Origin of the sequence: Roseibium aggregatum IAM 12614 (genome assembly GCF_000168975.1) — a bacterium.
Taxonomy (GTDB): domain Bacteria; phylum Pseudomonadota; class Alphaproteobacteria; order Rhizobiales; family Stappiaceae; genus Roseibium; species Roseibium aggregatum.
Map to the genome: position 1 here is coordinate 1 of NZ_AAUW01000019.1, position 55,986 is coordinate 55,986.

Here is a 55,986-nt window from a genome sequence, read left to right on the forward strand (position 1 = left end):
GACATCAAGACCATCGACTGGAAACGCTCCGCCCGGCGCCGCTCTCTCGTGCCAAGGAATTGCGCGCCGAGCGCAACCATCATGTCATCGTCGCACTCGACAACGGTTACCTGATGCGGGAGGAGATCGGTGGCCTGCCGAAGATCGATCACGCCGTGACCGCCGCGCTCGCGACTGCCTGGGCGGCCGCCATCGGCGGCGATCTGGTCGGCTATTATTCCTACGACGTCAAACCGCGCACCTTCTCCGCACCCACCGCGGGCCGCACGGCCTTTGCGCGCCTGCGGAGCTGGACGGCGGAGCTTTCCTATGTCAGCCGCGAAACCAACCACACCCTGGCCCTGACCGAACTCAACGCACGCACGCCCAAGCGCAGCCTGCTGATCATCTTCACCGATTTCGTCGACACCACATCGGCCGAACTGCTGGTGGAAAACATCGGCATCCTGGCCAAACGGCATCTCCTGATTTTCGTTGCCATCCGCGATCCGGACCTGGAACAGTTCGTGGAAACGGCTCCGGGCGATCTCGATGGCGCGGCCCGGCTTGTGGCGGCCAATCAGGCCCTCAACGAACGCCGCCTTGTGTTTGAAAAACTGTCCCGACTGGGTGTCACCATTGTTGACGCCAAACCGAATGCCGTGACCTCGCGGCTGATTTCCGCCTATCTCGAAATCAAGGCCCGGGAGCTGATCTGATGGACACACAGGATCTGATGCGCTCCGCCCGGTTCCGCAAGGAACGGGAAGCCGACTGGCAGAGACTGGAAACCCTGGTCCGCAAGGCGGAAGGCCGCGGCCTTCAGCACATGGAATTTGCGGAGACCCGGGATCTTGCCTCGCTTTACCGGCAGGCGACGACCTCGTTGGCGATTGCCCGCGAAATCTCACTCGACAAAGCCCTGCTCGGCTATCTGGAAGCGCTCACGGCCCGTGCGTATCTCTGCGTCTATGCCCCGCAGGAACGGCTCGGCGGGCTGCTGGAGCGTTTCCTGAAGGAAGGCGCGCCAAGGGCCATGCGCCGGTCCTGGTTCTATATCCTGCTCGGGTTCCTGTGCATGGGCCTCGGCGCCCTGACGGGCTACCTGCTCTATTTCGAGAACAACGACTGGTTCTACGTGATGATGCCGGCCGAACTTGCCGGGGGCAGAGGTCCGGACGCGACCACGGAATCCTTGCGATCCGTGATCTACGGCGACGATCAGGCAAGCGGGCTAGGTGCATTTGCGACCTATCTGTTTTCCCACAACACCCGCATCGCGATCTTCGTTTTCGGACTTGGCGTCTTTGCCTGCGCACCCGCTATCTTGCTGACGTTCTACAACGGCCTGTCTCTTGGTGCCTTTCTGGCCCTTCACGTCGACCGGGGGCTCGGCCTCGACCTTGCCGGCTGGCTGTCGATCCACGGCGTGACCGAAATCTCGGCCATCTGCATCGCCTGCGGCGGCGGCCTTCAACTGGGGACCGCAGTGCTGTTTCCCGGCAACAGATCGCGCAGCGTGGCCCTCAGGGAAGCCGGGCGCGATGCGGTGAAACTGGCCATTGTCGCGGCGATCATGCTGGTGGCAGCCGCACTTCTGGAAGGCTTCGGCCGGCAACTGGTGCAGGACCTTGAGGCCCGGCTGATCATCGGCTGGGGCATCGGTGCGCTCTGGCTGTCGTGGTTCCTCCTGGGCGGGCGGAGCCGGCGATGAGGGTGCGCTTCTGGAAACGGGTCAAACCCGACAGGCCCTCCCCTTCAACGCTTGTGCCGCCGGAAGGCGTGCCGCTGACACTGCCCATAGCAGGCGTTGGTGTGCGCTTCGCGGCCCAGCTCACCGATATCGTGTTGACCGCGATTGCCGCAATCTGCGTGCTGATCCTGCTTGGCCTCCTGGACCTGACTTCGCCGCAGACGCTGGTGGCCATCGGCGCCCTGCTGTTCTTTCTGATCCGCGTTCCCTACTACGTCATGTCAGAGCTGGCCTGGAACGGTCAGACCATCGGCAAGCGCCTGATGAAGATCAAGGTGGTCTCCCATGACGGCGGACCGCTGACCGCTCGCGCGCTTGTCCTTCGCAACCTGATGAAGGAAGCGGAGATCTTTCTGCCTGGAACGCTGCTGCTGACGCTGGATTCGGCAACGCCGCTCGCCTCGCTCGCGGCCTTTGCCTGGGTCACCATGGCGCTGATGATACCGCTGTTCAACCGCTACCGGCGCAGGCTGGGCGACATGATGGCCGGCACCCATGTGATCCACCTGCCCGTGCCGGTGCTTCTGAAGGATCTGGCCAGCGAGACGGTCCCGATCGGGACGACACGCAAGAAATTCGTCTTCCTGTCGCACCAGCTCGACCATTACGGCGCCTTCGAACTGCAGACGCTGGAATCCCTGCTGCGCGGCCAGAACACACCGTCCGGAGCCGAAGCGGCCCGCCAGCGCAACGCCACGCTGGAAGCCATCGTGGAAAAGATCCGCAAGAAGATCGGTTATGCCGCACCGGTGCCCCCGGTGGACCGGCTGCCGTTCCTTCAGGCGTTCTACAACGCCCAGCGGGAACATCTCGAGCAACGCCAGCTCTTCGGTGACAAGCGGGAAAACAAGCACTACGCCCAGTCTGGCGAGGAACGTTAGCCGCGCCGCCTGACGCTGCGCATTTCCAGCCCCCAGTGGACCAGTCAGTTTGCAGAAACAAGACAATCAAGCGCTCAGAGCCTATTTCCGCGACCGGGTGAGCCAGACGACCGGGGGCACGCGGGAGCAATCTACCCGGCAGCCACTCGGCATTGGCTCGCTGATTGGAAGCAGTTTTTCGATCATGCTCCGGCAGCTTCTGCCCGTGCTCCTGGTCGGCTTCGTGACAAGCCTGCTCGGAGCTTTTCTGGCGTGGTCGATGGTCGGCATCGACGCAGCGCTCAATCTGGAATCCGATGATGCCAGCGATCTGGCCGGGCTGAGGGATCTTGTCACGGCCTGCGTCGACGTTCTCGTGTTTGCCATGACCGCGGCATGTCTTGCGCAACTGACCTATGACGTGAGGCTGAACCGGCCCGTCTCGATTGCCCGCTATCTTCTGCCGGCCTTGAAGGCGAGCCCGGCGATCTTCCTGCAAAACAGCCTGCTGCTCATCGTCTTCGTTCTGACTGCCCTGCCGCCGATCATCACCGCCGTCTATTTTGATACGATCGTCATCTCGCTCATGACGCTCGGGGTTCTGCCCTTTCTTGCGCTGTGGGGATGTTCGGTCTTTCTGGTTCTTGCGCCCGCTGTTGTCATTGAGCGGACCGGTTTCGGCGGACTGAAGCGCTCCTGGTCGCTGACGAAAACCTACCGCTGGCAGATTGCAGGAGCCGTGCTGCCGGTTTGGCTCTGCTCGTTTGCCATTGCACTTGCCGGCGCCCTGCCCGTGGAGTTTCTCGCAAGGCAGGGACATACCGCCTGGGCCCTGCCCGTCTTTGCCGCAACCAACGCACTGGCCAGCGGCCCTTTGGCAATTCTCGCCTCACTGGTCTACGCACGCTTACGCGAAATCAAGGAAGGCATCAGTGTCGACCAGGTGGCCGACGTCTTCGACTGAGTGTCAGGAGGCTCGGCTTCCGCGTCCGAGCCCGCTTGAGGGCTGCGACAGATGGATTTATGGTGGATAACCGCAAGGCGGTACGTCTTCGTCGGAAGGCGGACATGATGTTTGCGCAATCAGAGATTCACGGTTTTCGGACAGTCCATAGCCTCCGGCAGATAATTTTCGCCCCGCTTGGCGAGCTTCACTTGTTGGCATATGAGCTGAATTTGAATACCCGCTTTTGAAAAAACTATTGGAAGATTACGGAGCAATTGAATGACCGACACGACCATTAGCCAACCCACTGCCTCCCTGGGCGTTGGCTCCATTATCGGCGAGAGTTTCTCTATCCTCTTCAGGCATTTCATCCAGGTTGTCATCGTCGGCTTCGTGCCGAACCTGATCGGCTTTCTGATTTCCGGTCTTCTGATCGGCTTCGGCACGGCGCTTGGTGTCCAGCCGCAGGAGTTTACCGGACCTGGCAGCGTGGTTGCCAACGTCCTGTCGATCCTGGTCAGCATGGTGGTCTACTCCATCACAACCGCCCTTCTGGTTCAGCTCGCCTATGACGCCAAGCTGTCGCGTCCGGTGCGTCTCGGCCGCTATTTCGGCCCGGCCCTGAGTTCCGTTGTGCCGCTGGCCGTCCTGACGATCGTCGTCTCGATCCTGGTCGGTATCGGACTGGTCCTGCTGATCGTTCCGGGCCTGTGGGTTTATGCGGTATTTGCCGTCATGGCACCGGCCGTCGTGATCGAACGCGCCGGCTTCAGCGGCCTCGGCCGCAGCAAGCACCTCACCAAGGAATACCGCTGGCCGATCCTGGGCGCGCTGGTTCTGGCCATCATCTGCGCCAGCATCATCAACATCGTTGCCCTGTTCGTCGTCGGTCTCGTGGCCAGCGCCGGCAGCATCGGCATGGTTATCGGCGTCATCCTGTTTGCCGCAATTTCCACCGTTGGTGCGGGCTTCATCAGTATCCTTGTCGCGCTGATCTATGCACGCCTGCGCGAAATCAAGGAAGGCGTCAGCGTCGACCAGATCGCAGCCGTCTTCGACTGATCGCGTTGCAACGCCGGGCTTATCCGCCTTGCGTCTCCAAATTCGTCCAGCGAGCGGGTCTGGACAGCAAACACCCGGGGCCTGCCCCGGGTGTCTTGTCTTTGAGCAAGGACAAGGCGGGGAATTTTCCTTGCATCATAACAGGGCAGCCAACTAACAAGGTTCAACCCAACCAGCCGCCGGAGTGTTCCCCTGAAACTCATTGCCGAAAACCTGACCATCGACCGTGGCGGACGCCGGGTGTTTCAGGATCTCTCCTTTGAGCTTCCGTCCGGCACCGCGCTGGTCGTGACGGGTGCGAACGGCATCGGCAAGTCCTCCTTGCTGCGCTCGCTGGCGGGCCTGGTTGCCCTCGCCGGCGGAACCTTGCGGCTGGAAGACGGTATCGATGACCGGGTGCCAGCCGAACATGCCCACTATTTCGGCCATCAGAACGCGGTCAAGGCAGCGCTTTCGGTGCTGGAAAACCTGTCGTTCTGGCAAGGCTTCACCTCACCGGTCACGACACCGGCCTACCGGGCTGCCGCGCTGTCGCCCGAGGCCGCGCTCGATCTCCTCGGCATCGGACACACGATTGACCTGCCGGCGGGGTTTCTGTCGGCCGGCCAGACCAGGCGGCTGGCCCTTGCCCGGCTACTGGTGACCCCGCGCCCGATCTGGCTGATGGACGAGCCGACATCGGCCCTCGACAAGGCTTCGGAAGGCCAGCTTCTGGAGCTTATGAACGGACATCTGGCGGCCGGCGGCCTGATCGTGACCGCAACCCACACCGATCTGGCACTCGTCAACACCAGGATCCTGCATCTGCGCACCGCAGATCCCGTTTCCCCGCACGAGGAGGATCTGCCCGCATGAGTTCCTGGGCTGCAGTGCTGTTTCGTCGGGATCTTCGGTTGTCGGTGCGCGTTGGCGGCAGCGCGCTGGTCGGCGTCCTGTTTTTCCTGGCGGTTGTCACCGTCATTCCCTTCGGCGTCGGTCCGGATCTGAACCTTCTCTCCCGCATCGGCCCCGCCATCTTGTGGATCGGTGCGCTCCTGGCGACCCTGCTGGGTCTGGACCGGCTGTTTCAGGCCGACCGGGAGGACGGCACGCTGGATCTGATGCTGATGGCCGGGCGGCCACTGGAACTTCTGGTGCTGATCAAGTGCCTGGCCCATTGGGTGGCAACGGGCCTACCGCTGGTGATCGCCGCGCCCTTGCTTGGCATCTTTCTCAATCTCGACCCTGTCGCAACGGGAGCCGTCACGCTGACGCTGCTGGTCGGCACGCCTGCCCTGACGCTGATCGGTGCCATCGGCGCGGCCCTCACTGTCTCCCTGCGCCGGGGCGGCCTGCTGCTGGCCGTGCTGGTGATACCGCTGGCCATTCCCGTGCTGATTTTCGGCGTCAGCGCCGCGGACGCCGCCATTCATGACCCCGTACCGTTCCTGACGCCGTTCCTCATCCTGTGTGCGCTGTCCCTGATCGCAGCGGTGATCGGCCCTCTTGCCGCCGCCGCCGCGCTCAGGTTCGCAGGCGATTGAAATCGCTTAGGGTGTGGATCCATAAATGAAGATGAAATGGTTTCATTTATGGGGCCACACCCTAGTTGCGTCCGCTCAGGGCAAGACGGCAGGCAAGGCCGGCGAAGACGCCTGCCAGCAGATATTGCGGCAGACGCGGAAACCGCACGAGACCGGAAAGACGGCTGCGGATATGGCCGCCGAGCAGGACGACGGAACCGTTCACCAGAAAACCGATGCCGTTGATGACGGACGCCAGAACCAGCATCTGAACGGTCAGCGAGCCGCCGTCGGCGGAAATGAACTGCGGAAAAAGAGCCAGCACGAAGAGCGCCATCTTCGGATTGAGAAGATTGGTTGCCAGGCCCTCGAGAAAGATACGCCGGTGGCTGAGACGTCTCAGGCCAGTCACCGGTTCAAGGCCCGCGCCTTGCGACCGCAGCGCCTTCCAGGCGAGGTAAAGCAGGTAGGCGCATCCTGCCCAGCGAATCGCCTCATAGGCGGCCGGCACTGTCGTCAGAAGCTGTGACAGGCCCATGGCCGCCGCAAGCGCATGACAATAGGTGCCCAGCGCGATGCCGGCGTAGGTCAGGAAGCCCGCGGACTTTCCCTGGCTGATGCTGCGCGAAGCAATGAGCAGCATGTCGGGTCCGGGTGTCGCGGTCAGAACCAGCGAGGCTGCGGCGAATATGAGAAGCGTGGAAAAATCCGGCATGGTGAGGTCCTTGAAGGTGAAGCCGGTAGACCCCATTACCACCATTGGCCGCAAACACAACTCGTAATTGGCCCCGCGTGGACATGGATTTGTGCATGGACTTGACACCGCGCAATGCGCACTGCGGCATACTCGTCCATTGAAGCGCGCAACGCTCTCGATTAGAACGGTTCTATGGCAATTTGGGATTATGCAAATCCGACGCGGTTTTTGAGGCTGGTGCAGGTGGTTCTGCCCTGGCTCATCGGCCTGTGCGTTATCGCGTTCGCCGCCGGGCTCTACATGAGTTTCTTCGTCGCGCCGGAGGACTATCAGCAGGGCGACACGGTGCGTATCATGTATATCCACGTGCCGGCCGCCTGGCTCAGCATGATGTGCTACTCCGTCATGGCGTTGTCTTCTCTGGGAACCCTCGTGTGGAAGCACCCGCTGGCGGATGTTTCCGCCAAGAGCGCGGCTCCCATCGGCGCGGCCTTCACCTTCATGGCGCTGGTGACGGGATCGCTCTGGGGCAAGCCCATGTGGGGCACCTACTGGGTATGGGACGCCCGGCTGACCTCGGTTCTTGTTCTCTTCATCATGTACCTGGGTCTGATGACGCTTTGGCGCACGATGGAAGACCCGATCAAGGCCGGCAAGGCGGCAGCCATTCTGACACTTGTCGGCGCGCTGAACCTGCCGATCATCAAGTTCTCGGTCGACTGGTGGAACACGCTGCATCAGCCGGCGAGCGTCATGCGCATGGACGGCCCGACCATTCACCCGGATATCCTCTGGCCGCTGCTGGTCATGGCGATTGCCTTTACGCTGCTGTTCTTCGTGCTGCACCTGATGGCGATGCGCAACGAAATCCTGCGCCGCCGCGTGCGTGCCCTGCGCCTGCGCGCCGCCAGCGCCGCCCAGCCGGGCACGGCGGCTGCCACGGCACAGCCTGCGGAGTAAGTCTCATGGATCTAGGCCCACACGCTGGTTTCATCTGGGCTTCCTACGGCCTTTGTCTTCTGACAGTCCTCGGCCTGATCGCCTGGGTGCGCATCGACAAGGCCCAGCAGGAAAAAGCCCTCAAGGACCTGGCTGCCCGGGGCATCTCGCGCGCCCGGCCGGCCGGCGAAGGAAAAACAAGCTCATGACGTCCCACGATACCGGTGCCGGACAAGCCGAACCGCGAACCGCAAAACGCGGGTTCCCGGTTCTGGTGCTGCTGCCGCTGGTGGTGTTCGCCGGCCTTGCCGCCCTGTTCCTGTTTAAGCTGACCCTTGGCGGCGACCCGCAGAAAATTCCCTCCGCGCTGATCAACAAACCGGCGCCGGAATTCGACCTGCCGCCGGTCGAAGGCCTGACCGAGGGCCACACTGCTGTTCCCGGATTTTCCCGCCAGGATCTCAGCGGCAAGATTTCGGTCGTCAACGTGTTTGCCTCCTGGTGCGTGCCCTGCCGCCAGGAACACCCGCTTCTGGAAGACCTGGCCAAGGTCGAGGGCATTCAGCTTCTCGGCATCAACTACAAGGACAAGCCGGAAAACGCGCGCCGGTTTCTGGGCAGCCTCGGCAATCCCTATCAGCGCGTCGGCGCCGATACCGCCGGCCGCACGGCCATCGAATGGGGGGTCTACGGTGTGCCGGAAACCTTCGTCATCGATGGGGACGGCATGATCCGGTACAAGTTCATCGGCCCGCTGAGCAGTGAAACCTACCAGAACGTCTTCCTGCCCGAACTGAAGAAGATCATGGCCAGCGACAAATCCTGACCCTGCGCATTTCGGGAACACCGGCTGCGTGGTCTTGAGACCAGCTGCCCTGGTGAAAACGGCCGGTTTCTTTAGCCCACCACTTTCCGGCTGGTGCCGCCGCCCTAAAGGCAGCACACCATTTACAAATTGCCCCACGCCCGCTCTAAAGTCCGGATCACTTTTAAAAGCCGATTTCGAAGAGGTCTGACTTGAAAGTTCTTGTGATCGGCGGCTGCGGGTTCATCGGCTCTCACGTGGTGGACAAGTGCCTGCAGGAAGGCCTGTCGGTGCGGGTCATGGACACACGGCCGGAACTCTACCGGCCACCGCTTCCCGGCGTCGACTACGTGTTTCAGGATCTGTCCGATCATCACCGGCTTGCCGGTGCTCTGGCCGGTGTGGACGCCGTGGTGCATCTGGCCAGCACGACCGTTCCCTCGACATCGAACCTCGATCCGGCGGCGGATATCGCCGGCAACCTCATTCCAACGGTGCGTCTTCTGGAGGCCATGCGGGCCAGCGGTACGCGAAAACTGGTCTTCTTCTCCTCCGGCGGCACGGTTTACGGTATTCCGGCGAAGGACCCGGTGCCGGAGGACCACCCGCTGAACCCGATCTCCTCCTACGGCATCGTCAAGGCAGCGATCGAACAGTACCTGCGCATGGAACAACAGCTCCACGGGCTGGAGTTCGCCGCGCTGAGGCCGGCGAACATCTATGGACCGCGCCAGGCGCAGGTCGGTCTGCTTGGCGTGATCGGAACCTACCTGCGGAAGGTGTCGGATGATGAACCCATCGAAATCTGGGGCGACGGCAGCATCGTGCGCGACTTCGTTCACGTCGAGGATGTTGCCGACCTTTGTCACCGCGCTCTGGTCTCGAACGCTTCCGGCAGCTTCAATGCCGGAAGTGGCGTAGGCACGTCCATTTCACAAATCGTCGAGATCATCAGCCAGACCACGGGCCACCCCGTGCAACCGGTCTACAAGCCGGGCCGGAACTTCGACGTGCCACGAGTGGTTCTGGACATCGCCAAGGCACAGGCGACATTCGACTGGCTGCCCACCGTACCGCTTCACCGCGGCATCCGGGAAACCTGGGACTGGGTGAGGAGTCAGAGTGCCTCTTGAAGGTCCAACGGCACACGATCCCGCCGGACCAGCCATTTCAGAAGATTTACCCATAATAAATCAGCGCCAGCATAGATAAGCCGGGCTCCAGGGTCTTTATTGACCATGAGTAAAGGGGGAATGTGCGCATGAATGTAACCGGCGGCGGGGCAAAAGTCCGACTGGAACAATTGACCGGACTGCGCTTTTTCGCAGCCTTGCTGGTCTTCGGAGTGCATTTCCGCTGGGATACGAGCGGCGATTTCGTCAAGACCATCGCCGAGCAGGGCTACGTCGGCGTCTCGTTCTTCTTCATCCTGTCCGGCTTCGTGCTGACGCAGTCCTACAAGACGAGGATCCTTGCCGGCACGATTTCCTTCCGCAAATACTTCCTGCTCCGGATTGCCCGCCTGACGCCCCTGCATTTCCTCACGGGCCTGCCGTTTCTCTACTTCTCGATCATGCAGGTCGAGGCGATCTACTCCGAGGAATTCAGCGTCATCAAGACGGTCCTGAACCTGACCTATCTGCAGAGCTGGGTTCCCGTCTCGTCGATCTATTTTTCTCTGAACGCGCCCTCCTGGTCTCTGTCGGACGAGATGTTCTTCTATCTGTGCTTCTTCGCCCTGGTCACCTTTTCACCGCGCAAGCTTCTTGCTTTGACGCTGGGGCTCGGCCTTGTGGTGTTTATTTCCGCTGTTCTCGTTCAGCTTTTCCTGGGCGAGGTGATCTTCTTCGGCAAATACCCGTTCTCCCATTGGCTGTTCTATGTCTTTCCGGGCTTCCGCATCCTGGAGTTTCTGGTCGGCATGCTGCTGCACGAGGTCTGGCGCCGCGGTGTCCGGCTGCCCGGCATGGTGCAGCCACTCAGCTATCTTCTGCTGTTCCTGACCATGTGGCTGGCCCCGGACGTGCCGGACCCGTTCCGCTACTCCCTGTTCTTTCTTCCGGTGATCACCCTGTTCTTCTTTGCACACCTGACGGAAGGCGCGGCACTTACCCGGGTGTTTGCAACCCGCCCGCTCGTGCTGCTCGGCAACGCTTCTTTCGCCTTCTACCTGGTCCACCAGCCGTCGCTCCATCTGATGAACATCTTCCTGCGGCCGGCCATCCCGGCGGATGTCGTTTTCTTTCCGGTTTCGCTGTGCATCACCGCCGCGTTTTCGGTCTTCCTCTACAAGGTTTACGAAATGCCGGCGGAACGTGCCTTGAAATCCTGGGTCAACGGCAAAAGACCGGTGCCAGCACCGAACAAGGCGCTGCCGTGAACCGCAAGACTCTGCATCCCGGAGCGGCAGGCCGCTTAACATAATCTCAATGCTGACGGCCGATCATTGCGGCCAACCGGCGCCATCAGACCACAGACCGCCAGCCGCCTCCCGGCCAGATTGGCACCAACCACGAGTATTCCGTTGCTTTCCGAACTAGCCTTTTCCGCCCTGACAGACGTGATCCTGGCGTGCGAGCTGTTTTTCCTCGCCGGCCTCAGCTTTCGCCCTGGCCTTCAGCCGTTCTCTCCTGCCTGGATCTGGGCGCTGACACTGGCCCTGATCGGGCTGGCCTCGATGCTGGGCGCGATTGATCACGGCTTCTTTGAAGCCATCGGCCACGAAGGGCACCGCCCGTTCGTGATCGTCACCCGGATCGTCATTGTCCTGGGCAGTCTCAGCATGATCGTCGCGGCCAGCTTTCAGTATTTGTCCCCACCTCTGCGTCAGGGGTTTGTGGCTGCCGGTGCCCTGGGCGCGCTCTGGCCGGTCTTCATGATCCTGACCTCCGACGATTTTCTGTCGGTCATCCTCTATTACTCCGTCGGTCTTGTTTTCCTGCTTGTGCTCAGCATCTTCCGGTTCCGCCAGAACAGGGGCACGCTGGTGATGATCGCCGGCATTCTGCTGACACTGGGCGTCTCCGCGATGATCCTGATGCAAAGCCCGGGCTTCTGGGGCCTCGGCCTTTATGGCAGCTACCATGTTCTGCTGATGCCGATCGTCGTGCTTTTGTATTTCGGCGGCCGCTGGTTCAGGACCACGAGGTAGGGTAACCGCATGCACAGCGCTTCCATTCCGGTTGAAGAAAAAACCCGCGAAACGGACGATCTTCAGGCGATCTTCCGGAAGATGACGGAGTTCATGCCGCAGCGGGTTGCCGACGCGGTACAGGCAGCCTCACGCAAGGTTCCTGTCGCAGCGCATGAGGATGTCATCGTCGAGGGAGAGTGCAACGACGCACTCTACATCGTGCTGGAAGGCACATTCGGCATCTACCGCAAGGGGGGAGAGACGGCCGCAGACCACCGTGTTGCGGAAATCGGTCCCGGGCAGCCCTTCGGCGAAATGGCTCTTCTGGACGGCGAACCACGTTCGGCGACGGTGCGCGCGGAAACAGACGGCATCGTGCTTGAAATCGAGCCGAATCGGATTCTTGAGCTTGCCGACGGGCAAGCCAGTCTAGCCGAGTTCAAGGGAGCGCTCGCCTCCTTCGTCACCCGGCGCATGCGCGCCTCCACGCAGGAGCACGTGGCGGCCCTGCAGCGCGAACTGGACCTCAGGAACGAACAGCAACAGTTCGGCAAGTTCTTCGTCTACTCGCTGATCATGATGTCCATCGGCACGCTGGTGAACAACGTGCTGGCCCGCACCATCGTCCATGTGGATGTCTACACCGAGGTCTTCGCCTGGCAGTATCTCGCCATCCTGCTGGTTCCCAGCCTGTTCGTCATCCGCCACATGGGCATTTCGGTCGCGTCGCTCGGGATAACCACTGTCGGTCTGAAGAAATCCCTGATCGAAGGCGCGGTCATTTCAGTCGGGCTCTGCATCTTTGCATGGGGTCTGGCGGCGGTGCTCAAATCCTTCGACGCGCTACCTGGCAAACCATTGCCGTTCAATCTGCTGGGGACCCTGAGCTATTTTCTTCACAGCGCCCTGCAGGAAATCATCGCCAGAGGCTTTCTGCAGTCTTCCTTCCAGCGGTTTCTGGGCGACAAGGGCAAATGGCGCTCGGTTCTGCTGGCCTCGGTGTTGTTCGGAATGTTTCACCTGCATTTCGGCATTCCTGCCGTGCTGATGACCATTGGCACCGGATTTATTTTCGGCTGGATCTACATCAGACACCAGAACATCGCCGGCGTGATACTCATTCATTACATGATGGGTGTCGCAGCGTTCAATACAGGCTTGATCTGAGACGCCAGCGTAAGCTAGTGCTGCTGCCTCGACCCTATCGCACCAGGTTGGAACGACATGATTGCGCGTGACTATTTCATACCTCGACCAGCCATCTATTTTCGCGATTTCGGTATTTACCTGGCGCTCTTTGTTGTCGGCTTCGTTTGGGGTGTGAACGCTTCCTGGCCGATGGTAATCCTGCCCTGGCTGCTGGCGACCTTCGGCCTGCACCGCGCGGGCCTTTTCTGTCACGAGATCGTTCATATCAAGGACGAGAAGCTGCGCGGCTTCCGGGCATTCTACACCTGGACGGTGGCGCTCGTTGTCATGGTGCCGCCGTTGCGGTTCCAGTTGCCGCATCTGGCCCATCACCGGCTCGGCATCTTCGGAACGCCTGAAGATCCGCAATACCCGCTCGTGCGCGGCAATCCGTTTGCCATGGCCATGGTTCTGCTGGTCATCCCCTTCGTGGTGCCTTTCACCAATCTTCTGATGACGATAACCGCCGCGTTCGGCGCCTTCCGTCTGGAAGCCGCGCTCGACCGCTGGGCGACAGAGAAACTCGGCTTTTCGCTGAGCTCGTCGTTGACGCCCGAACAGCAGGTGGAAGTCAGCCGGCACGCCCGGGTTACGCTGGTGCTCTTTCTGGCCGCAATCGTCTTCTTCCCCGGCGCTCTGCCTTTCTATTATGCGGTGCTGGTTCTGGGATGGACGCTTCTGACCGCGCGCATTCCGCTGGAACATGAACTGGAACGCCTGGCCGAAACCTCCGGCCGGGAAGACCAGATGATCGACAGTTTCACGATAGAGTCGCCCCTGGCTCTGATCGTGCAGCCCGTGGGCTTTCGCTATCACACAGCACATCACATGTACCCCGGTGTTCCCTATCACAATCTGCCCGCGCTCCATGACGAGCTGAAGCGGACCATGCCGGAGTACAGGGACAGCATCATTTCGATTTGGACTGCGATCAGCGGGCCCAAACGCCGTCCTGCCAATTCTCTTCGTTGATTCAGAAAGCCCACCGATGAAAGACGTTATCCGCCAGCTCGCAGAAGCCATGTCTGCGGCTTCTCCTGACGCACAGTTCGAGGTTCGCTATTGGGACGGAACCGGCTTCTCCATCGGGACCGAGCCGGAGTTCATCCTGCATTTCAAGAACGAACGGGCACTTTCCAGGGTGCTGTCGGATGCCTTCATGGGCTTTGGCGAGAGCTACATGCTGGGTGATATCGAGGTGGAAGGCGACATCAAGAAGCTCTTCTACCTGGGCTTTGCCATCGATTTCGCGGAACGGCCCATGTCGTTGATGCTGCGGCTCAAGCTGGCGTTTCATTTTCTGCGCGCACGCAACACCATTGCCCGCTCGCGCGAGAACATTTCCTTCAGCTACGACATCGGCAACGATTTTTACGAGATCCTGCTCGGGAAGGGCATGATCTACACCTGTGCCTATTTCACCTCGCCCGACAACACGCTGGATGAAGCGCAGAACAACAAGCTGGAGCTGGTCTGCCGCAAGCTGTGCCTGAAGCCGGGCGAACATATTGCCGATCTCGGCTGCGGCTGGGGCGGCTTTCTGATGTATGCCGCAGAAAACTACGGCATCACGGGTGTCGGCTTCACCATTTCGGCGGAACAGCGCGACTATGCGGTCCGGAAGATTGCCGAGCGGGGCCTCTCCGACAAGATCGAGATCCGCCTGAAGGACGCCCGCGAAGCGGACGGCCTTTACGACAAGGTTGCCTCGATCGGCATGGTCGAGCACATGGGCAATGCCCAGATCGCACCGGTGTTCGAGCGGATCGCCCATATCCTCAAGCCGCAGGGTCTTGCCTTCGTCCACACGATCGGCAACGAGATCCCCCGGCCGATCGACCCCTGGATCGACAAATACATCTTCCCTGGTACGCAGGCATCGCCGCTGACGACAATGGTCGAGGCCGCCGGCAAGAATGATCTCTACATGATCGACCTTGAGAATATCCGGCTGCATTATCCGCCGACGGTCAAATACTGGCTCGCGAATTTCGACGCCAACATCGACCGTATCCGCGAGATGTATGACGACACCTTCGTCAGAAGCTTCCGGCTTTATCTGGAAGTGGCAAGTTCCTCCTTCAGTTGGGGCGACAACCGGCTGTACCATCTGCTGATGACCAAGGGGCTGAACAACGACGTGCCGATGACCCGGGAGCATCTGGTTCTGCCAAAATCCGGCACGTCCACGGCCGGTGCGGCCCCGGAAGGTGGTGCATGACGGATCCCGTCCATGTGGCAGTGATCTATACGGACGCAGGCGGTGGCCACAGGGCCAGCGCCTTCGCCCTCAAAGCATGTCTCGAAGGGTCCGGCAGATACAGGGTCAGCCTGATAAACCCCTATACCACGTTGATCCCTCATCTCGACCTGTTCAGCCGCTTCGGCTCGCGTACAGGCGAGAACATCTACAACGAGGTCATCTTGCGGCAGGGGCGCACGGGTCTCACCTGCTGGCTCTTTTATGCTGCCCTCCGCCTGAACTACGTGTTCTGCGAAAGGCCGGCCATCAGCATCCTTGCCCGGCATTTCGAAGACATCCGCCCGGACGTTGTGCTTTCGGTGATGCCGCTGGGAAACCGGGTGATGCTGGAGGCGCTGAAACGCTACCGCGCCACCATAACCGACGGTCTGCTGCCCGAAGGCGCGGTGATGATCACCGACTGGGCGGAACTGGCAAGGGGCGTCTGGTTTCCCAACCGGGCTGACTATCACGCGATTTGCGGCACGCAGGACGCCTTGCGCAATGCTGAAAAACTGCCGAAGCTTGCCGGCAAGGTCCATGCGATGGGCGGCCTGCTGATCCGGCCGGAGTTCACCAACCCGGCGGAGCGTGCCAGCAAGCAGGCGCTGAACCTTGATCCTGCCAGGCCGGTCGTGACCGTGCTATACGGCGCCCAGGGCAGCATGCGCATGCTCGAACTGGCCAAGGCAATGCGAGACGTTCCGCACACTGCCCAGGTGGTGTTTCTTTGTGGCCGGAACGAAGCGCTTGCAGGCGAACTGCGCACCATGGACCTGCCGTATCCGGTCCAGGTGCTCGGATTTACCGACAAGGTTGCGCAGTATCTTTCCGCCAGTGATCTTTTTATCGGCAAACCCGGGCCGGGCAGCACCAGCGAAGCCATGGCGCTCGGCCTGTCCATGCTGCTCGACACGAGCCTGGCGCTGCCGCAGGAAGCCGCTGTCCTGCGCCATGTTGTAAAGACGGGCGCCGGACAGGCCTTTTCGACATCGGCCGATTTTTCACAGCACTTCAAGGCAGCCATAACCGCCATCGAGAGCGGCCAGGCACGGCAGCCGCTTGCCGCCAACACCTCGCCAGCCGACATCCTTGAGATCATGGACCGCATCGGCGCTTCCCGCGTTCCGGCTGCGGGCTCTTTGCAGCCGACCGGTGAATTGCCGCGCACCCGGCATGTTTCCAGAGCCTGACCGATGCCTGAGGATGACCAGGGCTCCGCGACGGGAGGCAGCCGCCCACCAGAACACAATCTGAAGATCAGGGTTGTCTACAACCCCCGCACAGGCCACAAGCGCGAGAACCGCTTCCGCACCGTCCTGGCCCTGCTTGAGGCAGGCGGACATACTTGCGAAATCCTGACCACGACGAAGGCAGGCGATGCTGCCGCTTTCGTTCGGGAAACGACATCAGGCGACGCCGATATCCTGGCAATTGCAGGGGGCGACGGCACGATCAATGACGCGGTCCAGGGCGCCGGACCGCAAACACCTCCGCTCGGTCTCATTCCCCTTGGAACGGCGAATGTGCTGGCCCATGAACTGGGCATCGGTACGGATCCGCACAAGATTGCAAGCTGCCTCCTGGAAGCGCACGTCCTCAAGGTCCAGCCCGGTCAGGTCAACGGTCATCGCTTCATGATGATGACCGGCATCGGTCTCGACGCCCAGGTGGTGTCGGGCCTCAGCCGCGCAACCAAGACCCGCTTCGGCAAGATGGCCTATCTCTTGGAGGTCTTCCGCACCCTGCAGCGCTGGTCCTGCCCGCCGCTGGATATCCAGATGGACGGCAAGGCCGTTCAGGCGGCCACACTCATTGTCAGCCGTGGAAAGCGCTATGGCGGGACCTTCGTGCTCGCACCACGCTGCGACCTCGCCGACGCGGGGCTGCACGTTACGGTGTTCCCCCCCGGCGGCTCCCTGTCGGTCTTTGGGCGCTTTTTGCTGATACCAACTGGTCTTCTGCTACGGCTTGGCCTTGCCGTTCAGCACCCTGTGCGGACGGTCGAAATTCTTGGCCCCGCAGGCGACCCGATACAGGCCGACGGCGACATTGTTGCCCATGTTCCGGCGCAGATTTCGGTATGCGACGAGACGATACGCCTTTGCGTTCCAAAGCCGCTGCGCTGAGTTCAGCAGCGAGCGACCTCAGTCTTATAGTCCGGCGAGCCCGGCGAGACGGCGGCAGGCACTCATCCAGTCAAAATCCTCACGTGCGGCAACCGGCGGCTCCGGCACTGTCTTCAAGGCATAATCCAGCGCCTCAAGCGCACCGTCCAGCTCGGTATAGAAATGCGCGTTGGGATAGGCCTTGTAGGGAAGGTTGCCCGGGCAATCGGGCAGGATGACGTGCCGGCCGGCAACCAGCGCATCGGCGGTGGCGGTACACAGGATCTCGCTGCGGGAGGGGTTCACCATGATGCGGTACCGACCGATATCGGACCAGAACCGTCGGTTCGGTCCGAGGAACCGCAAGTCTGCGCCTTCCTTTCGCGCAAAGGCGCGAAACTCCGCTTCATCCCGGCCGCCGCCGATGACATCGATGGATCTGCCTGCACGAGCCGCGATACGGGCAAGGTCGTCCAGGCCTTTCTCCCAGAGAAACGCCCCCAGGAAGTAGATCCCTTCTGTTTCTTCCGTAACCAGCGGCACCTGCGCATAGCCGGGCATGACGCCGGTCACCCGTTCCACCGGCATGGTGACGCCCGGCAAGGTCAGCGCCGGTGACAGGCTGAGAGGAAGATCGATGCGCAGCCGCAGGGCGCGGCCATGAAGATAAGACACCAGCCGGGCAAGACTGTTTGGAAACGGCAGCCCGGACATGCGGATGTAAGTTTCGTAATCGGTCATGCAGAGGCCGATGGTCTTGTCCGCGCGGATCCCCTTGCGCCCGGTCGTCGCCGGATACCAGCACAGGTGCTCCGGTTCGCTGGCGACCAGACACCGGGCTGGCGGGGCGGCGCGGTAGACGTCTTCCATCGGCACGATCGAGCCCATGCCTGCAACGTAACGCGCCCGATAGGGCCGGCACTCCGGCAGCTTATAGGGTCCGAAGGACTGAAGCTCGCTCTGTAACCAGGTGAGCTGCTCTTCAAAATCGGCAAAGCGCGCCTCGCCCCACAGGTGTTGCTGCGAGTGCGCATCGAGCCAGGGCAGAACATAGACGACGCGATATCCAAGGGCCGTTAGGCCACAGGCATGCCAGAGCGAGATGAAGGAGGGACCGGTCATCCACGGAAGCGCGGCGCTTGTCAGCACAGCAAAGTCACAGATCTCATGACCTTTGTTTTGTTCGCCAGGCAGGGGCACTAGTCTCCGGTTTAAACGAGCAGGACCACGGAACGTTACCCGGCCGAGACCTGGCAGACTATGCGATACATGCCAGCCAAGGCACGGGGCAACAGCTTGGCACACGTCATCAACCACATGTTTCTCGCCTCCCGGACAATCCGGCATTGCCTGCAGGGGCAGCCAGCCAGGCAGAAAGGCTGATCGTCGCTCCTGCCGTTTTTGCCGAAGGCACCCCCGCGCCAAATGGTGAAGCCCTGTCACAAACGCGCGAATGAGGACGTCTATTGGCAAAGTCACCCGCTCGTGACTTTCGGTTGAGAGCGCGATTGCATATTTTAGAAGCACTCGAACAAGGAAATGAACCAAATGGTGGGATCGTTCTCCCGGAAGGCCGGAAAAGCCCTCCGAACAGTGTTTTTTGTAACCGGCGGAATAGTTGCCCTGTCCGCCCCGGTGAACAGCGCCCTGGCGCAGCCCGAAAAGGTCATTGAACTGTTTACCAGCCAGGGCTGCTCCTCCTGCCCACCGGCCGATCGGCTGGCGGAAAAGCTGGTGGAGGAAGACAACAACGTTCTGACCATGGTGCTGCCGGTGGATTACTGGGATTACCTTGGCTGGAAGGACACGCTGGCAAGCCCCGTCAATTCGCAGCGCCAGCGCGCCTATGCGACGCGGCGCGGCGACCGGTCGGTCTACACTCCGCAAATGGTGATCAACGGTGAAGAACATGTCATCGGTAGCCGCGAGGGGGACGTCAGGGCCGCATTGGAACGTACGGATCCCTTCACCGCCAAGATCGATCTGAAAATCACCGACATGGTCGTTCAGGCGACGGTGAACGGCACCCTGCCAAAGGGGTACAACATGGCGACGATCTATTTCCTGCGCATGCAGGATGAGGCTCTGGTCGACATCGGCCGCGGCGAAAACGCAGGCCGCAAGGTGCGTTATGTCAATGTGGTGCGCAACCTGCAGCCCATGGGGATGTGGTCCGGCGGCCAGGAAACCTTCCGCATGCCCAAGTCCAAGCTGATGCTCAAGGGCGATGCCCGTTGCGCGGTTGTCGTGCAGCTTGAAAATAGAGATGGCCCGGGCCGGATCATTGGCGCTGCCACGATGAACAGGATCGGCGGTCTCTGAACCGCCTCCCTTGGTGTGGCCAAATATCAATTCCCCCTGAAAATCAGGGTATTTATCCCACAAGCCGGGTTGTAACACCGGAGAAAACTGCTACCCCTTGCCCCGTTCGGCCAGCCATTGAACCGTGACCGCCTTGTTGGCGCACGGTTTGCAAAACCCAGCGGCCGGTCACGTTCTCTGCTTTGCCTTCATCCGGCGGAGCGAATCGGTCCTGGGGGAACGCATGAAATTGAAGCGCAGGCTTCGGATTGCCTTTTTGAGCATCGTTTTCGGCGTGATTGTTCTCGGCCTGAAGATCGGTGCTTACCTGTTGACGGGCTCCATCGCGCTCTATTCCGATGCGCTGGAAACCATCGTCAACATTGCGTCCGCCATCGCAACGCTCGCAGCCGTCTGGTTCGCGGCCAAGCCGGCCGACAGCAACCACCCCTATGGCCACGACAAGGTCGAGTATTTCGCCGCGGTTCTCGTCGGCGTCATGATCGTGCTTGCCGCCCTGTCGATTTTCCGGGCGGCATGGCTCGGCTTTGTCAATGGCGACAGCCCGGAATATTCCCCCGCAGGCATCGGGATGAACCTGCTTGCCGCCGTCATTAACGGCGCCTGGGCACGTTATCTGATGCAATACGGCAAACACGCGCGCTCACCGGCCCTTGTGGCCGACGGCAAGCATCTGATGACGGATGTCGCCAGCTCCGTCGGTGTTCTGGGCGGCGTTGTGCTGGTGATGCTCACGGGCTGGAAAATCATGGATCCCGCGCTTGCGGTTCTTGTTGGTCTGACAGTGCTCTGGTCCGGCTGGGGCCTTGTCAAGGAATCCGTCGGCGGCCTCATGGACGAAGCCGCCTCGCACGACACATTGGACAAGATCCGTGTTCTGATTTCAGAACATGGCGAAGGCGCCCTGGAGGCGCACGACCTGCGCACCCGCATTGCCGGAAAATCCACCTTCATCGATTTCCACCTGGTCGTGCCGGGCGAAATGTCCGTCGACAAGGCGCATGAGATCTGCGACCGCATTGAGGTTGCCATCGTTGAAGATGTCCCCGGGGCCCGGATCACCATTCACGTCGAGCCGGAACACAAGGCCAAGCACTCCGGCATAGTAGTGCTTTAGGCCAGCCTTCAAAAAGAGCAGGGGGTGCCGCACATCTGTGACCGGCTGAAATCTTCGCAGACACCGGATGTCTGAACGTACGTTTTACGCCACTGTCTATTGCGGCCAAGGCAGACTGTCAGGTTTGCGCTTGTACGCCCGCAGGCCGACCGAAATCCTTCTTGCCCTGGCTCGTGACTATCCATAATACTCTGCAACCGGTGATCGCCGCCGCCGTCTCGGCAACAGGTCTGCATGGGCAGTTGCGCTCTGCGGATCTTCATCGGTGACCCACCCCTGAGACGTTGACCCCAATGCTCCGGTCCCGCAGCACGCCCGCCCCGGTTACTTCGGATCGATTTGAGGAACCAATCGCATATGCCCAACTGGCGGCGCTGGCATGCCCAGCTTCTTGATCATCTGATCCTGATAGGCGGCGCCCTCCTGATGACGCTGCCCGTCTATTCGATCTTTGCCGCCACCACCCACGAGGGGGGGCGCGTGCGGCCAAGGCTCGATCTGGGCGGCAACGCGCTGGAAAACTACGGAAACTTTCTGCAGGCAAGCGCAGGCTTTTCAGGTGATGTCACGGCCTTGTCCATGATGTGGAACTCATTCCTTCTGGGTGCGGGCTTTGCAACGCTGAAGGTCGTTCTGTCCCTCATGACGGCCTACGCGCTGATCTATTTCCGCGTCCGCTTTGCCAGCGCCATCTTCGCCGTGCTGCTACTGACCTTGCTGCTGCCGCTGGAATCGCGGTTTCTGCCGACCTATGCCGTGACTGTGGACCTTGGCCTCGTCAACACGCGGGCGGGCCTCATCCTGCCGCTGGTGGCCTCCGGCCTTGGAACGCTGTTCTTCCGCCAGTTTCTGATGACGGTGCCCGACGCACTGCTGGAATCGGCCCGGATCGACGGCGCCAGCCCGCTGAAGTTCTTCAAGGACATACTGGTGCCCCTGTCGCTGCCGACAGCAGCGGCCCTCTTCCTGGTGATGTTCGTCAACGGCTGGAACCAGTATCTGTGGCCGGTCATCGTCACGTCGGAGGAAAGCACCTACACGCTGGTGCGCGGCATGCAGTTTTTCGGCAATTCAAGCCTGCGTGGATTGATGCTGGCCGTGCTTGCCTTCGTGCCCCCGGCCCTGCTTGTCATATTGTTTCAACGACAAGTCGTTAAAGGCCTCTTCGACGGCTCACACTGACGGCAACCGGTCTTGAAGAACGGTACCCACTGCCCCAATTTTTCCGGTTAACCCGAAAGGCCCCTCCTCCATGGCATTTGAAGCGATCCTGTTCGACTGTGACGGCGTTCTGGTGGATTCGGAAATCATCTATGTCGAAGTCGAACGCGAGCATCTGGCCCGGATCGGCCTGAAGTATGAGCTTCACGATTATATGGACAAGTTCCAGGGGCTTGGCAGCACGGATTTCTGGGCAGCGCTCGACCGGGACTACCAGACCCTGGGCAAGGGCCCGCTGCCCGAAACATTCGGGCCGGAGCTGGACGCAGCCACCCAGGAGCGGATCGACCGCGAGCTTGAGGAAATCAGGGGCATCAAGGAGTTGCTGGACGCTCATGACGGCCCGCGTGCCGTCGCCTCCTCCTCCCGCCTGCACCGGCTGACCCACAAGCTGCAGCACACCGGGCTCTTTCCCTATTTCGAGCCGCACATCTATTCCGGAGAGCAGGTTGCCAACGGCAAACCGGCACCGGACCTGTTCCTGTTCGCGGCTGAAAAACTGGGCATCGACCCGAAAGCCGCACTTGTGGTGGAGGACAGCGTCAACGGCGTGAAGGCCGGCCTTGCCGCCGGCATGACCGTGTGGGGATTTGTCGGCGGCGGCCATTGTCACGACGGCCACGGCGAACAATTGCTTGCCGCCGGAGCGCACAAGGTGGTGGACAGCCACGACAACCTTGCCGGCTTGCTTCGCAGCGAAAGCACCGCTGCCTGAGCGTGGGCTAGTTCCGGGCTGATTTCCGGTCAGAACTTCGAACATTCCCGAAAGACCCGCGCGCCGTCACCCGGCGCGCGGTCCGGCATTTCAGCGCCCCAGATCATGTTCCGGATTGGCGCTGATCTTGTGGATCGAAAGATCGGCGCCGCGGTGCTCGTCTTCCTGAGACAGCCTGAGGCCCAGGATCGCTTTCAGGACACCGTAGACCGCAAGCCCCGCCCCCAGAGCGAAGGCTGCCCCCAGAACGGTGCCGATCACCTGCGAAACCGGCGACACGCCGCCAAGGCCGCCCAGGGCCTCGAGCCCGAAGACCCCGGCAGCGAGACCACCCCAGGCACCGCAAATGCCGTGAAGCGGCCAGACACCCAGAACGTCGTCGATCTTCAGCTTGTTCTGGCAGATCTCGAAGCCGGTGACGAAGACAGCCCCGGCGACACCGCCAACGATCAGACTGCCAATCGGATGCATGACATCCGAACCGGCACAGACGGCGACGAGACCGGCCAGGGCGCCGTTGTGAACGAACCCCGGGTCGTTGCGGCCAACGACCAGCGCCACCAGAATACCGCCAACCATCGCCATGAGCGAGTTGATCGCAACAAGACCGGAAATGCTCTCAAGCGACGCGGCCGTCATCACGTTGAAGCCGAACCAGCCGACACAAAGCATCCAGGACCCCATGGCAAGCCAGGGCAGCGAGGACGGCGGAATGCCGATGGGCCGGCCGTTGCGGTCGTAGCGGCCCATGCGTGCGCCAAGCAGCAGAACGGCGCCGAGCGCGATCCAGCCGCCGACGGCATGCACCACCACAGAGCCGGCAAAATCATGGAAAGGTGCCCCGAACGTGGCTTCCAGCCATCCCTGGAAACCGAAGTTGCCGTTCCAGACCAGCCCTTCGAACAGGGGATAAACGACACCAACCAGAGCGACCGTCGCCAGACATTGCGGCCAGAACTTCATCCGCTCCGCAATGCCGCCGGAGATGATCGCCGGGATCGCCGCGGCGAATGTGGTCAGGAAGAAGAACTTCACCAGGCTCAGGCCCTGAAGTTCGAACCCTTCACCGCCCCCGGACAGCGTCGCCGCATTGACGAAAAAGGTCGTCCCGTAGGCCACGGCGTATCCGACGAAGAAATAGGCCACCGTCGACAGCGCGAAGTCGACGAGGATTTTCACCAGCGCGTTGACCTGGTTCTTCTGCCGGACGGTGCCGACCTCCAGAAAAGCGAAACCGCCGTGCATGGCGAAAACGAGAATAGCTCCCACAAGGACGAAAAAGACATCCGCCCCGACCCCGGTTTGATTCATTGTGACCCCCAGATAGGCAATTTGCCGTTTGTTTTTGCGTTTCGGAGCGCACAGCATTCAAACTGCATGCCAAACGGGCAAAAGGCCAAAAAAGACGCGGGAATCAGCGGATTTTTTAATCGAAGAAGAAAGACAGCCTGCTCCTGCAGGTTATTGATCAGATTAATTTCTAATCATTCGCATATTTTTTAGGCTGACCTGCACCAAAAGAGCTTTTGGACAAAAAAGAGCCCGGGGTTGCCCCCGGGCTTTCCAAGTTTGCGGTCTGAGCCAATAGACCGCCTGGGAGATGTTTTCGGGCGGGCGCCTTACAGGCGACCGGAGCCGGTTCCGAATTCCGGATAGGCTTCCACACCGATTTCGACCTTGTCGAGACCCAGAGCTTCTTCTTCCTCAGACACCCGGATACCCATGGTGGCCTTCAGGACGAACCAGATCACGGAGCTCACGATCAGGGTGAAGGCACCGATGGACACGATACCGATGAGCTGGGTGAGGTAGGAAGCGTCGGAGTTGGACAGCGGCACGATCAGCGTACCCCAGATACCTGCCAGCAGGTGAACCGGAATGGCGCCGACGACGTCGTCGATTTTCAGCTTGTCGAGCATCGGAACCGCGAAGACCACGATCACACCACCGACACCGCCGACGAAGACGGAAACCCACACGCTCGGTGCGAGCGGTTCTGCCGTGATGGCAACCAGACCGGCCAGGGCGCCGTTCAGAGCCATGGTCACATCGACCTTCTTGTAGAGGATCTGGGTGAGGATGACCGCGACGACGACACCGGCAGCAGCAGCCATGTTGGTGTTGGCGAAGATGCGGGAGATGTCGGAAACGTCACCGATGGAGCCCATTGCGAGCTGGGACGCACCGTTGAAGCCGAACCAGCCCAGCCACAGGATGAACGTGCCGAGGGTCGCGAGCGGCATGGAGGAACCCGGGAACGGGTGCACGGAGCCGTCAGCACCGTATTTGCCTTTACGGGCACCCAGAATGAGCGCACCAGCCAGGGCAGCCCAGCCACCGACGGAGTGAACGAGGGTCGAACCGGCAAAGTCGGAGAACTCGGCGCCGCCGATGGACTTCACGGCTTCGCCGTTGAGCCAGCCGCCGCCCCATTCCCAGGAACCGGTGATCGGGTAGATGATGCCCGTCAGGACAACGGTGAAGGCCAGGAACGGCCACAGCTTGATGCGCTCGGCCAGCGTACCGGAGACGATCGACGCGGTGGTCGCACAGAAGACCATCTGGAAGAACCAGTCGGACGCCGTGGAGTAACCGGTGTCGAGTGCGTCGCCGCCGACGGCGTCAAACGCATACGGGCCGAAGGAGCCCATGAAACCGCCATCAACGCCGGTGTACATCAGGTTGTAACCGGTGATCCAGAACATCAGGCCCGCGATGGCGTAAAGCGTGATGTTCTTCAGGCACTGCATCGACACGTTCTTGGAGCGGACGAGACCGGCTTCGAGCATGGCAAAGCCGGCAGCCATCCACATGACCAGGAAGCCGCCGATGAGGAACAGCAGCGTATTGAAGATATAGGCAACTTCGGGAGAGACTGCGACCGGAGCTGCAGCGGCTGCAGCCTCGGTATCCTGCGCAAGCACCGGCAAAGCCGTAAGGCTCAGCAGAGCCAGCGACGTCGCGCCCTTAGCGACAAGTTTTTTCATGATACGTTTCCTTACCTAAATCACAGAGCTTCGGCGTCGGTTTCGCCGGTACGGATGCGCACGACCTGATCGATCGAATGGACGAAGATCTTTCCATCCCCGATCTGGCCGGTCTTGGCGGCGCCGGAAATCACTTCGACGACCTTGTCGACGGAGGCAGCATCCACAGCGACTTCAATCTTCAGCTTCGGCAGGAAGCTGACGGCATATTCGGTGCCGCGATAGATTTCGGTATGCCCCTTCTGGCGGCCATAGCCCTTCACTTCAGTCACCGTCAGCCCCTGGATGCCGATGCTGGTCAAGGCATCGCGCACTTCGTCGAGCTTGAACGGCTTGATGATGGCCATCACTATTTTCATTGCTCGTTCCATTCCCCTTCTTAGCGCCCCTTCCCGTCGAAGAAGCTCGGCCAACCACCCCGGAAACTGCGCCTGGTTCTGTCCCCCTCTGGAAGGATCTTCTCAGGTCTTCGGCGTCACCACGTGTCGTGGCCCGGGCCGGTGTCGCCCCCTACTAATCAAGGACCGTGCCAACTTTGCTTTTTCAGAAAATGTTTCGCGGAATCCTGCGGTTTTGCAGCGCAAAAAACGCCAGGAAGGACTTTATGGCTAAAATGGGATGACGGCTTTTCAGGCAGCTTTTCTGCCCATATTTTAAACAATGACCAATTCTGCGCGCAAAAATTAGGCACAAACAAGCAGCAATCGCCATGCGCATAAAAATGCGGCAGCCGCACCGCAACACGAAAGGCGCGAACACCGACGCCGCCAGATCGCACTGACCGCAGCACACCCGTATGCCGGCTGCGGCGCAGGCCACAACGACGGCTCCCGGACTTGGATATTTGGAGGAATGCGGTTGACAGAAATCAGGCAGCCGCCGATAGCGCTTTACACAACTTGAGATAGCCGGGCATTGCCGCCATACAGAGACAAGCCGCCTTGTGCAATGGGCGCCCCCCGCCACGATTTCAATCTCATCAATCTCCTCGAACGATCAGACAAATTGAGAAAGCCATGCGTCAAAGAATTATTGTTTGCCCTTTGATCGAAAACGAAGGCGCGTACCTTCTGTGCAAGATGCCAAGCGACCGCGGCGTCTTTCCAGGCCAATGGGCTCTGTCCGGCGGCGGTCTGGAACAAGGTGAAAAGATCACAGAGGGTCTGCTTCGGGAAATATCGGAAGAATTGGGGGCCGAGCTGACCATCGAGACGGTGCAACCCTGGACCTTCCGGGACGACATCCGGACAAAGACATATCCGGACGGCACGACCGAACAGATCTACATGATCTATCTCATCTTCGACTGCAAAGCCTCGAACCGTAACGTTTCCATCAACGACGAATTCGAGGATCACGCCTGGGTTCTTCCCGCGGACCTTGAAAACTACGACCTCAACGAAGCCACCCGCGTCACGCTCAAGGCCAAGGGCTTGCTGCCTTCCTGAAAGAAAAAACGCCACAGGCGCGGAAGCTCACCCGGCACGAGACCGCTTACAACCCCTTTCGCGCCCGTTTACCGCCTGTTTTCAACGCAAATGGAGCCCTGCCCCGACAGGGCAGGCAGCGACTCGCCTCAAGTATGAACACTTCCTTTCCGTCAAAAGTCTTACAGTTGCCGTGACAAGTAAAAAACTTGGCATTTTACGACACACCCGCAATACTTAAGTCTAAAAACTACGTGCCACTACTTATAATTACCAAAGGTTGCAATTAAAGACTCCAAAGGCGATCAAAGGTTGGTTAAACTCAAGGAGAAGTTGAGATTTTTTGGATCAGTATTTGATTTCATCAGCATTTCGTAAAACATACAGCGCCAAATATAACCCAAAGTAACCTTTGTTTAAGATCACCACGCTTACATTTTATGCAACGAGTTTAGTGGCGGGAAACACAAGAATGCTGGGAATTTTAGACGGCGCAGCTCAAGCGACTCTGGACGCAATCAGCCAGTCCCAAGCGATGATCGAATTCAAACCCGACGGCACGATCCTGACGGCGAACGAGAATTTTCTTCGCCTCATGGGCTATACGCTTGAAGAAATCCGGAACAAGCATCACAAGATCTTTGTCGACGCAGAGTATTCAAACAGCTCTGACTATCGAGATTTCTGGAACAAACTCGCGCACGGCGAATACTGGTCATCGGAATTCTTGCGCTTCTCCAAGAGCGGCGACGAAGTCTGGATTCAAGGATCCTATAACCCGGTCAAGAACCGGGCGGGCCGCGTCGTCAAAGTGGTCAAGGTTGCCACCGATATTACGGAAGAAAAGCTCAGGAACGCGGATTACTTTGGACAGGTCAACGCGATCAGCCGGTCCCAGGCGGTCATTCAATTCGACCTGAACGGCAAGATCCTGGACGTGAATGACAACTTCCTGAATGTCATGGGCTACACGCTCGACGAATTGAAGGGCCAGCACCACAGTCTGTTCGTTGAGCCCGAATTCCGCGCGAGCGCGGATTACAAGCGCTTCTGGCAGGATCTCGCCAATGGTGAGTTCAAGGCGGACGAATTCAAGCGTATCGGCAAAGGAGGCAAGGAAGTCTATATCCGTGCAACTTATAACCCGATCATGGATGCAGCAGGCCGCCCCTACAAGGTGGTGAAATTCGCCACCGACGTCACGGCCCAGGTGCGCGAACGTCACAGGCGCATCGACACGCAGCGCGAAATCGATGCCGACCTTGTTGAGATTGCCCGGGCAATTGCTGAGACGACCGAACAAGCCAGCAGTTCAGCCTCCGCATCCGAGCAGACGTCTTCCAGTGTTCAGACAGTCGCTGCGGCTTCGGAAGAGCTGGTGGCCTCCATTCAGGAAATCAGCCGCCAGGTTCAGGTGGCGCTTGATGTTTCCCACAAGGCCGTTGGCGAAGCCGAGCGATCCAGCCAGATCATGTCGGGGCTTTCAGAGGATGCCAAGACGATCGGCTCGGTGATCGAACTCATCGATGGCATCGCGAACCAGACCAACCTTCTGGCGTTGAATGCGACCATTGAAGCCGCGCGTGCCGGAGAAGCCGGCAAGGGCTTTGCGGTCGTCGCGTCCGAAGTCAAAAGCCTGGCATCTCAAACAAGCAAGGCGACCGAAGAAATCTCGACTCAGGTGAATTCCGTGCAGCAAACCACGGATGATGCGGTGACCGCGATTTCGAACATCATGGAAGTGATCAACAGCATCGGCGAGATTGCGGCAAGCATTTCGTCGGCGGTCGAGCAACAGGCAGCCGTTACGAACGACATTTCCTCGAACATGCAGGCGGCAGCTCAAGGCGTTGAATTGATCACCAACAACATGCAGTCCATCTCTTCGGCAACAGCGCAGATCGACGCTTCCACACGGAACGTCAGACAGGCATCCCAGTCTTTGCTGTAGGCGGACGCTTGCAGCCAGCCCCAAAGAAAGGCTGTGCGAACAAACAGCCTCGTTTGAAAAGTTCTGCGGGCGGTTTCCGGTAGGCTCTTTGCCGCCGGCACCGCCCGCACGGGTTTGCGCTGCTGTTTTCAAAGCAGTGGTCGTTGGAGCAGAAGCTCCGAAACACCGCTTCGCTTCGCAGCACTGTCCTCAGGCCGAAAACCCGCCGCTTTTCAGATAGGCGATCTCTTCGGGCGTCGATTCCCGGCCGAGAACCTCGTTGCGATGGGGAAAGCGACCGAAGCGCCGGATGACGTCGAGGTGGATCAGCGCGTAGTGGTAGGTTTCCTGAATTCCGAGAACCCGGCAGAGATCGACGGACCTCTCCTGGTGCGCCATGTCTTCCGAATGCTCGAAAGGCAGATAGAAGAAGCTGCGGGCGTCCTTCGGAAAAGCCCGGTCGAAGCCGCGATCAAGAGCGATTTCAGCAATCTGAACCGCCTTCGGGTCCGCGCGGAACGCCTTGGGGCTGCCCCGGAAGACATTACGCGGGAACTGATCGAGCAGAATGAGCAGCGCAAGCGCGCCATCGGCTGTCTCGGCCCAGGCATCGAGCTTGCCCTCGGCCGCATCCTCGATGGCGGGCAGGAACCTCTCCCGGCATCGCTTGTCGAACTTGTCGTCCTTTGCAAACCACTTCTCCGGACCGGCCTGCCACCAGAAATCGAGAACAACGAATGAAGTGATCGGCTGGTCTGTCATGAGGGCAACTTCCGGGAAGTGAGACGGTGAAACAGGTGTGATCCGTTCCTGCCAGCTTCCCTTGCCCGCTGTCAACGCAGCGCAAGCCAAACTCTGGCGGCTGACGGCCCCTTCTTGTATGAAGAGCCTATATAGGGAACACCCCGGCCGAGTTGAAACGGCCCCTGTCACGGAGACTTTGTTGACGACCGGAACGACACTCGACCTGAAGGGCCTGAAATGCCCGCTGCCCGTGCTCAAGACCCGCAAGGCCCTCACCCGCCTTGCCAACGGCGAGCAGCTGACGGTGCTGACCACCGACCCGATGGCGGAAATCGACATTCCCCATTTCTGCAACGAGCAGGGTCATACCCTGCTGGAGGCAGAACGCGTAGAGGGCGGCCACCGGTTCGTGCTCACCAAGGGCAGCTAGGGTGTGGACCCATAAACCAGCAAACAATCAATGCCGGGCTTGAAGCATCACTGCATCTTGCCGGCAATGTTGTCGATTTCGACCGCAAGCTTCAGATCCAGCTTGCTGAGGCCGCCGACATCATGCGTCGACAGCGTGATATCGACGCTGCGGTAGACATTGAACCACTCGGGATGATGGTTCATCTTTTCCGCCACCAGCGCAACCTGGGTCATGAATCCGAAGGCTTCACGGAAATCTTGAAACTTGAAGGATTTCGATATTGCTTCGCGGCCATCGCACATTTGCCAATCCGGCAAGTCGCTCAGTCCGGCAGCGCGGTCTTCCGGCTTCAGTCGTTCAACCATATGATCCTCCTTGTTTCGCGCAAGGGCCCACCTTCAAAGCGAACCCTGCGCCTGCCGTGCGTCTAATCCAGTTCTGTGTCAGCCCGAAGGCGGGCTGACAGCTTCGGCCCCGCATCTGTTCAAAGGATAGCTCCCTTGCTCCACACCGTCCTGTTCGTTTGCCTTGGCAACATCTGCCGGTCGCCGCTTGCGGAAGGTGTCTTCCGGTCCATTGTGAGCGAAGCAGGCCTGGAAGACAGGTTCGAGATCGATTCCGCGGGAACAGGCGCCTGGCACGTCGGCAACCCGCCGGACCCGCGCTCCATCGAGATCGCGGCGCAACACAGAATCGACATCTCGTCCCAACGGGCTCGGCAGGTAAGTGCCGGAGATTTCCGCCGTTTCGAAACCATCGTCGCGATGGATCGGGACAATCTCGCCGCGCTCAAGCGTCTGGGCGGGGCAGGTTCCACCGGGCTGCGGCTTCTTTTGAACACGCCGCCGCAGGACGTTCCCGATCCCTATTACGGCGGGCCGGACGGCTTCGAGCAGGTGTACCAGCTTGTGCGGACCGGCGGTGAACGGCTCTTGCAGGATCTGACAGCCCGCGTTTAAGAAGCCCCGGATCTTTTTCTGAAAAGGCCGAGTGACCGAGGATTGCCGGGCCCGTGTTCATAAATCCGTCTCAGACACTGATGTAAGGGTGTCTGACCTGCACGGCTTCCTTGGCACGAAAATGAAAATTCTGTGGTGGTCCCTTGCGGCCGCGCTGATCCTGGCCGGACTGATAACGGTCTGGCTGCCGATCCCGACCGGCGTTCCGCTGCTTGCGCTCGGCATGATTATCATTGTCGGCACAAACCGGAGCGCCGCACGCATGCTGCGCAGCCGCAGGCGCAAGACGCCACCGCTCAACATGGCCATCACCTGGGTGGAGGACCGCTCTCCCCTGCGCTTTGCCCGCATTCTGAAACGCACCAGGCCGCGCAAGAAATAAAGAGCGTTCAGCGCTCCGAAAAGACCCGGCCGACCTTGCGAAACGTTCGCCGCGCCCGCAATGCCAGCCTTTGCAACACGTGCTGCAGACGCCGCCCCCACACGGTGAACCATTCATCGAGCTGACGATCGCTCACCAGGGGTGGTGTCTTGCGGTACAGCAGATGGTGGACTGCAAGGACGAGCAGCAGCGTTACCCCCCAGGACAGCAGCGTATCGGACAGGAAGTGACCGCCGAAGGCGACACGGTTGGCCGACAGGATCAGGCCAAGCGGGATCAGAAAGGCAAGGGTGCCCTTCCGCCAGGTCGCGGGCACAAGCAACGCAAGCGCCGCCACCAGCCACATGGCAGCCGAGCCTTCGCCGGAAACGAAGGAACAGTTGCTGTCGCAATAATTCGAGATTTTCCAGACCGGCTGGTACGGCAGATCCCCTCCGAAGATCTCGACATTGCGGGGCCGCGGGCGGCCCCAGTTGTCTTTCAGGATCAGGTTGACCAGAACCCCCGGTCCGAGGATCAGCGTGGACAGCAGAAACACAGGCTGGCGCAGGGGCATCAGTGGCGGGCGGCTCGGCACCAGCAACTTGATGAGCAGAACCGCCACGCAGGCAATGGCGATCACCCGGACGAGGAACGGCCCCAGATGGCGGACGTCGCGCAAGAACGCGACGTTCTCGGCCTTGAAGCCCTCATCACCGAAATGAAAAAGCCCGCTCGCCCAGAGGTCGACGCCGGGAAAGGTCAGAAAAAACAGCGACACAAGGCAGATGTAAAGCCCGGTGCACAGCATTGGATGCGTAACGCACCACTTGGCAGTTTTGTTCAAGCCGGTCTTGGGATTATGCTGTTGATGACGGGTCTGCGACATGGCTGCTCTTTAACGCATCCGAAGGTCCTGTCCAATCCCTTCCTGATACCGGCCGGTTCAGATTTTGCGGAGTTGCGGAATGTGAAAAATACTCAGCCGCCTGCGGCCCCTACAGGCACGAATATCGTGTCATTGCAGCAGGACCGGAAACCGGTGGTGGAATTCTGGTACGAGTTTGCATCCACTTACAGTTATCTCTCGGCCATGCGGATCGAAACGCTGGCAAGCGACTATGGCGTCGCCATCGCCTGGAAGCCGTTCCTGCTTGGTCCTATTTTCAAGAAACAGGGCTGGCCGACCTCCCCTTTCAATTTATACCCCACCAAGGGTCGCTATATGTGGCGCGACATGGAACGGCTTTGCGAACGCTACGGCCTGCCGCTCACCATGCCTATGCCCTTTCCGCAAGATTCCCTGCTGGCCGCCCGCATTGCACATGCAGGCCAGAACCAACCCTGGATTGGCGCTTTTACCCGGGCGGTGTATATCGCGGAATTCGGACAGGGCCTGAACATTGCCGAGGAAAGCCTCATGGCCGAGCTGCTTCTGGAAACCGGCGCTCCGGCCAGGCAGGCTCTTGAAACCGCCCACAGCCGGGAAACCAAGATAAGCCTGCGTGCCGACGTCACCGAAGCCGAGAAACTCGGCATCTTCGGCGCCCCCAGTTTTGTCCTTCCGGACGGTGAGCTTTACTGGGGGGACGACCGGCTGGAACAAGCCCTTGAAGTGGCAGGAAATATGGTTGCCACGGACGTTTAGGGCCGCATCCCAACCGTTCCAGCCCCACACAACACCGGGCTTGCGGGATTCTGGATTGAGCAATATATACGAAACGTATACGTTTCATATATTCACTCACTTCAGGAGACACTCATGGGCATCGTCAAGATCGATGAAGATCTGCACGAGCAAGTCCGCCGGGCCAGCACGGTCATGTGCCGCTCCATCAATGCGCAGGCAGAATTCTGGATGAAGATCGGCATGCTGGCAGAGGCCAATCCGACCCTCTCCTTCAGCGACATCGTGAAGATGCAGCTCGAGGCAGCACAGGTTCCGTCAGCAGATGCGGCGGTTGCCTGACATGGTCAAGAGCCCGGAAGAACTGGATCTCATGCGCAACTCGGGCAGGTTGCTTGCCACCGTCTTCGAAATGCTCGATGGCCTCGACCTTTGCGGCCTGTCGACCCTTGCCGTCAACGACATGGTGGAGCGCTTCATCACCGAGGACCTTGCCGCCCGTCCGGCCAGCAAGGGGCAATACGGGTTTGAATATGTCCTGAACTGCTCGATCAACCAGGTGGTCTGCCACGGCATTCCGGATCAGGACGAGATCATCCGTGACGGCGACATCATCAATCTGGACATCACGCTGGAAAAGGACGGTTTCATTGCCGATTCCAGCAAGACCTACGTGGTTGGAAACGCCAGCGCGGCCGCAAGACGTCTGGTGCGCGTTGCCCAGAAAGCGATGTGGATGGGCATCGAGCAAGTGAAGCCCGGGGCCTATCTGGGCGACATCGGCTACGCGATCGAAAAACACGCCAAGAAGAACGGCTATTCGGTGGTTCGCGATTATTGCGGGCACGGCATCGGCCGGGAAATGCACGAAGAACCCAGCGTCCTGAATTTCGGGCGGCGCGGCACCGGCATGAGGCTGCGCGAAGGCATGGTCTTCACCGTCGAACCCATGATCAACCAGGGCACCAGCAGGGTGTTGACCGAAGAGGACGGCTGGAAGGTGGTGACAAAAGACGGCAAGCTGTCCGCCCAGTTCGAACACACGGTCGCGGTAACCGCCGATGGTGTCGAGGTGCTGACCCTGCGCCGCGGCGAAACAGCCCTGACGAGCTAGAGGCTAGGGGGGGGGCCTAACCCGCCCTGCGCCTGCAGGCCTGTTTCATCGCCTCGAAAAGGGCAGCAGGGGACAGGGGTTTCGTCAGGGTTTCCCGGAACCCGGCTTCGCGCAGGCGCTTGTCGCCAACCGATTCCAGCGCCGCTGTCACGGCGATCAACGGCAGGTCCGGACGAAGAGCCCGAAGGGCCGTGGCCGTTTCAACACCGTTCATGCCGGGCATGTGCAGGTCGAGCAGCGCCGCATCGAAGTCGGTTTTCTGAACAAGGCCTATGGCCTGTTCGCCGGATCTGGCGGCCTCTGACGAAATGCCGAAGGATTCCAGCAGCGCGGCCAGCAGGCGGCAGTTGGTTTCGTTGTCATCGACGATAAGCACATGCGCCGACAGCGGCCCGGCGGGTGAGGCGTTTGCGGTTGCTGCCGATGCCCCAGTCGCCAGGCCCTCGGCCTGCAACAGCCCCTCATCGCCTGCATGAAGCGGAATTTCGACATTGAACCGGCTGCCGCCGGTTTCCGAACGCTCCAGCGTCAGACGGCCGTTCATGTCCCGGACGAATTGCGCCGTACCCCAAAGACCGAGACCTGTTCCTGGCGCGGTCTCCCTGCCATGCCGGCCCCGCACGAATGGGCGGAACAGCCGCGCGCCTTCCTCCGGTTCGATGCCCGGCCCGCTGTCTGAAACGGAAATCAGGATGGAAGAGGGCCTGGCTTCGCCCGGGTCATTGTCTGGAGCATCGTCTGGCCCGAGGATATCCTCTGGACCAGCGCCGCTCGCCTGAACCTGAACGGTTACACCACCTTCGGCAGTGTATTTCACCGCATTGTCCAGCAATGTCATGATCACCCGGCGCAAGGTGCCGCCGCTGGGGGTCACCGCTTCGCCGGCCTCCTCGTCGATCTCAAGCGTCAAGGTCAGGTTTTTCGCTTCCGCCGCCACCTTGAACAGATCGGCGATTTCCGTAACCACATCGGCGATCCGGGCGGGAGTCAATTCGCCGTGCGAACCCGGTTCGGCGGCCGTGACCAGTTCACCCGTCATCTGCGTCAAGGCGTCGATGGAGCGAATCAGGATCGACAGTTGTTCCTTCTGGGTCCCGTTCAAGGGGCCTGTCCCGATCAGTTCCGCCGTCAGACGCATGGCGGCAAGCGGCGTCCTGAGATCGTGGGCCAGAAGCGCAAGTTTGACGCTGTCCTCGTCATGATTTGCCATGCGGCCGGGGATCCTTCGCCTGAACGGGTCTCAACCGGGCTTGCCAGACAAGCGGCAAAAAGCCAAGTTGGTCGAAATTCTGCTTACCTTGCCGTGTGGCCGCTGTCCATCCGGACCGGCATCCGCCAGCGCCCTGTTCCATATCGACCAGCTGTAGCCTTCGGGCTGCCGCCTGGGATGAAGACCCTTAAATGCTTGCTCAAACACTTACCATCGTCGCGCCTGTCTTTCTTCTGATCGGCATCGGTTACTGCCTCGCCAAAACCCGCATCCTGAACCAGAGCGTCAGCGAAGCCCTCGGGCAGTTCGTCTATGTCGTGGCAATCCCGGTGCTGATTTTCCGGACACTGATCGGCGCCGATCTGAGTGCGGGTGTTCCGGTGGCCCTTTGGGCGACCTATTTCATCGGGGTCGGCTTTGCCTGGCTGCTCGGCTCACTGATCATTCGCAAGGGGTTCGGCAGAGACGCAAGAGCAAGCGCAATCGGCGGAATTTCGGCTGCTTTTGCCAACACGGTGATGGTCAGCTTGCCGCTGGTCGCCGCAGTCTATGGCGACGATGGCCTTGTTCCGCTGCTGCTGATTATCTCGATCCACCTGGCCACAATGACGGTACTGATGGCGGTGACGATGGAGCGGGCCGCGGCAGTCGACAACGGCACGGCAGTCCCGCCCCTCTCCCAATTGCTTATGGGGGCTGGAAAAAGCCTGGTGAAGAACCCGCTTGTGGTCACCATCGTCATCGCTTTTCTCTGGCGGCAGACTGGCCTCAACCTGCCGGAAATCGGCCTCGACGTTCTCAGCCGCATCGCCGCAACAGCGCTGCCTCTGGCACTCTTGTCACTCGGCATGAGCCTGGTGCAATACGGCATGCGCGGCAACATAGTGCCGGGACTGCTGCTCAGCATCATCAAGATGCTGCTGATGCCGATCGTCGTTTTTGTGGCCGGGGCCTTCGTGTTCCACCTGCCGCCGCTGTGGACAGCAGTTGCGACCCTGACGGCAAGCTGCCCGACGGGCGTCAACGCCTATATTTTTGCCAACCGCTATGGCACCGGCCATGCCATGTCCGCAAATGCGATCACCATGACCACGCTCTGCGCCATCGTCACGGCCAGCTTGTGGATCTGGTTCCTGGATCACTGGTTCGGTATGAGCCTGCGCTGAGCACCCGCCCTGAGGGCCGAACCCCTAAAGCCCGATCCGCTTGCGTAATTCGGCATGTGTCATGCCCGCCTCGCGCAGCGACCTGAGGCTGGTATCCTTGCTGGATTTCGACAGTTTGCGCCCGTCCGGCCCGAGGATCAGCCGATGATGCCGGTAGACCGGCGCCGGCAGACCAAGCAACACCTGCAAGACCCTGTGCACGCTGGTGGCATGATAGAGATCCTGTCCGCGCAGCACGTCGGTTATGCCCTGCCTGGCATCATCGACCACAACGGACAAGTGATAGCTTGTCGGCGTGTCCTTGCGGGCGAGGACAACATCGCCCCAGGCAGCCGCATCGACCGGCACGGCGACCGGTTCGGCGAACAGGGTATCGCCTTCCGCACCCGTTTCCTGCCATGTCAGCGGACCGCCGACCTGTTCAAGAGCGCGTTTCATGTCGAGGCGCAGTGAAAACGGCGCGTCGCTGGAAGCCCGGCTCTTGAGTTCCTCCGGCGGCAAAACCTTTGCATCGCCCGGATAAAGCGGCGCCCCATCGGGATCGCGCGGCCAGCTTTCCCCATCGGCCTCGGCAGCGGCAACAAAGGCCTTGATTTCGGCACGCGTCAGATAGGCGGGATAAACCAGCCCCATGTCCTGCAACTGTTCCAGGGCCGCCCGGTACTGCGGAAAGTTTTCCGATTGGCGCAGCACGGGCTGATCGAGCGGCACTCCTAACCAGGCAAGATCCTCAAACATGTTCCGCTCAAGCTCCGGCGTGCAGCGGGTCTGGTCGATGTCCTCCACACGCACGAGAAACCGGCCGCTGAGCGCGACAGCCGCCCGCGCGTTGAGCAGAGCCGAAAGTGCATGCCCCAGATGCAGATGCCCATTGGGCGAAGGCGCGAAGCGGAACACGGGCTGGGTCATGAGATCTTTAAAGTCTGTTGACGCGGAACGGGCTGATGGGTGAAGTCCTACCTATCATTCCCGCGCGGCCGCGCAAGAGACAGTCTTGCCCGGCGGCCTCAGACATTTCCGGCAAAGCCTAACCGACATGACGCCTATTGCGACCGAAAAGGACATCGAAGCCGGTCTTGAGACACTGATCCGTCTCGACCCGCGCCTGCTGGAAATTGCCGGAACGGCGGGCCCGATCCCCTTGCGCCGCCGTGCGGCGGATTTCGCGGGCCTGGCGCAGATTATCACCGGGCAGCAGGTGTCCGTTGCCAGTGCGGCCGCCATCTTCGCGCGCCTTCAGGCGCTGATATCACCGCTGACGGCGGAAAACCTGGCTCGTTTCACCGATGAAGATCTGGCTGGCGTCGGCCTGTCGCGGCCGAAAATCCGGACCTTGCGCGCTCTGTCCGAAGCTTGCGAGGCAGGCCTGGACCTGGCCCACCTGGCGGAAGCACCGGCGGAGCAGGCGCACCGTGCCTTATGCGAGATCAAGGGGATCGGGCGCTGGACCGCCGATATCTTTCTGCTGTTCTGCGCGGGACACCCGGACGTCTTCCCGAGCGGCGATCTTGCCTTGCAGGTGGCGGTTCAGGACTCTCTCGGCCTTGTCGAGCGTCCAGCTCCAAAACACCTCGACATCATCGCGGAAGCCTGGGCGCCACACCGCGCCGTCGCCGCCCGCCTGTTCTGGGCCTGGTACAAGGTGAAGAAGCAGGGCCGGGAAACCCTGCCCATTTAGAGACTGGACGCCTATGGTGCCCCCTATCTGGCAGACATCTCCCCAACCGCCCGAAGCAGAAGGTCGATGTCCTGTGGCCGGGACAGACGGTGGTCGCCATCCGGCACCAGCGAAAAGGTGACGTCGTCCAGCGGCAGGGCGTCAACAAGACGGCGTGCATGGCTTTCCGGCACATCCGGGTCCTGTGCGCCCTGCAGGATGGTGACGGGAGCCCCGAGATGAAGCGGCGCTCCGAAAAGCAGGTGAGTGCGCCCATCCTCGATCAGCTTGCGCGTGATCACATAAGGTGCGTCGCTATAGGCCGACGGCTGTTCCCAGCGCCCATCGGCAAGGATGGTGGAACGGATCTCGACGCTGAAGCGCTGTTTCCACATCAGCTCCTCGGTAAAATCGACCGCAGGAGCAATCAGCACCAGGCCCTTGATCCGGCCGCTGCCCTTGCGGGCCAGTGCCAGCAACAAGGCGATCCAGCCCCCCATGGAGGAACCGACCAACACGGTTTCGCCCGGGCAATAGGCGTCGAAAACCGCAAGCGCCTCCTCCAGCCAGTCCGAAACGCAGGCATCTTCGAAATCGCCGCCCGACAGGCCATGGCCGGAATAGTCGAACCGCACCACGCCCTGCCCGTTTCGCGCGCCCTCTTCGGCCAAGGCCTCGGCTTTGGTGCCGGACATGTCCGACTTGAACCCCGACAGCCACAGGATGTCGGGTCGCGAACCGGCCGACGAACCCGGGGAATTGCGCACGGCAATCCGGCGTTTGGCGTCGTTTTTTCCGATCTGGATGAATTGCAGTTCGGAATCACCCATATTAAGGCTCTCGTTCTGATAGATGTTTTCTGTCCGTGCCATTTGGCACAGACGCCCCCGCCTTGACCAGTTCACCGGAGATCCGATTTGGTTCATCTGCCCCCTGAGACCACGATTTTGCAAGTGATCCCGGATCTCAACTCCGGCGGCGCCGAACGCACGACGCTTGATGTGGCCAAAGCGGTGGTGGCGGCCGGAGGAACGGCTCTTGTTGCAAGCCAGGGCGGCCAGATGGTGTCGGAGCTGGAAGCTCTTGGCGCCGAACACATTGTCCTGCCCGTCAAATCGAAAAACCCGGCTGTCCTCTGGAAAAACGCCGCCAGGCTGGCGGAAATCGTGACCACACGCAATGTCAGCCTGCTTCATGCCCGCAGCCGGGCACCGGCATGGTCGTGCCTGTGGGCCGCACGGCGCACCAAAACGCCATTCGTAACCACCTACCACGGCACCTACAATCAATCGAACGCGCTGAAAGGCTGGTATAATTCGGTCATGGCTCGGGGCGATGCGGTGATCGCCAATTCGCACTTCATCTGCCGGCTGATCGAAGAGCGGCATCCGTTTGCGAAAGGCAAGATCACCGTGGTCCAGCGCGGCTCCGATCTGAAGGGCCTGCTGCCGGACAACGTCAGCGCGCTCCGGCTGCAGGCGCTGAAGGACCAGTGGGGCATTCCTGCCGGACGGCCGATCCTCATCAACATGGCCCGGCTGACCGCCTGGAAGGGGCAACGTGTCGTGATCGAGGCGATGGCACTCTTGAAAGACAAGACCCTGACCGACCCGATCGCGATCCTCGCGGGTGATGCCCAGGGCCGCGACGGCTATCTGGCGGAATTGAAGAAGCTGGTCGCCGACAACGGCCTGCAGGACAAGGTTCGGATCGTCGGTCATTGCGCCGACGTTCCCGCCGCCATGGCACTCGCTGATATTGCCATCGTGGCCTCGGTCGAACCGGAGGCTTTCGGCCGCGCGGCCGTGGAGGCGCAGGCCGCAAGGGTTCCGGTCATCGTTTCCGATCTCGGGGCTGTGCCCGAAACCGTACTCGCGCCGCCCGACACGGCTGAAAGCGAACGCACCGGCTGGCGGGTGGCACCGGGCGACCCTCAAGCTCTGGCGGACACCATCATTCAGGTGTTGAGCCAGAACGACGAAGAGAAAACGCAGGTTGCGGACCGGGCACTGGCCCATGTCCGCAAGAATTTCTCTGTCGAAACCATGTGCGCCCGCACGCTCGACGTTTATGCCGGCCTGCTGGGCACCTGATTTCAGCCAGCGCGTACGCGTGCCAGAAAGCCGTCGACCTCCGCTTGAAGCGCCCGGGCATTGCTCGCAAGCGTGCCGGACGCCGCCTGCAGCTCTTCTGCCGCTTGCCCCGACTGGGTGGCTGCTTCGCTGACGCTGCTGATATTGCGTGTCACGTCCCGCGTACCAGTCGAAGCTTCGTGAACATTGCGCGCGATCTCGGTGGTTGCCGCACCCTGCTCTTCGACGGCCACCGCGATCCCACCGGCGATCTCGTTGATTTCGAAGATCGTCTTTGTGATACTGTCGATAGCCGAAACCGCGTCACGGGTCGCCAACTGGACACCGGAAATCTGCTGGGAGATTTCCTCGGTCGCCTTCGTCGTCTGACTGGCCAACTCCTTCACTTCCGACGCAACGACGGCAAATCCCTTGCCGGCTTCACCCGCACGCGCCGCTTCAATAGTGGCATTGAGCGCCAGAAGGTTTGTCTGCTCGGCGATATCGGAAATGAGCTTCACCACTTCACCAATGCGCGAGGCGGCTTCAGCGAGCCCCTGCACCTGGTCGTTGGTCTTCTTGGCTTCCGCTGTTGCCGTGGCAGCGACGTTGGAAGACTGGGCAACCTGCCGGGAAATTTCGGAAACCGTCGACGACAGCTCTTCAGCTGCGGAAGCGACGGTCTGAACGTTGGCGGATGCCTGTTCGGCTGCCGCGGCAACGTTCGAAGATTGCTGCTGGGTCTGCTCGGCGGTCGCGCTCATGGAACTTGCGCTCGATTCCAGCTGGGACGACGAGGACGACACCGCCTGTACGATTTCGCCAACAGAACTTTCGAAACTGTCGGCAAGCTCCATCATGATCCGCTTCTGTTCGGCGGCGTTTCTTGCTTCCTGTTCCTTCTGCTCCGTTTCCAGTTCGCGGGTCCGGACAGCATTGGCGCGGAAAACCTCCACGGCGCGGGCCATGCTACCGATCTCGCTCTTGCGGTCGGTGTACTGGACGTCAACATCAATTGATCCGCCAGCGAGCGTTCCCATGGTTCCGGTGAGTGCTTTCACCGGCCTCGTAATGCTGCGGCCGATCAGCCAGCCTAGTCCGATGGACAGCGCCAGCGCGATTGCGGAAACCGTCAGGAATGTCTTTTTGGAAAAGGCCTGGGCCGTGTCCAACGTTTCGCCAGCCGCCAGTTTGCCTGCATAGGCAGCTTCAGACATCACCGCCCATTCCGGGCCAACCTGGGCGTAAATCGACTCGATCTCCGCCAGATCGGTAGTGATCTTCAAGGACATTTCCGCATAGGCCCGGAAAGAGGCCTGGTAAGTATCCAGCAGCTTGCCGATTTCAGCCTGTTCTGCCTCGGGCAACCCGCTTTTCGGCAGCAGGTCCGCGAACTCGGCCCGCCGCTCATCGATCCTGCCGACATATTTCTCGTCTCCACGCATCATGAAATCCTTTTCATGACGGCGCATCATCAGCATCTTGACGGTCAAGGCGTCCAGATTGGCGGCATCCAGCTTGCTTTCCACGTCATGGACGGCAGTGCGCAGAGAACCTTGCAGTCCGGCGCTTTCGTCAAGCCCCATTCGGGTAAGCTCATCTGTCAGAGCGTCGAACTTTGCCTTGTGCTGGTCCAGAACGCTACGAAGCTTGGCGATATTATCCTTGATGGAAGCCGATTGCGGCTTGGTATCGACATCGTTCAGGTTGCTCTGGGCTTTCTCGAATTCGGCCTTGTACTCCTCGACGAAGGCAAGATCCTTGTTCAGAAGAAAGTCCTTCTGGCTGCGCTGCATATTCTGGGCATGAGCCTGAACCTGCGAAACCTTAAAGTCCATTTGCGAGTATTCAGCCAGATTGTCGATTTCACGCGATACGATTTGCTGGCTGTAGAGGGCCGTACCAAGCAATACGCCAATGGCGACAACAGCAATCGCGGACAGCGCTCCGACACGCGCCGCTATAGGCAGATCTGCAAAGAACTTCATAATGGTCTCTTTTTTCGGGACAGCTCTTTTTCGAGCCTTGCACAGTGTGCCCAGAAAACGCTCAAGCGATTAATATTCCTTTACGCAGCTTAAATACTTAGCCAACCAACTTATAAACCACAGGTTTATACTTCAAGTCACTCAATCATTCAGAGAATTCAGTCGACTTATTGTTTAGGCAAAACAGCCTTTTTCACTGCACTTGAATACCGGCCTGCCCAAAAACCGCACAGTCCAGCGGCGCCTTCCTGTCACTTTTAACCATCAAAGAAGGAGTGCAGACGCCAGCGTGCGTCATTTTTTCGCGTTGGGTCGGTGCAATCTTTTTCAGGATTTCAGCCAAAAGTGACCCGCAAACCGGCAAAGGCTTGGGTTCGTGCTGCCGGGACGCAAACCGGAGAGCCCTGCCGTAAAAACCACCAGATCGCGGGCGTCACGCAGCCAGCGGATAGGCCTCTTCCACGAGATAAGGGCCGCCACCGACGCTCGACTTTGCCGAAAACAGCACGAACCGTCCGGCGATGAAGGGCTGCGCCTGGAAATTGCCGCGCTCGCTCAGCCACTTGGCCACATCTTCGTTTGTCGAGGTCTTGCAGCGGGCCAGGGTGACATGCGGTACATATTTGCGTCGCTCGGCCGGTAGGTGCAGGCGCTGGAGAATGCGCTCCTGCTCGGCCTGCAATTCGGCAAGCTGAGCCGTCGGCTCCACCCTTGCCCAGACCGCATGCGGCTTGCCGTTGCCGAAAGAGCCAAGTCCGTTGAGCCGGATTTCCACCGGGTCCCTGCGGATACGGTCGAGCGCCGCGACAACCTCGTCGGCCGTGCGGTCGTCGATGTCGCCGATGAAGCGCAAGGTGATGTGGTAGTTCTCCGGATCGATCCAGCGGGCGCCCCGAAGGCCTCCCCGGAGCATCGAAAGCATGAGCGCCGTCTGGGACGGTATCTCAAGGCCTGTAAAAAGGCGCGGCATGGGTGTTCCCTCCGCTGTCGCTGATAAATCCCATGAGGAATCAACTTCATGAAAATCGCAAGACAAAAAGCTAACATTTTGAGCCCGTTCAAAAATTCAGCGTGGCGCTCAAATAAAAACCGGGCTGGTTGCTCACCAGCCCGGCTTCCGATTTGCAAATGATTCTCTGAAAAGAATGAGCGATCAGGCAGTTACAGCTTCTTACGGTGCCGGATTGCCGAACTGCTGGTGCAGCGCGTCGATTTTCTCCAGAACATCCTCGCTGAGCGTGATGTCGGCGGCGCCGATATCGGTGTCCAGTTGCTCCAGCGAGGTGGCGCCCAGAATAACCGACGTCATGAACGACCGCGACATGGCAAAGGCCAGCGCCATCTGCGACGGATCGAGCCCGGCCTCCTTCGCAAGGTCCACATAGGCGTCGAATGCCTCGATAGAGCGCGGGTCCTCGTAACGCTGCAGCCGGTTGAACAGGGTTTTGCGAGCGCCTGCGGGAAGAGCCCCATTGCGGTATTTGCCCGTCAGATAGCCCTGTGCCAGCGCGGAATAACCCAGAAGCCCGACATTTTCGCGTTGGGCCACTTCCGCAAGGCCGGTTTCGAAGGTCCTGTTGACGAGCGAATAGGCGTTCTGGATGGAGACGACCCGCGGCACGTCATACATTTCGGACGCAGCCACGTAGCGCATCGTGCCCCAGGCGCTTTCATTCGACACGCCCACATGCCGGATCTTCCCGGCCTTGACCAGGTCTCCCAGAACTTCCAGCGTCGACTGAATGCTGTTTTCGTCCGGCGCAGGCTCGACATCTGTCCAGCGCGTCGGGTTTGAGCCGAAGCCGCCGACGTTCCGGTCCGGCCAGTGGATCTGGTACAGATCGATGTAGTCGGTTTCCAGGTTCTTCAGGCTGCGGTCGACCGCAAATTCAATTTGCTCACGAACCAGTTTCGCTTTTTCGCCGTTTTCACGGAACCAGTCCATGTCGGTCCGCCCAACCACCTTGGTGGCCATGACGATCGTGTCCCGCATGCCGGTTTTCTTGAACCAGGTGCCGATGATGCGTTCGGTCCGGCCCTGGGTCTCTTTCTTCGGCGGGATCGGATAAAGCTCGGCTGCATCGAAGAAATTGATACCCTTTTCGACCGCGCGATCCATCTGGGCGTGGCCTTCCGCCTCGGAGTTCTGTTCCCCGAAGGTCATGGTCCCCAGGCTAAGGGCACTGACCGTTATATCGGTGCGGCCAAGACGGCGCTGTTCCATAAGACTATCCTTCAAATTTTGAAAATGGGGCATCCCGGAAGCCGGAACGGCTTCCTCCCCGGGTCAAGGGTAAAGCCCCTAGGATTGGGCTTTGGCCAAAAGCTCTTCCACTTTCGGCAAGATGTTTTCGACGATGATTTCCACCCCTTTGGCGTTGGGATGCATACCGTCGGAAAGGTTGAGATCGGGATTGAGGGCAACGCCCTCCAGAAAGAACGGATAAAACAACGCATCGTGCGCCTTGGCAACATCCGAGTAGATCGGATCGAAGGCGTCGGCATATTCCGGGCCGAGATTGCGCGGCGCCATCATGCCCGCGACAAGCACCGTAATGCCCCGGTCTGTCAGGCGGCGGACGATCTCGTCGATATTCTTGCGCGTCAGCTCCGGCGAGATCCCGCGCAAGGCGTCATTCGCCCCCAGTTCCAGGATCACGGCATTGGTGTCCGGCCCGACGGACCAGTCCAGCCGGGACAGCCCGCCGCTGGAGGTATCGCCTGACACACCGGCATTGATGACGTCTACCGACTGTCCCTTCGCGTCGAGCGCTTTCTGGAGCTGGTCTGTGAACCCTTCGCCCGCGGAGAGCTGATAGCCTGCGGACAGGCTGTCCCCCAGAACCACCAGCTTCAGATCGGCCGCCTGAGCCGTTACGGGCAGGAAGGACAGGACGATAATCGTCAGGCAGGCAATAAATCGGTTCACTTGAACCCTCTTTTGGGACTGGAAGACGCTTTACAACAGGCCCATATGGTCGCAGAGCGTCCAATTGTCGAGGGCTTGTATACGTCAGGAAGACGATCACACGCCCATTGTAAAGGCCAGAGAATGACAAATTCGCCAGCGATCGCCCTCAAAGACGTTCACCTGACCCTCGGCGAAGGCGCCGGGCGGGTGCATATCCTGAAGGGGATCGACCTTCAGATCGAGAAGGGGGCCTCGGTCGGCCTTGTGGGCCCGTCAGGCTCCGGAAAATCGACCTTGCTGATGGTCATGGCGGGCCTGGAACGTGCCGACGAAGGGGCGGTCAACGTCGCCGGATCGGAACTCGGCCCCTTGTCGGAAGACCAGCTCGCCCGCTTCCGAGGCCGCAACGTCGGCATCATCTTCCAGTCGTTTCATCTCGTGCCCAACATGACGGCGCTGGAAAACGTGGCCGTTCCTCTGGAACTTGCAGGCGACACCTCCGCCTTCGACAAGGCGAAGGCGGAACTGGATGCCGTTGGCCTCGGCCACCGCATGCATCACTATCCGGCGCAACTGTCCGGCGGCGAACAGCAGCGTGTCGCCGTGGCGCGGGCGCTGGTCGTCGAACCCGAGATCCTGATTGCGGACGAACCGACCGGCAATCTCGATGAAAGCACGGGCGCGCAAATCGTCGACCTGATGTTCACCGCCCAGAAGAACCGGGGCACCACGCTGGTCCTGGTCACTCACGACCCGAGCCTTGCCGCCCGCTGCGACCGCATGATCCGCGTCCGCTCCGGCGAAATCGAGGAAGAAACGTCCGATCGCTCCCGCCGCGAGGTGTCTGCATGAGCGCGTTTGTCCCGGGAGCCGTGCCGGCAAACCACCAGACAATGCGCCTGGCAACCCGGTTCGCCTTCCGTGAACTGCGGGGAGGCCTCAAGGGCTTTTATATCTTCATCGCCTGTATCGCACTTGGCGTCGCGGCCATTGCGGGCGTCACCTCTGTCTCCCGGGCTCTGACCGAAGGCATTTCCCGCGAGGGGCAGACCATCCTGGGCGGAGACCTCGATTTTTCGCTGATCCACCGCGAAGCCGATGCCGAACAGCTTGACTATCTGAACAGCCTTGGCGAAGTGTCCCGCGTCGCGACCATGCGGGCGATGGCCCGTCGCCCGGAAACCGGCGATCAGGCGCTCGTCGAACTGAAGGCCATCGACAACCCCTACCCCCTTTACGGCACGTTTGAGCTTGCGTCCGGAGAGGCGCTGGAAGCGGCTCTGGCCCGGAAGGACGGAACCTGGGGTGCCGTTGCGGATCCCTCCCTTCTGGCGCGGCTCGGCGCAAACGTTGGCGATACGCTGTCGCTCGGGCGCGCCACCATCCGCATTGCCGGCACCATCGCCAATGAACCCGACAAACTGTCCGGCGGCATGGAGTTTGGTCCGCGCCTTCTGATATCCGATGCAGCCCTGCCCGAAACCGGATTGATCCAGCCCGGCAGCCTGGTGCGCTGGCACTACCGCGTGCGCATGGACCCGGCGCCCAACCTGGAAACGATGGAAGAGGTCGTCGAAGAGGCCAAGACCGCGCAACCGGATGCCGGCTGGCGTATTCGGTCCCGCGCCAATGCATCCCCAGGCCTGCAACGCAGCATCGACCGCTTCGCCCAGTTTCTGACGCTGGTCGGCCTGACCGCGCTGGTGGTCGGCGGCGTCGGTGTCGCCAATGCCATCCGCGCGTATCTGGAAACCAAGCGCGAGGTCATCGCCAGCCTCAAGTGCCTGGGGTCGACAGGCGGCTTCGTCTTCAAGATCTATCTGGTTCAGATGCTGGTGCTTGCCCTGCTCGGCATTGCGGTCGGCCTTGCACTGGGGGCCTTGATCCCCTTTGCCGCGGCCGCCGCCCTTGCACCGGTTCTGCCCGTGAAGCTTGCAGCCAGCATTTATCCGGCGGAACTTGCCCTCGGGCTCGTCTACGGCCTCCTGACCGCGCTCGCTTTCGCGATCTGGCCGCTCGGCCGGGCGCACGACGTGCCACCAACAGCGCTCTTCCGGGACATCGTGACGGGTGGTGCCAAACTGCCGCGCAAACGCTACCTTGTCGCCACCGGCGTCACCGTTCTTGCCCTTGCCGCCATTGCCATTCTGCTGGCCCATGATCAGCGCATGGCCGGTATCTACATCGCGGCCTCCGCCGCTGCCTTCATGCTGCTGGTGCTGGTCGCCCGCGGCATCATGGCCGTTGCCAGACGCCTGCCCAGCGTGCGTTCGACCGAGCTCAGGCTGGCGATAGCAAATATTCACCGCCCCGGCGCACTGACCCCGTCTGTCGTGCTGTCTCTCGGGCTTGGCCTGTCGCTGCTGGTGGCACTTGCCCTGATCGACGGCAATTTGCGGCGCGAACTGACCGCGACCATTGCCGACAAGGCGCCGAGTTTCTTCTTCATCGACATCCAGAGCCATGAACGCGATGCCTTCGAGGTGCTGCTGAAGACCGAGGCACCCGCCGCCAACCTGCAAAGCGTCCCCATGCTGCGCGGGCGCATCGTTTCGCTGAACGGCATTGCGGCCGACAAGTTCGTGCCCGCCCGGGAAGGTTCCGGCTGGGTGCTGCGCGGCGACCGCGGCATAACCTATGACGCCAGTCTGCCGAAGAACTCGAAGCTGGAAGAGGGGGCCTGGTGGCCGCAGGATTATTCCGGCATTCCTCTGGTGTCCTTCGATTCGGAAGCCGCCACCGATCTCGGCCTGAAGATCGGCGACCAGATCACGGTCAATGTCCTTGGCCGGGAAATCACGGCGGAGATTGCCAACACCCGGACAGTGGAATGGCAGTCCCTTGCGATCAATTTCGTGATGGTGTTTTCGCCCAACACCTTTGCCGGCGCCCCGCACGCCCACCTGATGACCCTCGGCTGGGACAACGACGTCCCGGAAGAAAAAGAACTGGGCCTCCTGAAGACCGTCTCGAACGCCTTTCCGACGGTGACGGCCATTCGAGTGAAGGACGCGATCTCGCAGGTCAACGACCTTGTGGCACAGCTTGCCTGGGCGATCCGGGGTGCAAGCTCGATCACGCTGATCGCCAGCGTGCTGGTTCTGGCCGGAGCCCTTGCGGCCGGTCATCGCAGCCGGATCTATGATGCCGTCATCCTGAAGACCATTGGCGCGACACGGGCACGCCTGATCTTCGCCTATGCGCTCGAATACGCCATCCTGGGCCTTGCAACGGCGGTTTTTGCCCTGCTGGCGGGCGGCGTTGCCGCCTGGTACGTGATCACGCAGATCATGGACGGCTCATTCGTGATGATGCCGGTGACGGCAGCCGGAGCCGCGCTGATTGCGCTGGTGTTGACGGTTGGCTTCGGTCTTATCGGCACCTGGCGCGTCCTGGGTGAAAAACCTGCGCCGGTCTTGCGGAACCTCTAGGGTGTAGCCCCTTCCAGCAGGCTATTTCCAAGGCCCTGACTGCCCTGGCGAAACAAAACCGAATGCATTCTTGCCGGCCGCGGGTCTATTCCGGCCCGGCCTTCGCCGGCTTTGGCAATTTTCGATCCTGAGAGTGCCTTGAAATACAATCCAGTCGCGAAAAACTTCAGCCCCGCACAACTTGCATACTGAATAGATCTTGGCTATCCGGTTCAGCTCTGGGCAGATTGTTAAAAAGGGGTCATTCCATGTTCAAGTTTTTCCCGAAATTGCGTTTGAAGACCATTGCCGGGGCGGCGGCCCTGTCCGCAGTTGCGGCCATGGCATTCGCTCCAGCGGCTTCGGCGGAAAGCCCGTTTCATACCGGGGTCTGGCAGCTCAACACGCCGGAAGGCCCGCGTGGCCTCGTCGTCAGTGACTGGCTCGTGTTCGAAAACGGCTTGCCGAAGCGCTGGCTGTACCGCAGGGCCGGCACCAACGACGCCAACCAGTTCGATTTCTTCACCCGCTCCATGAACGATTCCGGCTACACGCCGGTCGGCATCCGGGTGTACCGCACCGGCGACAACGCGATGAAATATACTCTTGCGCCCAAGGGCGAGGATCCGATCGAGGTTTCCGCCGTTCGTCTGTCGATTCCTAATTTCGAGAATTCCTGCCTCTCCGTCGAGAAGAAGGGCAAACGCTTCTTCGGCAACTGGGTTGGCACCGAAGGCTCCAAACTCAAGAAACTGAACGTCTCGAAAAACCGGCTGACCATCGATGGCGAAGCCCGCAAGGTGTCCATCGAGGAAGTTCGCGTTGGCCGCATGGGCATTACCGAGGACGGAAAGCCGATCGCATTCCTCACCGATGCAGGTGGCGACTATGCGGTTCTGCAGTGGTTCAGGCCGGGCGTGAGCGTTGAGCAGATGCGCGATCCGGAGAAGGAAATCCTGGACTTCGCGTCGGAAGAAATCGTTCGCAATCCAGGCGGCACCTGCGACAGGCAGATCGAATCCCGCCTCAAAGCCATGAAATAATCTGCCTGAATCTCAGTCTGTTCTTAAGGATAGGCTCAATTAAACGGCCTCGAGCGCAAAGATTACGAACTTTTCATCGAATCCGACTTGTGCTCGAGGCAGGCTTTTCCCATATGTTGAGGGAGTTGTGTTGCATGCGCGATTGCATGCACACGTCTATCTAGAAGGGGATTCATACGACCATGTCGACCTATGACCGTCAATCTCAAGGCGCGTATACCGTCGCCGGCGCACGCGCCGAGGCCGGCATCGATCAGGGCCTGCGCACCTACATGCTGGGCGTCTATAACTACATGACCATCGGCCTTGCGCTGACCGGCTTTCTTGCGCTGGCAACCGTCATGCTTGCAACGACCACCGATCCGAACTCCGCCGTCGCCAGCCTTGGCAATGGCCGCATGCTCACCCAGCTCGGTGTTGCCATCTACGACAGCCCGCTGAAATGGGTTGTCATGCTCGCACCGCTCGGAATGGTGTTCTGGCTGTCCTTCCGCATTCAGTCCATGAGTGCCGGCGCAGCGCGGACCCTTTTCTTTGTGTATGCGTCCGTGATGGGTATCTCCCTGTCCTCGATCTTCCTGGTTTACACCCCGGGTTCGATCGCGCAGGTCTTCTTCATCACCGCCGGTACCTTTGGCGCGCTGAGCCTGTTCGGCTACACCACGAAGAAGGACCTGTCCGGCTGGGGCTCGTTCCTGTTCATCGGCCTGATCGGTATCGTGATCGCGTCGCTGGTTAACATCTTCATGGCATCTTCCGCTCTGCAGTTCGCGATCTCCGTGATCGGCGTTCTGGTGTTCGCCGGCCTGACTGCCTACGACACTCAGCAGATCAAGGAAATGTACTACGAAGGCGACAGCGGTGAAGTCGCAACGAAGAAGTCCGTGATGGGCGCTCTGCGTCTCTACCTCGACTTCATCAACCTGTTCATCATGCTGCTGCAGCTTTTCGGCAACCGCGACTAAGCGCAGTCTCTTGAACAAACGGAAAAGCCCGGCTCTGCCGGGCTTTTTTGTGACTGAAAAACAGGCTTGAAGACCCTCCTCGCGCCGCCTCATCCTCCTCTGGAAGCCTTCAATCGGCACGATGGCCAGCGAAGCGCCAGGAAGCAGAGAGGCTTGCGGCAAGCCCTGGGCGACGAAGCTTCAGGCGTCGACCACCCGAAGGTGTTTTTTCTTCTCCAGAACCCTCAGAACCTGCGCCAGATCGTGGCCACGCTTAAGGATCATGCCCCCGGTTGCCACGACCGAATAAGCGCCCTGGCGACGGGCCAGCTTCGGATCCTTCTCGATCCGATAGAGCGGCATTTCGGAAGATCTGCGAAACACGGAGAAGATTGCCCGGTCCTTTAGAAGATCAATGGCGTAGTCCCGCCACTCGCCGTCGGCAACCATGCGCCCGTAAAGCCGCAGGATGACATCGAGTTCGCGCCTGTTGAAGGCAACAATGGGTTTGGGAGGGGGAGCCGGGTGATGTTGTGGCGACGGGCCTGTCCCCGCACCACGCTGAAACGCGCTGTCGTCGGCCTCGCTCATTCCGCCTCCATTCCGCTCGCGGTTCCGCCGAAACAGGCAATCGCCAAGAGAATCGTCGAGGCAATACCTGTCACCTGCCTGTCATGATGCGTCTTCTTTGGCCAGTCTGGCAAGCCCGCAACGTCATAATGACCAACACCGGCGTGGCACCAGCGTAGTTTTGCCAATAAGTTTCCCGGGGAGAAGTGTAAAAACGAACGTTACGGCACTTTGCCAAGAAAGAATGCTTAAATTTCCTTGATTTTGCCGCATTCCAGCCCTTGGCCAGCCATTTTAACCACCCATATTATGATCATACCCTGATGGGTATGGCCCGTAGAAGCCGCGGAATGCATTAGCCCCCCAGCCCCCCGGGGTTTTTACTGGCCAACCAGATTTAATGAGTCAAACATCAGGGCAACTGAAGGGCCGGCATTATGCCGGCCCTTTTCATTTCTGGGCGCGCCTTCCCTTCTGCTTGCAGCTTACTTCAGAAAATCCCGCAGGAATGACAGCAGCCTTGCATCGGTTCCATAGGCGACGTTGACCCGCATCGCCGGCTTCTGCCGCGTCTCCCGGTTCGGATAGAAGACGGACCCCGGCGCAATGAAGATGCTTTGTCGGCTGGCTGCTGCACACAGGTCCCGTTCGTCCACATCATCGGGAAACTCCACCCAGAGATAGAACCCCGGTATCGAACATTCCCGGACGGACAGGCCGATGGCCTCCAGAGTTCCGAAGGATGCCTTGTAGGCCTCCTCCACCCTGCTCCTGAGACGGCGCAGGTGCCTTAGATAGTGCCCGGCCTGGATCAGGTTGAACACGAACCGTTCCACGTGATCGGAAGAATTGACCAGCGTCAGCATCTTGATGTCGGCAAGCCGGCGGATGATGTCAGGGTTTCCCGCCACATAACCGCACCTGAGACTGGCGGACAGGGTCTTGGAGAAGGTACCCAGATAAAGCACGCGCTGGAGCTGGTCGAGGGCAGCGAGCCTCGGCAGCGTGGCCGGCAGGATGTCTGCAAGCGCATCGTTCTCGACCAGAAGAAACCCCCAGCGCTCGGCAAGCTGCATCAACCCGAATGACCGCGATGGCGACAGCGATCCGCCGGTCGGATTGTGGCCGTGGGACTGGGTCACGAACATCTTCGGCCGGTAAAGAGCCAGTTTCGCGGTCAGGTCTTCCAGGTCCGGACCGTCCCGGTCACGCCGAATACCGACAATCTGCACCTTGGCAAAGGTCAGCTTGGAAAAGAGCGGGTAATAGCCCGGTTCATCGACAAAAACCGTATCACCGGGCTCTGTCAGATGCCGGATGATCAGGTCCAGACCGTGATTGACGCCATGGGTCAAAAGAAGCCCCTGCGGATCGGCCGGGATCGACCGCTCCAGCAACTGCATCCGCAGCCGGTCTCTCAACGGGCCATATCCCCACGAACTGCCGTAGCCGAATTCGATCGCGTCGGGAAAGGGTGTCTTGGCATTGGCGAAATGGCGGCGCAGCTCCGCCCCTTCCATCCAGGACGGCGGCGGGCGCCCGTCACCCGGGCGCACTTCATAGTGCTGCTCCAACTGCTCCCGCAGCAGCGACATGCCATCGACCGCAGCCGTGACATGAGGCGCAGGCGGGGTCTTGGTTGCAGGTCCGACCTGTGACATGTAGTACCCGGAGCCGGCCCGTGCTTCCAGAAGTCCCCGGGCGACCAGCCGGTCGTAGGCCTCCGCCATCGTGTTTTTGGAAACGCCGTTTTCCCGCGCAGCCTGACGGATGGAAGGCAGTCGCTCGAAGGTCTTATACGCCCCGGCCTCGAGCAACAACGCCACCTTCTCGACGATCTGGTCAACGCGAGACAGTTTCCGACTGCTACTCGTCACCTTAATTGTCCCTCAATTGTTTCTGGGACAGTGCTGCCTATAAATCCAACAACTGTCCCTTGATTGTCCCAATCATTTTTATGACAGTTTGCGCCATCATGCCAGCAAATGGCAATTTCCTTGGGAGGAAAAAATGACCAAAGTAAGTAGACGCAGCCTTCTTGCAGGCGCAGCCGTTGGCGGCACAGTGCTCGCGGCACCAATTGCTGCCAAGGCGCAGGAATCGGTCGAGTGGCGCATGCAGGCGCTCTGGGATGCCGGCACCACTCCTTTCGAATTCGAGAAGAAGTTTGTCGAGCGCGTCAGCGAACTGACCGACGGCAAGTTCAAGATCACACTGTTTTCAGCCGGCCAGCTCGTACCCGCCAACCAGGCATTCGATGCCGTACGCGCCGGTGCGTTCCAGCTCATGAAGACCTTTGACGGCTATGAAGCCGGCAAGATTCCGGCGTTCGCCTTCACCTCCACCATCCCGTTCGGCTTTCCCGAGTCCGACCAGTATGAAGCCTGGTTCTATGAAAAGGGTGGTCTGGATCTCGCTCGCGAAGCCTACGCAAGGGCTGGCCTCTTCTACATTGCCCCCACCGTCTATGGCGAAGAGCCGATCCATTCGACCGTGAAGATGGAAAGCATCGCCGACATGGCCGGCAAGAAGGGCCGCTTTGTCGGGCTCGCTTCCGCGGTCATGGCCGACCAGGGTGTTTCCGTGACGCCGCTGCCGACGGCGGAAGTCTATACCGCGCTGGAAAAAGGGTTGATCGATTTTGCCGACCGCGGCGATCTGACCGCCAACTACGAGGCAGGCCTTGGCGAAGTTGCCAAGTTCATCATCCTGCCGGGCGTCCATCAGCCGACCACCGCCACCAGCTATGTCGCCAACCAGGCTGCTTACGATGCCCTGCCGGACGATTACAAGGCGGCGCTTGCCGTTGCGGCTCGGGAAATCTCCGGCTCGCTGCGTCAGCACATCATGGTGCAGAATGTCGATGTCCTGAAGAAATACGGCGAACAGGGTGTCGAAGTCATCCAGCTCGACCCGGCCGATGTCGCTGCCAACCGGGCCAAGGCCGTCGAGTCCTGGAAAAAGGCTACCAAGGAAGATGACCTGGCAAATCGCGTTCTCGCGAGCCAGATTGAGTTCATGACAGCCCTCGGGCTGATCTGACCCTTCCTCCCACCGGACGGTAGACGGCACCTCCCTGCCGTTTGCCGTCCGGCCGTTTTTCCGATCGGCAAATGCTCAGCTTCATGAAATCCGTCAGTTCCATCGTCACCGGCGTCAACCGGTTGTTCTTCCTCCTTGCGGCGACGCTCATCTTCGCGGTGGTGCCGATCCTGCTTTTCGAAGTGGTCGCAAGATACCTGTTCGATGCGCCGACGGTGTGGGCCATGGAAGCCAGCACGCTGATCTTCGGCCCGCATTTCATGCTGGCCGGACCTTACCTTCTTCATCTGAAGGGCCACGTTGCCGTCGACATCTTCAGTGAAAAGCTGACGGGCTGGCCAAAGGCGGCGCTCGACGTGTTCTCCTATCTCGTCATTGCGGTCTTTGCGGGCGTATTCGCCTGGGTAAGCTGGCCGCTTGCAGTCAATGCCTATTCCCTTGGCGAGACCAGCTTTTCCGCCTGGAACCCGCCGGTCTGGTGGCTGAAATTCGTGGTGCCACTCTCCTTCGCGCTGCTGTTTGCGCAGGCCCTTGTTGAAGCCTTCAACGCGGCACGTCCGGCGCGGGAACAGACGGGAGCAAGTGCATGAGCTCCGAATTCGTCCTTGCCATCATGTTCGCCAGCCTGGTGGGTCTGCTGCTCACAGGCCTTCCGCTTGCCTTCACGCTCGGCGCACTTGCCCTCGTTTTCACGATAACGCTCTGGGGCCCTGCCGCCCTGTCCGTCACCGTGCTCAATCTCTACTCCACCATGACGTCGGAATCGCTTCTGGCGATCCCGCTCTACGTCATGATGGCCAGCATCCTTCAGCGTTCCGGGGTCATCGAGAGCCTTTACCGTGCCATGGAACTCTGGTCCCGGCGACTGCCGGGCGGCCTTGCGGTTGGCACCATCGCCATCTGCACGATCATCGCCGCCATGACCGGCATCGTCGGAGCAGCGGTTGCCGCCATGGGCATGCTTGCCCTGCCATCCATGCTGAAGCGCAAATACAGTCCGGAACTTGCCATCGGAACCATCTGCGCCGGCGGCACGCTCGGCATCCTGATCCCGCCTTCGGTGATCACCATCGTCTATGCCGTGACCGCCCAGGCCTCCATCGGCCAGATGTTCATCGCCGGCGTGGTGCCGGGCCTGCTGCTGGCCTCGCTCTATATCGGCTACATCGTCCTGCGGTCCGCACTCAATCCGTCCATCGCCCCCCGCCCGGACAACGATGCCCCGGCGACATGGGAAGAGCGTATCGCTTCGCTGAAATCCCTCATCCTGCCGCTGCTGATCATCGTCGGCGTCCTGGGTACGATCTACATGGGCATCGCGACGCCCACGGAAGCGGCGGCCGTCGGCGTCTTCCTGGCGTTCCTGTCGTCCCTGATCGAGCGCCGTTTCGGCTGGGAGCTCGTCTCCGGCGTCGCGCTGGACGTGGTCAAGGTGACGGCCATGATCCTCTGGATCACCATCGGCGCCCGGGCCTTCGTTGCGATCTTCACCGGCACCGGCGGCGCGGACTTCCTCTTGTCCTTCATTCAGGACCTCGACACCAACCGCTGGATCGTGCTTGCGGTCATGCTGGGCATTCTGTTCTTCCTCGGCATGTTCCTGGACGAAATGGGCATCATCCTCTTGTGCGTGCCCGTGTTCCTGCCAGTGATCGATTTCCTTGAGTTCGACCGGCTCTGGTTCGGCATCCTGTTCCTCGTTTCGGCGCAGATGGCCTACATCTCCCCGCCCTTCGGCTACACGCTCTTCTACATGAAGGGCGTCCTGCCCGCCGGCATCGGCATGGGCACGGTCTACCGTGCCATCGTTCCCTTCATCCTGC

56 protein-coding genes and 1 pseudogene (1 of these 57 only partly in view) are annotated in these 55,986 nt (G+C 60.4%); 40 read left to right on the forward strand and 17 right to left on the reverse strand.

The annotated features are described in order from the left end of the window. From SIAM614_RS22540 to ccmB, 7 genes are all read left to right on the forward strand, one after another. Positions 1 to 698, forward strand: a 698-nt coding sequence (locus SIAM614_RS22540) for a DUF58 domain-containing protein (protein WP_006938199.1), incomplete at its 5' end; no start/stop codon positions are given. After that, positions 698 to 1,693 (forward strand): stage II sporulation protein M, encoded by a 996-nt coding sequence (locus tag SIAM614_RS22545; protein ID WP_006938200.1) that lies wholly within the window; start codon positions 698 to 700, stop codon positions 1,691 to 1,693. The genes SIAM614_RS22540 and SIAM614_RS22545, both read left to right, overlap by 1 nt. Further along, positions 1,690 to 2,613, forward strand: coding sequence for an RDD family protein (locus SIAM614_RS22550; RefSeq protein ID WP_006938201.1), 924 nt, complete (start codon positions 1,690 to 1,692; stop codon positions 2,611 to 2,613). Before SIAM614_RS22545 ends, SIAM614_RS22550 begins: the two co-directional genes overlap by 4 nt. A 49-nt stretch (positions 2,614 to 2,662) precedes the next feature. Further along, the gene (locus SIAM614_RS30770; RefSeq protein WP_006938202.1) at positions 2,663 to 3,556 is read left to right on the forward strand and encodes a hypothetical protein; all 894 of its coding nucleotides are present in this window, start codon (positions 2,663 to 2,665) and stop codon (positions 3,554 to 3,556) included. Between the two features lie 261 nt (positions 3,557 to 3,817). Further along, a complete protein-coding gene (locus SIAM614_RS22560; RefSeq protein ID WP_006938204.1) occupies positions 3,818 to 4,600 on the forward strand; it encodes a hypothetical protein in 783 nt (260 codons plus the stop codon). Between the two features lie 201 nt (positions 4,601 to 4,801). Beyond that, positions 4,802 to 5,455 (forward strand): heme ABC exporter ATP-binding protein CcmA, encoded by a 654-nt coding sequence (gene ccmA / locus SIAM614_RS22565; protein ID WP_324294005.1) that lies wholly within the window; start codon positions 4,802 to 4,804, stop codon positions 5,453 to 5,455. Then, positions 5,452 to 6,123, forward strand: a complete 672-nt coding sequence (ccmB, locus tag SIAM614_RS22570; protein WP_006938206.1) for a heme exporter protein CcmB — start codon at positions 5,452 to 5,454, stop codon at positions 6,121 to 6,123. The genes ccmA and ccmB overlap by 4 nt, the downstream gene beginning before the upstream one ends. A gap of 61 nt (positions 6,124 to 6,184) precedes the next feature. On the opposite strand, the gene SIAM614_RS22575 is transcribed toward ccmB, so the two are convergent. Further along, positions 6,185 to 6,817, reverse strand: coding sequence for a LysE family translocator (locus SIAM614_RS22575; RefSeq protein WP_040440916.1), 633 nt, complete (start codon positions 6,815 to 6,817; stop codon positions 6,185 to 6,187). Positions 6,818 to 6,991: 174 nt separating this feature from the next. Between SIAM614_RS22575 and SIAM614_RS22580 the strand changes: the two genes are divergently transcribed. From SIAM614_RS22580 to SIAM614_RS22630, 11 genes are all read left to right on the forward strand, one after another. Continuing rightward, positions 6,992 to 7,759 carry a heme ABC transporter permease gene (locus SIAM614_RS22580; RefSeq protein WP_006938208.1) on the forward strand — a complete coding sequence of 256 codons (768 nt, stop codon included), beginning with the start codon at positions 6,992 to 6,994 and terminating at the stop codon, positions 7,757 to 7,759. A 5-nt stretch (positions 7,760 to 7,764) separates the two neighbouring features. Beyond that, positions 7,765 to 7,947 (forward strand): heme exporter protein CcmD, encoded by a 183-nt coding sequence (gene ccmD / locus SIAM614_RS22585; protein WP_006938209.1) that lies wholly within the window; start codon positions 7,765 to 7,767, stop codon positions 7,945 to 7,947. Next, positions 7,944 to 8,564, forward strand: a complete 621-nt coding sequence (locus tag SIAM614_RS22590) for a DsbE family thiol:disulfide interchange protein (RefSeq protein WP_006938210.1) — start codon at positions 7,944 to 7,946, stop codon at positions 8,562 to 8,564. The genes ccmD and SIAM614_RS22590 overlap by 4 nt, the downstream gene beginning before the upstream one ends. A 191-nt stretch (positions 8,565 to 8,755) precedes the next feature. Continuing rightward, a complete protein-coding gene (locus tag SIAM614_RS22595; protein ID WP_006938211.1) occupies positions 8,756 to 9,676 on the forward strand; it encodes an NAD-dependent epimerase/dehydratase family protein in 921 nt (306 codons plus the stop codon). A 128-nt stretch (positions 9,677 to 9,804) separates the two neighbouring features. After that, complete coding sequence (locus SIAM614_RS30775) at positions 9,805 to 10,923, forward strand: acyltransferase family protein (RefSeq protein WP_006938221.1); 1,119 nt, start codon at positions 9,805 to 9,807, stop codon at positions 10,921 to 10,923. Positions 10,924 to 11,067: 144 nt separating this feature from the next. After that, a complete protein-coding gene (locus SIAM614_RS22605) occupies positions 11,068 to 11,694 on the forward strand; it encodes a DUF6962 family protein (protein ID WP_006938222.1) in 627 nt (208 codons plus the stop codon). 9 nt (positions 11,695 to 11,703) lie between these two features. Next, entirely contained in the window at positions 11,704 to 12,843 is a 1,140-nt protein-coding gene (locus SIAM614_RS22610; protein WP_006938230.1) for a cyclic nucleotide-binding domain-containing protein, read from the forward strand. 57 nt (positions 12,844 to 12,900) lie between these two features. Next, on the forward strand, positions 12,901 to 13,836 hold the full coding sequence (locus SIAM614_RS22615) for a fatty acid desaturase family protein (protein ID WP_006938231.1): 936 nt from the start codon (positions 12,901 to 12,903) through the stop codon (positions 13,834 to 13,836). A 16-nt stretch (positions 13,837 to 13,852) separates the two neighbouring features. Next, positions 13,853 to 15,085, forward strand: a complete 1,233-nt coding sequence (locus SIAM614_RS22620; protein WP_006938232.1) for an SAM-dependent methyltransferase — start codon at positions 13,853 to 13,855, stop codon at positions 15,083 to 15,085. Beyond that, complete coding sequence (locus SIAM614_RS22625; protein WP_006938233.1) at positions 15,082 to 16,299, forward strand: glycosyltransferase; 1,218 nt, start codon at positions 15,082 to 15,084, stop codon at positions 16,297 to 16,299. The genes SIAM614_RS22620 and SIAM614_RS22625 overlap by 4 nt, the downstream gene beginning before the upstream one ends. A gap of 3 nt (positions 16,300 to 16,302) precedes the next feature. Further along, the gene (locus SIAM614_RS22630; protein WP_006938235.1) at positions 16,303 to 17,235 is read left to right on the forward strand and encodes a diacylglycerol/lipid kinase family protein; all 933 of its coding nucleotides are present in this window, start codon (positions 16,303 to 16,305) and stop codon (positions 17,233 to 17,235) included. Between the two features lie 24 nt (positions 17,236 to 17,259). Here the strand turns inward: SIAM614_RS22630 and SIAM614_RS22635 are convergent, their stop codons facing one another. Further along, positions 17,260 to 18,363 (reverse strand): hypothetical protein, encoded by a 1,104-nt coding sequence (locus tag SIAM614_RS22635; protein ID WP_198137373.1) that lies wholly within the window; start codon positions 18,361 to 18,363, stop codon positions 17,260 to 17,262. A 444-nt stretch (positions 18,364 to 18,807) separates the two neighbouring features. On the opposite strand from SIAM614_RS22635, the gene SIAM614_RS22640 reads away from it, so the two are divergent. The 4 genes from SIAM614_RS22640 to SIAM614_RS22655 all read left to right on the forward strand — a co-directional run bounded on the left by SIAM614_RS22640 (position 18,808) and on the right by SIAM614_RS22655 (position 22,589). Further along, a complete protein-coding gene (locus SIAM614_RS22640; protein ID WP_040440920.1) occupies positions 18,808 to 19,536 on the forward strand; it encodes a DUF1223 domain-containing protein in 729 nt (242 codons plus the stop codon). A gap of 223 nt (positions 19,537 to 19,759) precedes the next feature. Continuing rightward, positions 19,760 to 20,653 (forward strand): cation diffusion facilitator family transporter, encoded by an 894-nt coding sequence (locus SIAM614_RS22645; RefSeq protein ID WP_208984080.1) that lies wholly within the window; start codon positions 19,760 to 19,762, stop codon positions 20,651 to 20,653. 357 nt (positions 20,654 to 21,010) lie between these two features. Further along, positions 21,011 to 21,835: a carbohydrate ABC transporter permease gene (locus SIAM614_RS22650; protein ID WP_006938243.1), complete on the forward strand. Its 825-nt coding sequence runs from the start codon at positions 21,011 to 21,013 to the stop codon at positions 21,833 to 21,835. A gap of 70 nt (positions 21,836 to 21,905) precedes the next feature. Continuing rightward, positions 21,906 to 22,589 carry an HAD family hydrolase gene (locus tag SIAM614_RS22655; RefSeq protein WP_006938244.1) on the forward strand — a complete coding sequence of 228 codons (684 nt, stop codon included), beginning with the start codon at positions 21,906 to 21,908 and terminating at the stop codon, positions 22,587 to 22,589. A 90-nt stretch (positions 22,590 to 22,679) separates the two neighbouring features. Here SIAM614_RS22655 and SIAM614_RS22660 read toward each other — a convergent pair whose 3' ends face one another. From SIAM614_RS22660 to SIAM614_RS22670, 3 genes are all read right to left on the reverse strand, one after another. After that, entirely contained in the window at positions 22,680 to 23,900 is a 1,221-nt protein-coding gene (locus SIAM614_RS22660) for an ammonium transporter (protein ID WP_040440925.1), read from the reverse strand. A gap of 308 nt (positions 23,901 to 24,208) precedes the next feature. Beyond that, positions 24,209 to 25,576: an ammonium transporter gene (locus SIAM614_RS22665; RefSeq protein WP_006938247.1), complete on the reverse strand. Its 1,368-nt coding sequence runs from the start codon at positions 25,574 to 25,576 to the stop codon at positions 24,209 to 24,211. A gap of 20 nt (positions 25,577 to 25,596) precedes the next feature. After that, entirely contained in the window at positions 25,597 to 25,935 is a 339-nt protein-coding gene (locus SIAM614_RS22670) for a P-II family nitrogen regulator (RefSeq protein WP_006938248.1), read from the reverse strand. A gap of 657 nt (positions 25,936 to 26,592) precedes the next feature. On the opposite strand from SIAM614_RS22670, the gene nudI reads away from it, so the two are divergent. Then, positions 26,593 to 27,024: a nucleoside triphosphatase NudI gene (gene nudI / locus SIAM614_RS22675; protein WP_006938249.1), complete on the forward strand. Its 432-nt coding sequence runs from the start codon at positions 26,593 to 26,595 to the stop codon at positions 27,022 to 27,024. Positions 27,025 to 27,475: 451 nt separating this feature from the next. Continuing rightward, a complete protein-coding gene (locus SIAM614_RS22680; RefSeq protein ID WP_006938250.1) occupies positions 27,476 to 28,954 on the forward strand; it encodes a methyl-accepting chemotaxis protein in 1,479 nt (492 codons plus the stop codon). 189 nt (positions 28,955 to 29,143) lie between these two features. On the opposite strand, the gene SIAM614_RS22685 is transcribed toward SIAM614_RS22680, so the two are convergent. Next, positions 29,144 to 29,695: a DUF924 family protein gene (locus SIAM614_RS22685; protein ID WP_040440886.1), complete on the reverse strand. Its 552-nt coding sequence runs from the start codon at positions 29,693 to 29,695 to the stop codon at positions 29,144 to 29,146. 178 nt (positions 29,696 to 29,873) lie between these two features. Between SIAM614_RS22685 and SIAM614_RS22690 the strand changes: the two genes are divergently transcribed. Continuing rightward, positions 29,874 to 30,107 (forward strand): sulfurtransferase TusA family protein, encoded by a 234-nt coding sequence (locus SIAM614_RS22690; RefSeq protein ID WP_006938252.1) that lies wholly within the window; start codon positions 29,874 to 29,876, stop codon positions 30,105 to 30,107. Between the two features lie 47 nt (positions 30,108 to 30,154). On the opposite strand, the pseudogene SIAM614_RS22695 reads toward SIAM614_RS22690, so the two are convergent. Next, positions 30,155 to 30,463, reverse strand: a pseudogene (locus SIAM614_RS22695) (4a-hydroxytetrahydrobiopterin dehydratase); the annotation flags it as partial. A 126-nt stretch (positions 30,464 to 30,589) separates the two neighbouring features. Between SIAM614_RS22695 and SIAM614_RS22700 the strand changes: the two are divergent. Further along, positions 30,590 to 31,048: a low molecular weight protein-tyrosine-phosphatase gene (locus SIAM614_RS22700; protein WP_006938254.1), complete on the forward strand. Its 459-nt coding sequence runs from the start codon at positions 30,590 to 30,592 to the stop codon at positions 31,046 to 31,048. Between the two features lie 121 nt (positions 31,049 to 31,169). Continuing rightward, the gene (locus SIAM614_RS22705; protein ID WP_040440926.1) at positions 31,170 to 31,430 is read left to right on the forward strand and encodes a hypothetical protein; all 261 of its coding nucleotides are present in this window, start codon (positions 31,170 to 31,172) and stop codon (positions 31,428 to 31,430) included. A 7-nt stretch (positions 31,431 to 31,437) separates the two neighbouring features. On the opposite strand, the gene SIAM614_RS22710 is transcribed toward SIAM614_RS22705, so the two are convergent. After that, entirely contained in the window at positions 31,438 to 32,298 is an 861-nt protein-coding gene (locus SIAM614_RS22710; RefSeq protein WP_050789463.1) for a phosphatase PAP2 family protein, read from the reverse strand. An 81-nt stretch (positions 32,299 to 32,379) separates the two neighbouring features. Here SIAM614_RS22710 and SIAM614_RS22715 point away from each other — a divergent pair, with 81 nt between their 5' ends. The 3 genes from SIAM614_RS22715 (at position 32,380) to map (ending at position 34,150) form a co-directional block, all read left to right on the forward strand. Next, positions 32,380 to 33,057, forward strand: coding sequence for a 2-hydroxychromene-2-carboxylate isomerase (locus SIAM614_RS22715; protein ID WP_407636313.1), 678 nt, complete (start codon positions 32,380 to 32,382; stop codon positions 33,055 to 33,057). A gap of 114 nt (positions 33,058 to 33,171) precedes the next feature. Continuing rightward, entirely contained in the window at positions 33,172 to 33,378 is a 207-nt protein-coding gene (locus tag SIAM614_RS22720) for a ParD-like family protein (RefSeq protein ID WP_006938258.1), read from the forward strand. Position 33,379: 1 nt separating this feature from the next. Continuing rightward, entirely contained in the window at positions 33,380 to 34,150 is a 771-nt protein-coding gene (map, locus tag SIAM614_RS22725) for a type I methionyl aminopeptidase (RefSeq protein ID WP_006938259.1), read from the forward strand. A gap of 16 nt (positions 34,151 to 34,166) precedes the next feature. Here the strand turns inward: map and SIAM614_RS22730 are convergent, their stop codons facing one another. Continuing rightward, positions 34,167 to 35,360 carry an ATP-binding response regulator gene (locus tag SIAM614_RS22730; RefSeq protein WP_006938260.1) on the reverse strand — a complete coding sequence of 398 codons (1,194 nt, stop codon included), beginning with the start codon at positions 35,358 to 35,360 and terminating at the stop codon, positions 34,167 to 34,169. 191 nt (positions 35,361 to 35,551) lie between these two features. Between SIAM614_RS22730 and SIAM614_RS22735 the strand changes: the two genes are divergently transcribed. Next, the gene (locus SIAM614_RS22735; RefSeq protein WP_006938262.1) at positions 35,552 to 36,526 is read left to right on the forward strand and encodes an AEC family transporter; all 975 of its coding nucleotides are present in this window, start codon (positions 35,552 to 35,554) and stop codon (positions 36,524 to 36,526) included. A gap of 24 nt (positions 36,527 to 36,550) precedes the next feature. Here the strand turns inward: SIAM614_RS22735 and gluQRS are convergent, their stop codons facing one another. Then, positions 36,551 to 37,435 carry a tRNA glutamyl-Q(34) synthetase GluQRS gene (gene gluQRS, locus SIAM614_RS22740; protein WP_006938263.1) on the reverse strand — a complete coding sequence of 295 codons (885 nt, stop codon included), beginning with the start codon at positions 37,433 to 37,435 and terminating at the stop codon, positions 36,551 to 36,553. Positions 37,436 to 37,562: 127 nt separating this feature from the next. On the opposite strand from gluQRS, the gene SIAM614_RS22745 reads away from it, so the two are divergent. After that, positions 37,563 to 38,204 carry a DNA-3-methyladenine glycosylase family protein gene (locus SIAM614_RS22745; RefSeq protein WP_006938264.1) on the forward strand — a complete coding sequence of 214 codons (642 nt, stop codon included), beginning with the start codon at positions 37,563 to 37,565 and terminating at the stop codon, positions 38,202 to 38,204. 23 nt (positions 38,205 to 38,227) lie between these two features. Here SIAM614_RS22745 and SIAM614_RS22750 read toward each other — a convergent pair whose 3' ends face one another. After that, a complete protein-coding gene (locus tag SIAM614_RS22750; RefSeq protein WP_040440887.1) occupies positions 38,228 to 39,013 on the reverse strand; it encodes an alpha/beta hydrolase in 786 nt (261 codons plus the stop codon). An 87-nt stretch (positions 39,014 to 39,100) separates the two neighbouring features. Here SIAM614_RS22750 and SIAM614_RS22755 point away from each other — a divergent pair, with 87 nt between their 5' ends. After that, a complete protein-coding gene (locus SIAM614_RS22755) occupies positions 39,101 to 40,276 on the forward strand; it encodes a glycosyltransferase family 4 protein (RefSeq protein WP_229597998.1) in 1,176 nt (391 codons plus the stop codon). Between the two features lie 2 nt (positions 40,277 to 40,278). Here the strand turns inward: SIAM614_RS22755 and SIAM614_RS22760 are convergent, their stop codons facing one another. The 4 genes from SIAM614_RS22760 to SIAM614_RS22775 all read right to left on the reverse strand — a co-directional run bounded on the left by SIAM614_RS22760 (position 40,279) and on the right by SIAM614_RS22775 (position 45,172). Next, entirely contained in the window at positions 40,279 to 42,243 is a 1,965-nt protein-coding gene (locus SIAM614_RS22760; RefSeq protein WP_006938267.1) for a methyl-accepting chemotaxis protein, read from the reverse strand. A 433-nt stretch (positions 42,244 to 42,676) separates the two neighbouring features. Continuing rightward, a complete protein-coding gene (gene thpR, locus SIAM614_RS22765) occupies positions 42,677 to 43,213 on the reverse strand; it encodes an RNA 2',3'-cyclic phosphodiesterase (RefSeq protein ID WP_040440889.1) in 537 nt (178 codons plus the stop codon). 201 nt (positions 43,214 to 43,414) lie between these two features. Then, positions 43,415 to 44,467 carry an NADP(H)-dependent aldo-keto reductase gene (locus tag SIAM614_RS22770; protein ID WP_006938269.1) on the reverse strand — a complete coding sequence of 351 codons (1,053 nt, stop codon included), beginning with the start codon at positions 44,465 to 44,467 and terminating at the stop codon, positions 43,415 to 43,417. A gap of 78 nt (positions 44,468 to 44,545) precedes the next feature. Next, positions 44,546 to 45,172, reverse strand: a complete 627-nt coding sequence (locus SIAM614_RS22775; RefSeq protein WP_006938270.1) for an arylesterase — start codon at positions 45,170 to 45,172, stop codon at positions 44,546 to 44,548. 123 nt (positions 45,173 to 45,295) lie between these two features. Here SIAM614_RS22775 and SIAM614_RS22780 point away from each other — a divergent pair, with 123 nt between their 5' ends. The 4 genes from SIAM614_RS22780 (at position 45,296) to SIAM614_RS22795 (ending at position 50,572) form a co-directional block, all read left to right on the forward strand. After that, on the forward strand, positions 45,296 to 46,006 hold the full coding sequence (locus SIAM614_RS22780; protein WP_006938271.1) for an ABC transporter ATP-binding protein: 711 nt from the start codon (positions 45,296 to 45,298) through the stop codon (positions 46,004 to 46,006). After that, positions 46,003 to 48,585 carry an ABC transporter permease gene (locus SIAM614_RS22785; RefSeq protein WP_198137374.1) on the forward strand — a complete coding sequence of 861 codons (2,583 nt, stop codon included), beginning with the start codon at positions 46,003 to 46,005 and terminating at the stop codon, positions 48,583 to 48,585. The genes SIAM614_RS22780 and SIAM614_RS22785 overlap by 4 nt, the downstream gene beginning before the upstream one ends. A 248-nt stretch (positions 48,586 to 48,833) precedes the next feature. Next, on the forward strand, positions 48,834 to 49,607 hold the full coding sequence (locus SIAM614_RS22790) for a hypothetical protein (RefSeq protein ID WP_006938273.1): 774 nt from the start codon (positions 48,834 to 48,836) through the stop codon (positions 49,605 to 49,607). Between the two features lie 182 nt (positions 49,608 to 49,789). Next, positions 49,790 to 50,572, forward strand: coding sequence for a Bax inhibitor-1/YccA family protein (locus tag SIAM614_RS22795; RefSeq protein WP_006938274.1), 783 nt, complete (start codon positions 49,790 to 49,792; stop codon positions 50,570 to 50,572). A gap of 180 nt (positions 50,573 to 50,752) precedes the next feature. Here SIAM614_RS22795 and SIAM614_RS22800 read toward each other — a convergent pair whose 3' ends face one another. Together SIAM614_RS22800 and SIAM614_RS22805 are read right to left on the reverse strand one after the other, a co-directional pair. Beyond that, positions 50,753 to 51,142, reverse strand: a complete 390-nt coding sequence (locus SIAM614_RS22800; protein ID WP_006938275.1) for a DUF2794 domain-containing protein — start codon at positions 51,140 to 51,142, stop codon at positions 50,753 to 50,755. Between the two features lie 464 nt (positions 51,143 to 51,606). Further along, a complete protein-coding gene (locus SIAM614_RS22805; RefSeq protein WP_040440890.1) occupies positions 51,607 to 52,998 on the reverse strand; it encodes an aminotransferase-like domain-containing protein in 1,392 nt (463 codons plus the stop codon). A 133-nt stretch (positions 52,999 to 53,131) separates the two neighbouring features. Here SIAM614_RS22805 and dctP point away from each other — a divergent pair, with 133 nt between their 5' ends. From dctP to SIAM614_RS22820, 3 genes are all read left to right on the forward strand, one after another. Continuing rightward, a complete protein-coding gene (dctP, locus tag SIAM614_RS22810) occupies positions 53,132 to 54,163 on the forward strand; it encodes a TRAP transporter substrate-binding protein DctP (protein WP_006938277.1) in 1,032 nt (343 codons plus the stop codon). Positions 54,164 to 54,246: 83 nt separating this feature from the next. After that, positions 54,247 to 54,753 (forward strand): TRAP transporter small permease subunit, encoded by a 507-nt coding sequence (locus SIAM614_RS22815; RefSeq protein WP_157140025.1) that lies wholly within the window; start codon positions 54,247 to 54,249, stop codon positions 54,751 to 54,753. Continuing rightward, positions 54,750 to 55,986, forward strand: the 5' portion of a protein-coding gene (locus SIAM614_RS22820; protein WP_006938279.1) for a TRAP transporter large permease. The gene runs 77 nt beyond the window's last position; only the first 1,237 of its 1,314 coding nucleotides appear in the window; it begins with the start codon at positions 54,750 to 54,752; its stop codon lies beyond the right edge, outside the window. Before SIAM614_RS22815 ends, SIAM614_RS22820 begins: the two co-directional genes overlap by 4 nt.

What these genes read in the sequence shown, in the direction of transcription:
- SIAM614_RS22545 (WP_006938200.1), top strand. Translation starts at nt 698, where the DNA reads ATGGACACACAGGATCTGATGCGCTCCGCCCGGTTCCGCAAGGAACGG.
- SIAM614_RS22550 (WP_006938201.1), top strand. Translation starts at nt 1,690, where the DNA reads ATGAGGGTGCGCTTCTGGAAACGGGTCAAACCCGACAGGCCCTCCCCT.
- SIAM614_RS22560 (WP_006938204.1), top strand. Translation starts at nt 3,818, where the DNA reads ATGACCGACACGACCATTAGCCAACCCACTGCCTCCCTGGGCGTTGGC.
- ccmB (WP_006938206.1), top strand. Translation starts at nt 5,452, where the DNA reads ATGAGTTCCTGGGCTGCAGTGCTGTTTCGTCGGGATCTTCGGTTGTCG.
- SIAM614_RS22575 (WP_040440916.1), bottom strand. Translation starts at nt 6,817, where the DNA reads ATGCCGGATTTTTCCACGCTTCTCATATTCGCCGCAGCCTCGCTGGTT.
- SIAM614_RS22580 (WP_006938208.1), top strand. Translation starts at nt 6,992, where the DNA reads ATGGCAATTTGGGATTATGCAAATCCGACGCGGTTTTTGAGGCTGGTG.
- ccmD (WP_006938209.1), top strand. Translation starts at nt 7,765, where the DNA reads ATGGATCTAGGCCCACACGCTGGTTTCATCTGGGCTTCCTACGGCCTT.
- SIAM614_RS22590 (WP_006938210.1), top strand. Translation starts at nt 7,944, where the DNA reads ATGACGTCCCACGATACCGGTGCCGGACAAGCCGAACCGCGAACCGCA.
- SIAM614_RS30775 (WP_006938221.1), top strand. Translation starts at nt 9,805, where the DNA reads ATGAATGTAACCGGCGGCGGGGCAAAAGTCCGACTGGAACAATTGACC.
- SIAM614_RS22610 (WP_006938230.1), top strand. Translation starts at nt 11,704, where the DNA reads ATGCACAGCGCTTCCATTCCGGTTGAAGAAAAAACCCGCGAAACGGAC.
- SIAM614_RS22615 (WP_006938231.1), top strand. Translation starts at nt 12,901, where the DNA reads ATGATTGCGCGTGACTATTTCATACCTCGACCAGCCATCTATTTTCGC.
- SIAM614_RS22620 (WP_006938232.1), top strand. Translation starts at nt 13,853, where the DNA reads ATGAAAGACGTTATCCGCCAGCTCGCAGAAGCCATGTCTGCGGCTTCT.
- SIAM614_RS22625 (WP_006938233.1), top strand. Translation starts at nt 15,082, where the DNA reads ATGACGGATCCCGTCCATGTGGCAGTGATCTATACGGACGCAGGCGGT.
- SIAM614_RS22630 (WP_006938235.1), top strand. Translation starts at nt 16,303, where the DNA reads ATGCCTGAGGATGACCAGGGCTCCGCGACGGGAGGCAGCCGCCCACCA.
- SIAM614_RS22645 (WP_208984080.1), top strand. Translation starts at nt 19,760, where the DNA reads ATGAAATTGAAGCGCAGGCTTCGGATTGCCTTTTTGAGCATCGTTTTC.
- SIAM614_RS22650 (WP_006938243.1), top strand. Translation starts at nt 21,011, where the DNA reads ATGCCCAACTGGCGGCGCTGGCATGCCCAGCTTCTTGATCATCTGATC.
- SIAM614_RS22655 (WP_006938244.1), top strand. Translation starts at nt 21,906, where the DNA reads ATGGCATTTGAAGCGATCCTGTTCGACTGTGACGGCGTTCTGGTGGAT.
- SIAM614_RS22660 (WP_040440925.1), bottom strand. Translation starts at nt 23,900, where the DNA reads ATGAATCAAACCGGGGTCGGGGCGGATGTCTTTTTCGTCCTTGTGGGA.
- SIAM614_RS22665 (WP_006938247.1), bottom strand. Translation starts at nt 25,576, where the DNA reads ATGAAAAAACTTGTCGCTAAGGGCGCGACGTCGCTGGCTCTGCTGAGC.
- SIAM614_RS22670 (WP_006938248.1), bottom strand. Translation starts at nt 25,935, where the DNA reads ATGAAAATAGTGATGGCCATCATCAAGCCGTTCAAGCTCGACGAAGTG.
- nudI (WP_006938249.1), top strand. Translation starts at nt 26,593, where the DNA reads ATGCGTCAAAGAATTATTGTTTGCCCTTTGATCGAAAACGAAGGCGCG.
- SIAM614_RS22680 (WP_006938250.1), top strand. Translation starts at nt 27,476, where the DNA reads ATGCTGGGAATTTTAGACGGCGCAGCTCAAGCGACTCTGGACGCAATC.
- SIAM614_RS22685 (WP_040440886.1), bottom strand. Translation starts at nt 29,695, where the DNA reads ATGACAGACCAGCCGATCACTTCATTCGTTGTTCTCGATTTCTGGTGG.
- SIAM614_RS22705 (WP_040440926.1), top strand. Translation starts at nt 31,170, where the DNA reads ATGAAAATTCTGTGGTGGTCCCTTGCGGCCGCGCTGATCCTGGCCGGA.
- SIAM614_RS22710 (WP_050789463.1), bottom strand. Translation starts at nt 32,298, where the DNA reads ATGTCGCAGACCCGTCATCAACAGCATAATCCCAAGACCGGCTTGAAC.
- SIAM614_RS22720 (WP_006938258.1), top strand. Translation starts at nt 33,172, where the DNA reads ATGGGCATCGTCAAGATCGATGAAGATCTGCACGAGCAAGTCCGCCGG.
- map (WP_006938259.1), top strand. Translation starts at nt 33,380, where the DNA reads ATGGTCAAGAGCCCGGAAGAACTGGATCTCATGCGCAACTCGGGCAGG.
- SIAM614_RS22730 (WP_006938260.1), bottom strand. Translation starts at nt 35,360, where the DNA reads ATGGCAAATCATGACGAGGACAGCGTCAAACTTGCGCTTCTGGCCCAC.
- SIAM614_RS22735 (WP_006938262.1), top strand. Translation starts at nt 35,552, where the DNA reads ATGCTTGCTCAAACACTTACCATCGTCGCGCCTGTCTTTCTTCTGATC.
- gluQRS (WP_006938263.1), bottom strand. Translation starts at nt 37,435, where the DNA reads ATGACCCAGCCCGTGTTCCGCTTCGCGCCTTCGCCCAATGGGCATCTG.
- SIAM614_RS22745 (WP_006938264.1), top strand. Translation starts at nt 37,563, where the DNA reads ATGACGCCTATTGCGACCGAAAAGGACATCGAAGCCGGTCTTGAGACA.
- SIAM614_RS22750 (WP_040440887.1), bottom strand. Translation starts at nt 39,013, where the DNA reads ATGGGTGATTCCGAACTGCAATTCATCCAGATCGGAAAAAACGACGCC.
- SIAM614_RS22760 (WP_006938267.1), bottom strand. Translation starts at nt 42,243, where the DNA reads ATGAAGTTCTTTGCAGATCTGCCTATAGCGGCGCGTGTCGGAGCGCTG.
- thpR (WP_040440889.1), bottom strand. Translation starts at nt 43,213, where the DNA reads ATGCCGCGCCTTTTTACAGGCCTTGAGATACCGTCCCAGACGGCGCTC.
- SIAM614_RS22770 (WP_006938269.1), bottom strand. Translation starts at nt 44,467, where the DNA reads ATGGAACAGCGCCGTCTTGGCCGCACCGATATAACGGTCAGTGCCCTT.
- SIAM614_RS22780 (WP_006938271.1), top strand. Translation starts at nt 45,296, where the DNA reads ATGACAAATTCGCCAGCGATCGCCCTCAAAGACGTTCACCTGACCCTC.
- SIAM614_RS22785 (WP_198137374.1), top strand. Translation starts at nt 46,003, where the DNA reads ATGAGCGCGTTTGTCCCGGGAGCCGTGCCGGCAAACCACCAGACAATG.
- SIAM614_RS22790 (WP_006938273.1), top strand. Translation starts at nt 48,834, where the DNA reads ATGTTCAAGTTTTTCCCGAAATTGCGTTTGAAGACCATTGCCGGGGCG.
- SIAM614_RS22795 (WP_006938274.1), top strand. Translation starts at nt 49,790, where the DNA reads ATGTCGACCTATGACCGTCAATCTCAAGGCGCGTATACCGTCGCCGGC.
- SIAM614_RS22800 (WP_006938275.1), bottom strand. Translation starts at nt 51,142, where the DNA reads ATGAGCGAGGCCGACGACAGCGCGTTTCAGCGTGGTGCGGGGACAGGC.
- dctP (WP_006938277.1), top strand. Translation starts at nt 53,132, where the DNA reads ATGACCAAAGTAAGTAGACGCAGCCTTCTTGCAGGCGCAGCCGTTGGC.
- SIAM614_RS22815 (WP_157140025.1), top strand. Translation starts at nt 54,247, where the DNA reads ATGAAATCCGTCAGTTCCATCGTCACCGGCGTCAACCGGTTGTTCTTC.